45 protein-coding genes are annotated in these 47,202 nt (G+C 73.2%); 17 read left to right on the top strand and 28 right to left on the bottom strand.

Annotated elements, in window-relative coordinates; translation table 11 throughout:
• Nucleotides 1-24 precede the first annotated feature (24 nt).
• Entirely contained in the window at nucleotides 25-705 is a 681-nt protein-coding gene (locus BIV04_RS04930; protein WP_071254847.1) for an SDR family NAD(P)-dependent oxidoreductase, read from the bottom strand.
• A 102-nt stretch (nucleotides 706-807) separates the two neighbouring features.
• Here BIV04_RS04930 and BIV04_RS04935 point away from each other — a divergent pair, with 102 nt between their 5' ends.
• Nucleotides 808-1,650, top strand: a complete 843-nt coding sequence (locus BIV04_RS04935) for a helix-turn-helix transcriptional regulator (protein ID WP_071254849.1) — start codon at nucleotides 808-810, stop codon at nucleotides 1,648-1,650.
• 46 nt (nucleotides 1,651-1,696) lie between these two features.
• Here the strand turns inward: BIV04_RS04935 and BIV04_RS04940 are convergent, their stop codons facing one another.
• Complete coding sequence (locus BIV04_RS04940; protein ID WP_071254852.1) at nucleotides 1,697-2,305, bottom strand: GrpB family protein; 609 nt, start codon at nucleotides 2,303-2,305, stop codon at nucleotides 1,697-1,699.
• A gap of 22 nt (nucleotides 2,306-2,327) precedes the next feature.
• Nucleotides 2,328-2,450 (bottom strand): type B 50S ribosomal protein L36, encoded by a 123-nt coding sequence (ykgO, locus tag BIV04_RS04945; RefSeq protein ID WP_055970826.1) that lies wholly within the window; start codon nucleotides 2,448-2,450, stop codon nucleotides 2,328-2,330.
• 69 nt (nucleotides 2,451-2,519) lie between these two features.
• Between ykgO and BIV04_RS04950 the strand changes: the two genes are divergently transcribed.
• From BIV04_RS04950 to BIV04_RS04965, 4 genes are all read left to right on the top strand, one after another.
• Nucleotides 2,520-3,569: a GTP-binding protein gene (locus BIV04_RS04950; RefSeq protein WP_071254854.1), complete on the top strand. Its 1,050-nt coding sequence runs from the start codon at nucleotides 2,520-2,522 to the stop codon at nucleotides 3,567-3,569.
• Between the two features lie 37 nt (nucleotides 3,570-3,606).
• The gene (locus tag BIV04_RS04955; RefSeq protein ID WP_071254856.1) at nucleotides 3,607-3,906 is read left to right on the top strand and encodes a DUF1905 domain-containing protein; all 300 of its coding nucleotides are present in this window, start codon (nucleotides 3,607-3,609) and stop codon (nucleotides 3,904-3,906) included.
• An 82-nt stretch (nucleotides 3,907-3,988) separates the two neighbouring features.
• Complete coding sequence (locus tag BIV04_RS04960; RefSeq protein ID WP_143048568.1) at nucleotides 3,989-4,456, top strand: VOC family protein; 468 nt, start codon at nucleotides 3,989-3,991, stop codon at nucleotides 4,454-4,456.
• Nucleotides 4,457-4,564: 108 nt separating this feature from the next.
• Nucleotides 4,565-4,879 carry a hypothetical protein gene (locus BIV04_RS04965; RefSeq protein ID WP_083396166.1) on the top strand — a complete coding sequence of 105 codons (315 nt, stop codon included), beginning with the start codon at nucleotides 4,565-4,567 and terminating at the stop codon, nucleotides 4,877-4,879.
• Nucleotides 4,880-4,928: 49 nt separating this feature from the next.
• Here the strand turns inward: BIV04_RS04965 and BIV04_RS04970 are convergent, their stop codons facing one another.
• The 5 genes from BIV04_RS04970 to aztB form a co-directional block, all read right to left on the bottom strand.
• Complete coding sequence (locus BIV04_RS04970; RefSeq protein ID WP_071254861.1) at nucleotides 4,929-5,963, bottom strand: helix-turn-helix transcriptional regulator; 1,035 nt, start codon at nucleotides 5,961-5,963, stop codon at nucleotides 4,929-4,931.
• A 270-nt stretch (nucleotides 5,964-6,233) separates the two neighbouring features.
• Entirely contained in the window at nucleotides 6,234-7,454 is a 1,221-nt protein-coding gene (gene aztD / locus BIV04_RS04975; RefSeq protein ID WP_071254864.1) for a zinc metallochaperone AztD, read from the bottom strand.
• A 32-nt stretch (nucleotides 7,455-7,486) separates the two neighbouring features.
• A complete protein-coding gene (aztC, locus tag BIV04_RS04980; protein WP_083396167.1) occupies nucleotides 7,487-8,458 on the bottom strand; it encodes a zinc ABC transporter substrate-binding protein AztC in 972 nt (323 codons plus the stop codon).
• Nucleotides 8,455-9,723, bottom strand: a complete 1,269-nt coding sequence (locus BIV04_RS04985; protein ID WP_071254867.1) for an ABC transporter — start codon at nucleotides 9,721-9,723, stop codon at nucleotides 8,455-8,457. The genes aztC and BIV04_RS04985 overlap by 4 nt, the downstream gene beginning before the upstream one ends.
• Nucleotides 9,724-9,783: 60 nt before the next feature.
• Nucleotides 9,784-10,683, bottom strand: a complete 900-nt coding sequence (gene aztB / locus BIV04_RS04990) for a zinc ABC transporter permease AztB (RefSeq protein WP_071254870.1) — start codon at nucleotides 10,681-10,683, stop codon at nucleotides 9,784-9,786.
• Between the two features lie 51 nt (nucleotides 10,684-10,734).
• Here aztB and aztA point away from each other — a divergent pair, with 51 nt between their 5' ends.
• Entirely contained in the window at nucleotides 10,735-11,382 is a 648-nt protein-coding gene (gene aztA / locus BIV04_RS04995; RefSeq protein ID WP_071254873.1) for a zinc ABC transporter ATP-binding protein AztA, read from the top strand.
• A 146-nt stretch (nucleotides 11,383-11,528) separates the two neighbouring features.
• Here the strand turns inward: aztA and BIV04_RS17280 are convergent, their stop codons facing one another.
• Complete coding sequence (locus tag BIV04_RS17280; RefSeq protein ID WP_071254876.1) at nucleotides 11,529-14,102, bottom strand: lamin tail domain-containing protein; 2,574 nt, start codon at nucleotides 14,100-14,102, stop codon at nucleotides 11,529-11,531.
• A gap of 179 nt (nucleotides 14,103-14,281) precedes the next feature.
• Here BIV04_RS17280 and ligD point away from each other — a divergent pair, with 179 nt between their 5' ends.
• Nucleotides 14,282-15,298 carry a non-homologous end-joining DNA ligase gene (gene ligD, locus BIV04_RS05005; RefSeq protein WP_071254879.1) on the top strand — a complete coding sequence of 339 codons (1,017 nt, stop codon included), beginning with the start codon at nucleotides 14,282-14,284 and terminating at the stop codon, nucleotides 15,296-15,298.
• 91 nt (nucleotides 15,299-15,389) lie between these two features.
• On the opposite strand, the gene BIV04_RS05010 is transcribed toward ligD, so the two are convergent.
• Nucleotides 15,390-16,520 carry an ATP-dependent DNA ligase gene (locus BIV04_RS05010; protein ID WP_071254882.1) on the bottom strand — a complete coding sequence of 377 codons (1,131 nt, stop codon included), beginning with the start codon at nucleotides 16,518-16,520 and terminating at the stop codon, nucleotides 15,390-15,392.
• A gap of 142 nt (nucleotides 16,521-16,662) precedes the next feature.
• Here BIV04_RS05010 and BIV04_RS05015 point away from each other — a divergent pair, with 142 nt between their 5' ends.
• On the top strand, nucleotides 16,663-17,775 hold the full coding sequence (locus BIV04_RS05015; RefSeq protein WP_177174769.1) for a glycosyltransferase family A protein: 1,113 nt from the start codon (nucleotides 16,663-16,665) through the stop codon (nucleotides 17,773-17,775).
• 409 nt (nucleotides 17,776-18,184) lie between these two features.
• Here BIV04_RS05015 and BIV04_RS05020 read toward each other — a convergent pair whose 3' ends face one another.
• Complete coding sequence (locus BIV04_RS05020) at nucleotides 18,185-19,117, bottom strand: endonuclease/exonuclease/phosphatase family protein (RefSeq protein WP_071254888.1); 933 nt, start codon at nucleotides 19,115-19,117, stop codon at nucleotides 18,185-18,187.
• A gap of 42 nt (nucleotides 19,118-19,159) precedes the next feature.
• Nucleotides 19,160-20,440 (bottom strand): MFS transporter, encoded by a 1,281-nt coding sequence (locus BIV04_RS05025; protein WP_071254891.1) that lies wholly within the window; start codon nucleotides 20,438-20,440, stop codon nucleotides 19,160-19,162.
• Between the two features lie 171 nt (nucleotides 20,441-20,611).
• On the opposite strand from BIV04_RS05025, the gene BIV04_RS05030 reads away from it, so the two are divergent.
• Together BIV04_RS05030 and BIV04_RS05035 are read left to right on the top strand one after the other, a co-directional pair.
• Nucleotides 20,612-21,415 (top strand): sugar phosphate isomerase/epimerase, encoded by an 804-nt coding sequence (locus tag BIV04_RS05030; protein WP_055970859.1) that lies wholly within the window; start codon nucleotides 20,612-20,614, stop codon nucleotides 21,413-21,415.
• A complete protein-coding gene (locus BIV04_RS05035) occupies nucleotides 21,412-22,539 on the top strand; it encodes a Gfo/Idh/MocA family protein (RefSeq protein ID WP_071254894.1) in 1,128 nt (375 codons plus the stop codon). Before BIV04_RS05030 ends, BIV04_RS05035 begins: the two co-directional genes overlap by 4 nt.
• A 216-nt stretch (nucleotides 22,540-22,755) precedes the next feature.
• Here the strand turns inward: BIV04_RS05035 and BIV04_RS05040 are convergent, their stop codons facing one another.
• The 10 genes from BIV04_RS05040 to BIV04_RS05085 all read right to left on the bottom strand — a co-directional run bounded on the left by BIV04_RS05040 (nucleotide 22,756) and on the right by BIV04_RS05085 (nucleotide 32,365).
• Entirely contained in the window at nucleotides 22,756-23,028 is a 273-nt protein-coding gene (locus tag BIV04_RS05040) for a hypothetical protein (RefSeq protein ID WP_071254896.1), read from the bottom strand.
• Nucleotides 23,029-23,243: 215 nt separating this feature from the next.
• On the bottom strand, nucleotides 23,244-23,951 hold the full coding sequence (locus tag BIV04_RS05045; protein WP_071254899.1) for an SDR family NAD(P)-dependent oxidoreductase: 708 nt from the start codon (nucleotides 23,949-23,951) through the stop codon (nucleotides 23,244-23,246).
• A gap of 3 nt (nucleotides 23,952-23,954) precedes the next feature.
• Nucleotides 23,955-25,325, bottom strand: coding sequence for an exo-alpha-sialidase (locus BIV04_RS05050; RefSeq protein ID WP_083396170.1), 1,371 nt, complete (start codon nucleotides 25,323-25,325; stop codon nucleotides 23,955-23,957).
• Nucleotides 25,322-26,122, bottom strand: a complete 801-nt coding sequence (locus tag BIV04_RS05055) for an HpcH/HpaI aldolase/citrate lyase family protein (protein WP_071254901.1) — start codon at nucleotides 26,120-26,122, stop codon at nucleotides 25,322-25,324. Before BIV04_RS05055 ends, BIV04_RS05050 begins: the two co-directional genes overlap by 4 nt.
• 66 nt (nucleotides 26,123-26,188) lie before the next feature.
• Nucleotides 26,189-27,145, bottom strand: coding sequence for an aldo/keto reductase (locus BIV04_RS05060; protein WP_071254902.1), 957 nt, complete (start codon nucleotides 27,143-27,145; stop codon nucleotides 26,189-26,191).
• A complete protein-coding gene (locus BIV04_RS05065; protein ID WP_071254904.1) occupies nucleotides 27,142-27,972 on the bottom strand; it encodes an ABC transporter ATP-binding protein in 831 nt (276 codons plus the stop codon). The genes BIV04_RS05060 and BIV04_RS05065 overlap by 4 nt, the downstream gene beginning before the upstream one ends.
• Nucleotides 27,965-28,849 carry an ABC transporter ATP-binding protein gene (locus BIV04_RS05070; RefSeq protein WP_071254905.1) on the bottom strand — a complete coding sequence of 295 codons (885 nt, stop codon included), beginning with the start codon at nucleotides 28,847-28,849 and terminating at the stop codon, nucleotides 27,965-27,967. Before BIV04_RS05070 ends, BIV04_RS05065 begins: the two co-directional genes overlap by 8 nt.
• Nucleotides 28,846-29,856: an ABC transporter permease gene (locus BIV04_RS05075; protein ID WP_083396171.1), complete on the bottom strand. Its 1,011-nt coding sequence runs from the start codon at nucleotides 29,854-29,856 to the stop codon at nucleotides 28,846-28,848. The genes BIV04_RS05070 and BIV04_RS05075 overlap by 4 nt, the downstream gene beginning before the upstream one ends.
• Entirely contained in the window at nucleotides 29,853-30,788 is a 936-nt protein-coding gene (locus BIV04_RS05080; RefSeq protein ID WP_043594466.1) for an ABC transporter permease, read from the bottom strand. The genes BIV04_RS05075 and BIV04_RS05080 overlap by 4 nt, the downstream gene beginning before the upstream one ends.
• Nucleotides 30,789-30,790: 2 nt before the next feature.
• Nucleotides 30,791-32,365, bottom strand: a complete 1,575-nt coding sequence (locus tag BIV04_RS05085; RefSeq protein ID WP_071255283.1) for an ABC transporter substrate-binding protein — start codon at nucleotides 32,363-32,365, stop codon at nucleotides 30,791-30,793.
• Between the two features lie 158 nt (nucleotides 32,366-32,523).
• Here BIV04_RS05085 and BIV04_RS17395 point away from each other — a divergent pair, with 158 nt between their 5' ends.
• Genes BIV04_RS17395 through BIV04_RS05105 form a run of 4 tightly spaced genes read left to right on the top strand, consistent with a single transcriptional unit; the run spans nucleotide 32,524 to nucleotide 36,524 of the window.
• Complete coding sequence (locus tag BIV04_RS17395) at nucleotides 32,524-33,819, top strand: four-carbon acid sugar kinase family protein (protein ID WP_071254906.1); 1,296 nt, start codon at nucleotides 32,524-32,526, stop codon at nucleotides 33,817-33,819.
• Nucleotides 33,816-34,859 (top strand): 4-hydroxythreonine-4-phosphate dehydrogenase PdxA, encoded by a 1,044-nt coding sequence (gene pdxA, locus BIV04_RS17400; RefSeq protein WP_071254908.1) that lies wholly within the window; start codon nucleotides 33,816-33,818, stop codon nucleotides 34,857-34,859. The genes BIV04_RS17395 and pdxA overlap by 4 nt, the downstream gene beginning before the upstream one ends.
• A 48-nt stretch (nucleotides 34,860-34,907) precedes the next feature.
• On the top strand, nucleotides 34,908-35,684 hold the full coding sequence (locus BIV04_RS05100; RefSeq protein ID WP_071254910.1) for a DeoR/GlpR family DNA-binding transcription regulator: 777 nt from the start codon (nucleotides 34,908-34,910) through the stop codon (nucleotides 35,682-35,684).
• A 60-nt stretch (nucleotides 35,685-35,744) separates the two neighbouring features.
• A complete protein-coding gene (locus BIV04_RS05105) occupies nucleotides 35,745-36,524 on the top strand; it encodes an SDR family oxidoreductase (protein ID WP_071254912.1) in 780 nt (259 codons plus the stop codon).
• 68 nt (nucleotides 36,525-36,592) lie between these two features.
• On the opposite strand, the gene BIV04_RS05110 is transcribed toward BIV04_RS05105, so the two are convergent.
• The 5 genes from BIV04_RS05110 to BIV04_RS05130 form a co-directional block, all read right to left on the bottom strand.
• Complete coding sequence (locus tag BIV04_RS05110) at nucleotides 36,593-37,363, bottom strand: gamma-glutamyl-gamma-aminobutyrate hydrolase family protein (protein ID WP_071254914.1); 771 nt, start codon at nucleotides 37,361-37,363, stop codon at nucleotides 36,593-36,595.
• 156 nt (nucleotides 37,364-37,519) lie between these two features.
• Nucleotides 37,520-38,296, bottom strand: a complete 777-nt coding sequence (locus BIV04_RS05115) for a hypothetical protein (RefSeq protein WP_071254916.1) — start codon at nucleotides 38,294-38,296, stop codon at nucleotides 37,520-37,522.
• Nucleotides 38,297-38,450: 154 nt separating this feature from the next.
• Nucleotides 38,451-40,541 carry a fructose-specific PTS transporter subunit EIIC gene (locus BIV04_RS05120; RefSeq protein WP_071254918.1) on the bottom strand — a complete coding sequence of 697 codons (2,091 nt, stop codon included), beginning with the start codon at nucleotides 40,539-40,541 and terminating at the stop codon, nucleotides 38,451-38,453.
• Between the two features lie 33 nt (nucleotides 40,542-40,574).
• Nucleotides 40,575-41,543 carry a 1-phosphofructokinase family hexose kinase gene (locus tag BIV04_RS05125; RefSeq protein ID WP_071255286.1) on the bottom strand — a complete coding sequence of 323 codons (969 nt, stop codon included), beginning with the start codon at nucleotides 41,541-41,543 and terminating at the stop codon, nucleotides 40,575-40,577.
• Nucleotides 41,544-41,614: 71 nt separating this feature from the next.
• Complete coding sequence (locus tag BIV04_RS05130; protein ID WP_071254921.1) at nucleotides 41,615-42,403, bottom strand: DeoR/GlpR family DNA-binding transcription regulator; 789 nt, start codon at nucleotides 42,401-42,403, stop codon at nucleotides 41,615-41,617.
• A gap of 363 nt (nucleotides 42,404-42,766) precedes the next feature.
• Between BIV04_RS05130 and BIV04_RS05135 the strand changes: the two genes are divergently transcribed.
• Entirely contained in the window at nucleotides 42,767-43,081 is a 315-nt protein-coding gene (locus tag BIV04_RS05135; protein ID WP_071254924.1) for a hypothetical protein, read from the top strand.
• A gap of 514 nt (nucleotides 43,082-43,595) precedes the next feature.
• Nucleotides 43,596-44,426 (top strand): DUF817 domain-containing protein, encoded by an 831-nt coding sequence (locus tag BIV04_RS05140; protein WP_218141822.1) that lies wholly within the window; start codon nucleotides 43,596-43,598, stop codon nucleotides 44,424-44,426.
• 100 nt (nucleotides 44,427-44,526) lie between these two features.
• On the opposite strand, the gene BIV04_RS05145 is transcribed toward BIV04_RS05140, so the two are convergent.
• Nucleotides 44,527-46,305 (bottom strand): GAF domain-containing protein, encoded by a 1,779-nt coding sequence (locus tag BIV04_RS05145; protein ID WP_143048570.1) that lies wholly within the window; start codon nucleotides 46,303-46,305, stop codon nucleotides 44,527-44,529.
• A gap of 192 nt (nucleotides 46,306-46,497) precedes the next feature.
• On the opposite strand from BIV04_RS05145, the gene hxlB reads away from it, so the two are divergent.
• A complete protein-coding gene (gene hxlB, locus BIV04_RS05150) occupies nucleotides 46,498-47,127 on the top strand; it encodes a 6-phospho-3-hexuloisomerase (RefSeq protein ID WP_055970883.1) in 630 nt (209 codons plus the stop codon).
• The last annotated feature ends 75 nt before the right edge of the window (nucleotides 47,128-47,202 follow it).

Below are 47,202 nucleotides of genomic sequence, written 5' to 3' on the forward strand. Positions count from 1 at the left end.
CACCGCGCCTCCTGCGGTCGCCGCTCAGTAGTCGATGCGGCCCCGGCGGTCGTGGAACTCGCCGGTCGGGCCGTCGGGCCCGAGCAGGGCGAGGGCGACGGTGGCGTCCGTGCCCTCGGTGACGGTCTGGTGGCCGCCGTGACCGTTGAAGTCGGTGGCGGTGTAGCCCGGGTCGCTGACGTTCACGCGGAAGGTCGGCAGGTTCTTGGCGTACTGCACGGTCAGCGCGATCACGGCCGCCTTCGACGACGCGTAGGGCACCGCGGCGACGGGGTACTCGTCGTGGCCCTCCGTGCTCAGCCAGCGCGGCCAGCCGACGCCCGAGGCGACGTTGACGATCACGGGACGGTCGGAGCGGCGCAGCAGCGGCAACGCGGCCTGGGTGACGCGGACGAGCCCGACGACGTTGACGTCGAGCACCTCCTGCATCGTCTCGGGGGTGAGGTCGTCGACGCCGAACGACGAGCCGAGCACGCCCGCGTTGTTGACGAGGACGTCGAGCTCGGGCAGGGAGGCGAGCGCCGCGTCGACGCTCGCCTGGTCGGTGACGTCGAGCTGTACCGCATGGGTGCCGAGAGCCCGGACGGCGTCGCCCGAGTCGAGGTCGCGCATGCCGGCGTAGACGGTGTGGCCCGCCTCGAGCAGGCGGCGGGCGGTCTCGAGGCCGAGGCTCTTGTTGGCCCCGGTGATGAGTGTGGTGGTCATGGGTCCATGCTGCGCCCGACCCCTGACCGACACCCAGGCCCCGCACGACGGGAGGACTGCCGGTACCACCCTCGCGCGACCGGGCCGGGAGAGGATGGGCGCATGAGCGAGTTCGCGGATGTCTTGCGGTCGTGGCGTGACCGGGTCAGCCCCGCCGACGTGGGACTGCCGACAGGGGCGGGACGCCGCACGACGGGCCTGCGCCGCGAAGAGCTCGCGGCGCTCGCCGGGGTGAGCGTCGACTACGTCGTCCGCCTCGAGCAAGGGCGGGCGACCAACCCGTCACCGCAGATGCTCCGCGCCCTGGCGGTCGCCCTGCGCCTGAGCGACGACGAACGCGACCACCTCTACCGCTCGGCCGGCGCCGCGCCTCCGTCGGCCGGGGTCGTCCCGCGGCACGTGGGGCCCGGCGTGCAACGCATCGTCGACCGGCTCGGCGACGTGCCCCTGGCCGTCTTCTCGGCGACCCACGACATCCTGCTGTGGAACCCGCTCTGGGCCGCGGTGAACGGCGACCCGTCGCGCCTCGTCGGGCTCGAGCGCAACCTCGTCTGGCGGCACTTCACGTCGGGCCACGCGGGCACCGACTTCGACGCGCAGCACGAAGAGGACTTCGCGAGCGACCTCGCCGCCGACCTGCGGGCGGCCGTGGGGCGCTACCCGTCGGACCGCTCGCTCGACCACCTCGTGTCGCGCCTGCTCGAGACGTCGCCCGAGTTCGCGCGCCGCTGGGCCGAGGCCAAGGTGGCCGAGCACCGGGCCAGCCGCAAGACGGTGACGAACACGCCGGCCGGCCCGATCACGATCGACTGCGACGTGCTGACCGCACCCGGCGACCTGCGTATCGTCGTCTACACCGTCGCGCCCGGCTCCGACGACGAGGCGCGACTCGACCTGCTGCGCGTCACCGGGCTGCAGTCGATGGCGGCGACGCCGGTCTCCTGATGCCTCGGCCCGGCCGACCGCGGCGGCCGTGGCGGCCGTGGCGCGGTCAGCGCTCCCCGGCCGCTTGCCGGGCCGCTTGCCGGGCCGCTTCCCGGGCCGCGCGAGCCCGCGCCTTGATCGCGGCGATGACCTCGGTCTTGGCGTCGGCGTAGTCGTTCATGTCGTCCCAGCGGCGGCCGAGCAGGTCGCGCTTGACGCTCGCGTAGAGCTCGCGGTCGGCGGAGTCGGTGCGGAGGTGGTCGCGCAGCAGCAGGTACCCGTCGATCGCGTCGGCTCCCTGCTCGTAGACGTGCACGTGCACGCTGCGCTCGGGCGTCCGCACGAGCCGGTGCCCGGGTTCGCGCACCCGCAGCTCGTAGCCCGCGGCGAGCAACGGCTCGAGGTAGTCCTCCTCGGCGGTGATGTCGGGCACCGCGACCACGACGTCGACGATCGGCTTGGCGGCCAGGCCGGGCACCGACGTCGAGCCGATGTGTTCGACGTCGGCCGCGATGCCCGACGGCGCGAGGGCCTCGACGATGCGGCGTCGGTGCTCCACGAACACCGAGGGCCAGCGCTCGTCGTACTCGTGCAACGAGACATGGACGGCTTCGGCACCGCCCACGATCTCGGTGGCCGTGACGTCGGGTCGGCGGGGGGTCCGGTCGGGAGGCATCAGGAGATCCTGCCAGACGTCCTCACCCCTGGCGGGTGTTCCACCGCGGGTCCTTCTTGTTGATGACGTAGACCCGGCCGCGGCGGCGAACGACCTGCGAGCCGGGGATGGCCTTGAGTGCCTTGAGCGAGTTGCGGACCTTCATGGGTGCCTCCTGGTGTCGGTGTGGTGGTGTCGGTTGTTAGTGAGAACCATTATCACCTAGCGTGGGGGCATGACCGAATCGACCCGCGCCTCCTCGTCCCCACGCCACCGGGGCGTCGTCCTCGTGACGGGGCAGAGCCCCACGGTGGTGGACCGGGTGGCCGACCGGCTGGCCGGGTCGACCAGCCGTCGGGTGGACTCGGGTCCCGACGTGCACGACGCCGCCGACGCCGTGCACCGGCTCGCGCTCGACCTCGCCCACGACCGGCAGCCCATCAACGTCGTCGCCCCCCTCGCGGCCGGGACGCCGAGCCGCGCCACCGGGCTGCTGCTCGGCTCCCTGCTCGACTCGTCCCTGGGTCGGCCCGACGGGCGGTCGCTGCTGCAGCACGTCGTCTCGGTCGTCAGCGCGGTCGACCTGGCCGACCTCGTGCTCGGAGGCGTCGACGACCGCTTCCTCGCCGCCGAGCACGTCATCGACCTCGTCGAGTACGCGACCGTGATCGTCCTGGTCGACACGGCCGCCGTACCCGCGCGCGACCTGCGGACGATCCGCCGGTTGCTCGCACGACTGGCGCCGGAGAGCCGCGTGACGAGCGTCGACGCCGTGCGACGCGAGACCCTCGAGAGCCCGGGAGGCGCGGCCCAGCTCGGTGGCGCCGCCGGCTGGATGCAGGCCCTCTCGGAGCACACCCCCGACCTCGACCACGACGGGGTGGTCACGACCTACGCCTACCGGGACGAACGCCCGTTCCACCCCGGCCGCCTCGCCGTGGCGGTCGAGCACACCTTCGCCCCGGGCGCCGTCGGTACGGTGCTGCGCTCCCGCGGGTTCACGCAGTTCGCGACGCGCTGCGACCGTGTCGGCTCGTGGTCGAGCGTCGGACAGATGCTGAGCCTCGACCCGACCTCGAGCCCGTCGTGGCACCCCGACTCGCCACACGGCCAGCAGATCGCCTTCTTCGGTCTCGACCTCGACGTCGCGACGATCCGTCGAGAGCTCGACGCGTGCCTCCTGACCGACGACGAGCTGCTGGGCGACCCCGCCGGCTGGCGCGACTTCGCCGACCCGTTCCCGGTGTGGAGCGGGCCGGGGGCCGGGCCGGGGCACCGGCACTAGGTTCAAGGGACGGCTCGCGGCGAGGAGAGGGGTGGCGATGGAGTTCACGTTCGACGCCGACCTGTGGCGGTGGGAGAGCCGGCGGGCCTTCTACACGTTCGTCAGCCTGCCGCCCGACGTCGAGGACCAGGTCCTGATGGTGGCCGGCGACCTGCTGCGCGGCTGGGGGTCCGTCCGGGTGGAGGCGCGGGTCGGCTCGTCGACGTTCGCCACGTCGGTCTTCCCCCTCGGTGACGAGAACGCCTACGCGCTGCCCGTGAAGCGGGCCGTGCGCGACGCCGAGGGCGTCGGGGTCGGCGACACCGTCGCCGTGAGGTTGCGCCTCCTCGACTTCTGAGCGGTCACGGAGGCCTTGACGGCGCTCCGGGACGGGTCCACTGTGTGGCTCACCACTCGTGGACCGTTCGAAGGAGAACCCCGTGCCCATGATCTTCGTCAACCTGCCCGTGACCGACCTCGACCGGGCGAAGTCGTTCTACACGGCGCTCGGGTTCACGATCAACCCGCTCTTCACCGACGAGAACGCCGCCTGCGTGGTCGTGGACGAGGGCCACAGCGCGTTCATGATCCTCACGCGCGACTTCTTCCAGACCTTCACCGACCTGCCCATCGGCGACCCGACCGCCGCGGCCTCGGTCGCCACGGCCGTCATGCTCGACTCACGCGACGAGGTCGATACGACGGTCACGGCCGGCCTCGGTGCCGGAGGGACGGAGGCGCGCGCGGCGACCGACTACGGCTTCATGTACCAGCGCCAGCTCACCGACCCGGACGGCAACATCCTGGAGTTCGGCTGGATGGAACCGGCCGCCGCCGAACAGGGCCCCGAGGCCTACGCCCAGCAGCAGGGCGCCGACCCGCAGGTCGGCGACCCGCAGGGCGCCTGACGATCGAGTGGGCAGAAGTCGTCCTTCGTGCGACCGGGAAGGACGTTTCCTGCCCTCTCGACGTCGTGACGCCGTGCGCGAAGGCCGAGGATGGCTCATGATGGCGGCGTGGGCACACTGCGCTACGGCGCCGAGGCGATCTCGATGGACGACCGGACCCTCGGTCACGTCCAACGCGCGGTGGCGGGCAAGCTGCGCAACGGCGAGGGCTTCCTGTTGACCTGGCGGCTGGGCCCCGACGAGGGCTCGGGCCGTCTGAGCCTCTGGTGCGCTCCGGGCATCCCGCTGGTGTTCCGGTACGACGAGCCCGTCGGTGCGATCGACTCGTCCGTGGTGCGGGCCCTCGTCACGACGAGCTACGAGGGCCGCGGGCACCTCGACGCCACCGCCCTCGCGCCGACGCCGCCCCGCGCGACGGACTGACCGGTCACCCGGTCACGCGGTCGCCCGGTCGCTTGGTCCGACCGGTCGCTCAGCGGGCGAGCGTGTCGCGCGGGTACTCGTCGAAGCGTTCGGCGTAGGCGCCGGCGAAGCGGCCGAAGTTGCCGAAGCCCCAGCGCCGGGCGACGTCGGACACGCGGGTCTCGTTCGGCGCCGCCGCGAGCAGGTCGTCCCGGACGCGGTCGAGCCGCACCTGCCGCAGGTACGCCGCGGGCGACGTGCCGAGGTGCTCCTTCATCGACGTCTGCAGGGTGCGGGTGTGCATGCCCGACGCCTCGGCGATGTCGGCGGGGGTGATCGGTTCGGCGGCGTGTGCGTGGATGTACTCGACCGCGTGCCGGACGCGGGCGGCCTCCTGCGTGCGCAGGCCGACCGGCACGTCGACGGCCCGCCACGGGAAGAGGTCGAGCATGGCCCGGGCGAGGGCGAGCTGGGCCTCGAGCCGCACGAGGGGGGACGCCTGCTCGGCCACGACGGCCGCGGCGCTCGAGCCGACGGCGGCGCGCCAGGCCGCGACCGCCTCGGGCCGCGGGGTGACCGCGTAGTCGAACACGATGCGCTGCGACGGTCCGCCGTGGCGTTCGGCGGCGGTCTGCTCGAGGAACGCGCTGCCGACCTGCACCATGCTGTTCGTCCGCGGGGTCGACTCGAACGAGAAGGCCTCTTCCGCCGGCATGAGGAACGGCGTGGAGCCCTCGCTCGTGAAGGTGTGGCCGCGCTGGTGGAGCGTGGTGCGACCGCTGCGGTTCCACGCGACGATGTACTGCCCCGGGAAGGGGATCTCGCCCTGCATCGGGGCGGCGAACGACGAGGTCTGCAGCACGAGACGGTGGTCGCCGGCGAGCACGTACGAGTACTCGAAGGGGGTGCCGCCCGGCTGGGCCCGGAAACGCCGGCCCCGGTAGTGCGTCTCGAGTCGGCGGGTCGCCTCGCGCAGGTCGGTGCCGCCGTCCTGCACGCGCCGGTAGGTCGACGCGGTGCCGCCCGTGAGGTCGACGGGGTGCGAGGTGACGCCGCCCGTGGGGTCCGGTTCTCCGTCGGGCTCGCTGACGTAGAAGCTCGGCATGGTGGTCCTCTCGATCCGTCGTCCTGCTGCACCGCCGCGGTGAAGGGCGGCACACGATGGAGACGATGCCCGAGGGCGAAACGTCACGAAATCGTCGGACTCTCCCGTTCTTCGGTGCGGCGGGACGCGGCGACGGGGCTCGAGGTGCCCCCAGTCCGCGGGCCGACGGCGGGCGGGCCGGGGGCCGCGCGGCGAGCCGTGCGCAGCCCCGGACGACGAAGGAGGCGCGGTGCCGTCGCGCCGCGCCTCCTCTTCCCCGGGGTGGTCGCGTCAGTCGGCCGTGGCCACCGCGATCTCGTTCGGCGTCACGTCGAGTTCGCGCGACGACAGCACCTCGCCGGTGCTCAGGTCGACCGCGTGCACGCTGTTCGTGGCCGGCTCGGTGACGTAGCCGACGTCACCCGCGACGACGATCGCGGGGTGGGCGTCCTGCCACTCGGCCGGGCCCTCCCAGGGGGCGACGACGGGCCACGAGGCCGTGAGCTCGCCCGTCGCGGGGTCGAGCACGTGCACGGCGCCGTCGGTGCCGATCAGGTACGCGAGGTCGCCCGGGCCGCGGGCCACGCCACGGAAGGTGTACTCGACGCCCTCGGGCAGGTCGACCACGTCGAGGGTGTCGGCGGCGGTGTCGATCAGGGTGACGGCGTGCAGCAGGTAGCCCTCGGCGTCGGGGTCGTCCTTGTGGTCGCCGACGACGATCGGGCTGGTCTCGCTCACCCACGCGTTGCCCATGCGGCCGTAGGGCTGCGAGGGGGAGTCGAGCTTGGTGATCGTGCCGTCGTGGTAGACCAGCGCGCCGTCCTCGCAGCCGAACACGACGGCCTCGTCGGCCGCGGTGCCCTCGCCGTGGACGCCCGGGCACTCGTCGCTCTGCGCGACGACCGTGCCGTCGGCTTCGCGGACCTCGATGCCCGTGCGGCCGTCGGAGTCGCCGACCGTCGTCAGGAAGGTGCCGTCCTCGAGCACGACCGAGACGCCGTGGTGCGGCTCGACGCCCTCGATCGTCTCGACCGCGGGCAGCTCGTCGTCCGCGACCGCGGCCGTCAGGTCGGCGGACTCGAACACGGTGGTGTCGCTCGTTCCGTCGGCGTAGAGGATCGTCTTGCCGCCGTGGCGGACGACGTGGCCCGCGGTGTCGGCGTCGAAGACGAGGTCGGTCAGGGCGGCTTCGTCCGAGCTGCCCGCCGCGGTGTCGAGCACCTGGAAGCCTTCGCTCGTCGTCACCATGACGTGGCGGCCGTCGCCGGCGGGGTTCAGACGGGTGAACTCCTCGGAGTCGAACTCGCCGACGGTCTCGAGGGTCTCGCCGTCGAGCACGGTGACGCGGCCCTCGGACGAGACCGCGAGGCGGGGGCCGGACGAGGAGGCGCCGGTCGCGTCGGTGCCGTCGGTCGCGGTGCCGGGTCCGCCGGTCGAGCAGGCGACGAGGGTCGCGGTGATGCCGAGGGCGAGCAGCGTGCCGCCGGTTCGTCGCAGGTGGGGGGTGCGCATGGGTGTTCCTCTTTCTGGGGGGTGGTGGGCGCTCAGGGCGAGAGCCCGGTGGCGATGCGCTCGGTGTCGACGCGCATCATGGTCAGGTAGTCGGGGGCGTCGCCGTCGGCCGCGGTGAGCGACTCGGTGAACAGCTCGACGACGTCGACGTGGACGTCCGCCTCGCTCGCCAGGGCCTGCACCAGACGGTCGGGCGACGACGACTCGGCGAACACGGTCGGGACGCCCGTCGTCTCGACGGCGTCGACCAGGTCGGCGAGGTCGGAGGCCGACGGCGCCGCGAGCGTCGTCCCGCCGGGGATCACGGCCCCGACGACGTCGAAGTCGAAGCGGTCGGCGAGGTAGCCGAAGACGTGGTGGTTCGTCACGAGCGCGCGTCGTTCGGCCGGGATCGCGGCGAACGCCGTGGTCATCTCGGCGTCGAGCCGGTCGAGCTCGGCCCGGTAGTCGGCGGTGCGCGCGGTGAGGGCCGCGCTGTCGACGCCGTCGACCTCGGCGAGTGCCGGCTCGAGGTCGTCGACGACGTCGAGCATGCGTCCGGGATCGGTCCAGAAGTGCGGGTCGGGGGTGCCGGCGGCGTCGCCCTCGCGGTAGTCGAGCACGTCGATCACGTCGGCCGCGACGAACGAGGGCACGCCGGCGTCGACCGCCGCGTCGAGGTGCTGCTGCAGCCCCTCCTCGAGGCCGAGGCCGTTCGAGACGACGAGGTCGGCCGCCCGCATCCGCGCCGCCTGCTGCGCCGAGATCTCGAACGAGTGCGGGTCGGCGTCCGGCTTCATCAGGGTGACGACCTCGGCCTGGTCGCCGACGAGTTCGCCGACGACGTCGCCGAGGATGTTCGTCGACACGAAGACGACGGGGCGGTCGTCGCCGGTGGGCGCGCAGCCGGTCAGGGCCAGCACGGCCGCGACGGTCACGGCGGCGATGCGGGCCGCGGTGCGGGCGGTGGTGGGTCGGGCGCTGGCGAGCCCGGTCCGGTGGCGGACCGTCGACGGTGCCCTCATCGCCCGGTCTCCGCGACGAAGGCCGGCTCGGTGGCCGTCTCGAAGCTGCGGGCGATCCGGGCGCCGTCGGCGGGGTCGATCTCGTACAGCCGCCCTTCGACCGGGGCCGAGAGGTACGCGCGTTGCTGGTCGGCGATCAGCGTCGGCGTGCGGCCCGCGGCGAGCGAGTCCGCGACGAGCGGCGCGGTCTCGGCGACCACCTGGCCGGTGGTGCCGTCGAGGACGAGCACCCGGCCGTCCTGCGCGAGGGCCAGGAGGCGCTGGTCGGCGTCGTCCACGGCGGTCACCGTGACCAGCGGCGTCGGTGCCGGCAGCAGCGTCCAGGCCCGGGCCCGGGTGTCGAGCAGCCAGACGCCCTCGGAGCCGGCGAGTCCCGCCACGGTGGGTCGCCCCTCCCGGTTGTCGAACGCGGTGGCCGGGGCCGCCGTGCCTCCCGACGACAGGGCCGTGCCGGCCGGGTAGGGGATGTGCTCGACGACGAGCTCGTCGTCGTCGACGGTCGCGAGCAGCGCGCCGTCCGAGCAGCCGACGACGGCCCCGACGCGGGTGGTGATCGTGCCGGAGGCGTCCGGGCAGGCCTCGCGCAGGCCCGTCTCGTCGCCGTCGGCGGTGTGTCCGACGAGCGTCGTCGCCTCGCCGCGACCCTCGGTCACCAGGGCGTACGACCCCACGGGCACGACGAGGCCGGCACCGGGTTCGCCGTCGAGGCGGAACCGTTCCCGCAGCTCGCCCCGCGACAGCGCCTCGGTGTCGAGGAGCACGGCGTCGCCCGAGCCGGCGAAGTGCACGCCCGTCGAGCCCGAGGTCGAGAGGTTCGTGGTCGCGACGGTCACCGGGCCGTCGCCCTCGACCGTGCCGAGGAGGCGCGGGTCGGCCCGGTAGTAGTGGAAGTGGTCCACGTGGTCCCACGTCCAGACCCCGCTGTCGACGATCTCGAGGCCGCGAGGTGTCTCGGCGAACAGGTACCGCCCGTCGGTCTCCACGGCGGTCGGGGCCTCGACCGAGCCGAGCTCGACGACGCTCTCGTCGAGCAGGTCGAGGTGGGCGACCGTGCCCGACGGGTCGATCGTGGTGAGGCCGAGGCGGGGTTCGGCGAGTTCCTCGGCACCGGCGACGGCGCCGTGGCCCTCGCCGGTGGTGTCGCTCGAGTCGGTCGACGACTCCCGGCCGGCGCCGTCACCACCCGGGGAGGTGCCGGTCGAACAGGCGGTCAGCCCGAGGGCGAGCGTGCCGAGCAGGCAGGTCGAGAGGAGGGGGGATCGCATGCGGTCCTTCCGGGTGGGCGTGGGCGTGGGCGTGGGTGGGGGTGGGGGAGTGCGGGCTGGTCAGGAGGTGCGGGTCACGACGGGTGCCGTGTTCGCGGACTCCGGGGCGGCGGTGTCGACCCGTCGCTTCCGGCGGCGGCCCACGGCGGCGTGGCCGACGCCCGACAGGGCGGCGAACGCGATGGCCGTCGCCGCGATCGAGGCCCCGGCGGCCGTGGCGGCGTGCCACGAGACGAGCAACCCGACGGCGACGGCGAGCACGCCGATCGCTGCGGAGAGGACCATCCGCGTGGGCAGGCGCGTCGTCCAGTGGCCCGCGGCGACGGCCGGCGCGAGCAGCAGCCCGACGACGAGCAGCGACCCGACGGCCTGGTACGAGGCGACGACGGCGAGCGTGACCAGGCCCACGAGCACGGCCTGGGCCGAGCGCGGACCGAGCCCCAGCACGGCGGCCAGCCGCGGGTCGAGGGCGAGGGCCAGCAGGGGGCGGTGGAAGGCGGCGGCGAGGCCGACGCCGACGATCGTCGCGCCGGCGAGCAGGCCGAGGTCCGTGGAGGTGATCGCGAGGACGTCGCCGAACAGGATCGACGTGGCGTCGGTCGCGAAGCTGCCCGAGTGCGAGATGACGACGACGCCGAGTGCGAGCATCGCGACGAAGAGCAGGCCGATGCTCGTGTCGTACGACAGGCGACCGCGTCGTTGCAGCGCCGCGACGCCCAGGCTCATGACGACGGCGCTGAGCGCCCCGCCGACGAGGACGGGAGCCCCGAGCACGGTCGCGAGGGCGACGCCGGGCAGCATGCCGTGCGCGAGCGCCTCGCCGAGGAAGGCCATGCCGCGCACCACGACCCACGTGCCGACGACCCCGCAGAGGACCGCGACGAGGCCGCCGCCGACGAGGGCGCGCTGGACGAAGTCGAGCGAGAACGGCTCGAGGACGGCGGTGGAGAGGAAGGGCACGAGACACGACCGTAGCTGAGAATGAGAACGCTTATCAACTACAGTGGTCGCATGACGACGAACACCGCCGCCGCTCGCACGACCCTGGCGCGCCTCCTGGGGGTGGGCGTCTCGTTCGGTGAGCGCACGGCCCTGGCCGACGTCGACCTCGACGTGCCCGCCGGTGTCGTCACGGTGGTGGCGGGGCCGAACGGGGCCGGCAAGTCGACGCTGCTCGAGGTGGTCGCGGGCGTCCGGCAGCCGACGTCGGGCACGCGGTCGGTGGCCGCGACGATCGCGTTCGTCCCGCAGCGCACGTCGATCCCGGACGGCCTCCCGGTCACCGTGCGCGACGTCGTGACGGTCGGTGCCTGGGGTCGCGTGGGCCGGTGGCGTCCCCTCGACCGTCGGGCCCGCGCGGCCGTCGACGAGGCGCTCGAGCGCCTGGACGTCGCCGACCTCGCGCCGCGACCGTTCGCCGCGCTCTCAGGGGGTCAGCGGCAGCGCGCGCTCCTCGCCCACGGGCTGGCGCGCGGGGCCGACCTGCTGCTGCTCGACGAGCCCACGACCGGGCTCGACGCGGTGAGCGCCGAACGCATCCGGGTGACGCTGCTCGACGAGGCGGCCCGGGGCACGGCCGTCCTCGGTGTCTCGCACGATCCGCTGCTGCTCGACGCGGCACACCGCGTCGTCCGGCTCGAGGCCGGTCGCGTCGTGTGAGGCGGAGGTGGAGTCGAGGGCCGCCGTCGCCCGGGCCCCGCACGACGATGAACCCCGTTTCGAACGATGAACCCGGAAGCTTCCGGGTGCATCGTTCGAAACGGGGTTCGTGGGGCGTCGTGCCTCAGTCGTGCCTCAGTCGTGCCTCAGTCGCGGGTGAGGCGACGGCGACGGGCGATCAGGGTGCCCGCTCCGGCGAGCACGAGCAGCGCGGCCGCAGCCGCTGCCCACCGGGCGTCCGAACCGGTGAAGGCGAGCTGCCCGTCGACCGCCGCCGGCCCCTGACCCTGACCGATCGGCGTCACGCCCGCACCGGGGTCGACGGGAGAGCCGGGCGCACCGGGGGCACCAGGCGTGCCGGGCGCACCGGGCGTCCCGGGGTCACCGGGCGTGCCGGGCTCGGCCGCCACGCCGGGGAAGGTCCCGGCGCGCAGCGAGAACCCGTCCGTGTCGTTGTCGTCCGCGTAGAACGTCTGACGGAAGCCGTCGACGCTCGTCGCCGCCGGAGCGATCGCGAAGCCCTCGTTGGCCAGCCCACGGTCGGCGTTCGCCGGCGCCTCGTAGACGACGTCCTCGGCGAACGCCCCCGACTCGTCGACCGAGAACAGGGCCGTGCGACCCGAGCAGGCCTCGTCGCAGACGACCCAGAGCGCGTCGAGGTCGGCGTCGAACTGCAGGTCGGCGACCAGGGCGAACGACGTCGCGATCGTGGCGACGCGCTCGAACGAACCGTCGTCCATGAGGGCGTAGGCGTAGACGCTCGCGGTGCCCTCGACGCCGACGAAGAACAGCCCGTCACCGTGGCCGGCGTAGGTGGCCGGATCGTAGGAGGCGCCGGTCGCCTCGTCGACGAACCCCGCCTCGGTCAGCCACGAGTCGGGCACCCAGGTGATGCCCTCGAGGCCCGCGTTGGCCCCCAGTCCGGGGAAGTCCGCAGCGAGGTTCCACTCGTCGGTCGCGACGAGCGCGGTGGCCGAGCCGGCCGCCGTGGTGTCGTACCGCAGCACCGAGGGGCGGCTGACCGACCCGGACGCGTTGTTGCGCTCGGTCGACACGTAGACGCCACCGGCCGACGAGTCGTCGGTGACCGTGACGCCCTCGGCGTCGACGACGTCGGTCGCGACGCCGCTCGGGTACAGCAGCTTCTTGCCGGCGGCCCAGCCGTCGGTCGTCTGCGGAGCCCAGCCGCCGGCCCCGTCGGACACGACGCGGTAGAGCAGGCCGTCCCCGTTCTGCACGGCCCAGAGCGTGCCGGGGGTCGCGGTGCCGGTCGGCTCGTAGTCGAGTCCGCTCAGGTCGCCCGTGAAGGTGTCCTCGGCGTCCAGGGGGACCTCGTCGGGTCCGCCGGGCCAGGCCAGGGGCACCGTGACGCCGGCGAAGGTGTTCGCCGTGCCCTTGGTGGCGGCCGACGTGACGGCGAAGTCGCCCGTGCCGTCGGGGCCACGGCCGTAGGTGGTGGCGGCGTGCGAGGTCCACGAGTACTCGTCGGCGACGGTCGATCCGTCGGCCGCCGTCGTGCCGTCCGGCAGCAGCAGGCGCACCGAGTCGGCGCCGCCCAGCCCGAAGTCGAAGCCGACCGAGGTCGGGGTCTGCTCGTCGAGCACGACGAACCCGCCGGGGGCGACGGTCGTCCCGGCCGGGATCACGTAGCGGTGCGTCGGGTCGGAGTCGGTCAACACGTAGCCGCCGAGGTCGACCGACGAGGTGCCCACGGTGGTGAGCTCGACCCAGTCGCCGGGCGCGCCTCCCTGGCTCTCGACCTCGTTGACGCGCACGGGCGACGAGCAGTCGTTCGCCGTGCCCTTCGTGGTCGCGGTCGCCGTCGTCAGTGCGCCGGAGCCGTCGGGGCAGCGGCCGTAGCTGACGGTGCTGTGGACGGTCCAGGCGTACGACGCGACGAGCGTGCCCGCGGTGTCGAACAGGCGTGCCGAGTCGGGCTGGCCGAGACCGAAGTCGAAGCCGACCGGGTTCGAGCCCGAAGCCTGGTCGATCACGAAGAACGCGCCGGGCTGCACGACCGAACCGGTGGGCAAGGTGAAGGGGGTGCGGACGTCGTCCTCGTCGCGGAAGGTGTAGCCCGAGATGTCGACGGGCGCCGTGCCCACGTTCGTCAGCTCGACCCAGTCGGTGTCGTCGCCGTTCGACTCGACCTCGTTGATCACGACGTCGGTGGTGGCGGGTTCGGCCGGAGTCGGTGCCGGGGTCGTCGGATCGGGGTCGGTCGGGGCCGGTGTCGTCGCGCACTCGTTGGCGGTGCCTCGCGTTCCCGCGGCCGTCGTCGCGAACTCGCCGGTGCCGTCGGCGCAGCGGCCGTAGGTCGTCGTCGGGAACTGCGTCCAGGCGTACGAGTCGAGCAGGGTCGTGCCGTCGGCGGCGTAGAGGCGGACGGCGTCGTCGCGTCCGAGCCCGTAGGCGGCGGCACCCCAGACGGCGTCGTCGTTGACGTCGACGACGAGGCGTGCTCCGGCGGCCAGGACGGTGCCCGCGGGCAACGCCAGGGTGCGCGTGTCGTTGTTGTCGCGCAGCACGAAGCCCGAGACGTCGGTCGGGGTCTGACCCGTGTTGAGAAGCTCGACCCAGTCGTCGGTCGTGTCGATCTCGTTGACGACGACGTCGGCGTCGGCCGCCAGGGCGGGCAGGGCGCTCGTGGCCACGAGCCCGGCGGCGGCGATCGAGCCGGCCAGGGTCAGGGCGCCGAGGCGGAGCAGGGGCGTGCGCATGCGGGGGTCCGTTCGGTCGGGTGTGGACCGAACCATCTCGGACGGAAGCGACGCCCGGGTGAACACCCCGTGAACGGGACCGCCCCGCCCCGGCCGGTCCGGCCCGCCCCAGCAGGTCCGGCCCGACCCCACAGGTCCGGCCCGACCCGCCACGGCGCGGCAGGACTAGCGTCGCGCACATGGCATCCGAGGCGACGACCCTGCGGGTGGGCGACCGCGACGTCCGCATCAGCAGTCCGTCGCGCGTGCTCTGGCCCGACCTCGGCGTCACGAAGCTCGACCTGGCCCGGTACCTGGCCGAGGTCGGCACGCCCTTCGTCGTGGCCAACGGCGACCGCCCGATCTCGCTGCAGCGTTTCGGCGGCGACGTCGACGGTGACCAGTACTTCTCGAAGAACCCGCCGCGCGGCACCCCCGACTACGTGCGAGCCGTCGACGTCACCTACCCGAGTGGCCGCGTGCACCCCCAGCTCGTCATCGACGAGCCCGCCGCCGCGGTCTGGGCCGCCCAGATGAACACCCTGGTCTTCCATCCGTGGGCGTCGCGGGCCGAGCAACCCGACCTGCCCGACCAGCTGCGCATCGACCTCGATCCGCAGCCCGGCACGGGCTTCGCCGACGCCGTGACCGCCGCGCTCGACCTCCGAGCCGTGCTCGACGAGGCGGGCCTCACCGCCTTCGTCAAGACGAGCGGCAACCGTGGCCTGCACGTCTTCGCGCCGATCGAGCCGACGCACGAGTTCCTCGACGTGAGGCACGCCGTGATCGCCGCCGCCCGGGAGCTCGAGCGCCGCACCCCCGACCGCGTCACCACCGCGTGGTGGAAGGAGGAGCGCGGGGATCGCCTCTTCGTCGACTACAACCAGGCCAACCGCGACCGCACCATGGCGGGGGCGTGGTCTCCTCGGGCGCTGCCCCGCGCCTCCGTGTCCCTGCCGGTCACCTGGGACGACCTGCCGGGCGTCGACCCCGCCGAGCACACCGTGCTGACGGTGCCCGAGCGGCTGCAGACACACGGCGACCCGTGGGCGACGATGCACGAGTCGCCCGGGCGCATCGACACGCTCCTCGCCTGGTGGGAGCGCGACGTCGCCGACGGCCTCGGCGAGCTGCCCTTCCCGCCGGACTTCCCCAAGATGCCCGGCGAGCCGCCCCGCGTGCAGCCCAGCCGCGCGCGCAAGCCCACTGCCGACTGAGCACAACACCGCGTGTCGTGCACGGCGCCGCGTCTCGTCGGCGTGCGATGCCCGAAGCGCGGTGCCCTGTGCCCGAGGAGGCGCGGGTCGCCTAGGCGAGCACCTCGCCCAGGTCGTACGCCGCCGGCACCTCGAGCTGGTCGAACCGGCACGAGCGGGCCTCGCGGTCGTCGCGCCACCGTTCGACCTGCACGGTGTGGCGGAACCGGGAGCCCTCCATCTGGTCGTACCGCACCTCGACCACGCGCTCGGGGCGCAGCGGGACGAACGACACGTCCTTGCCCGACGAGAAGCGGCTGCGCTCGGTCTCGGCGTGCCGCACCTCGCCGTCGTCGTCGCGGTCGACGTACGGTGCCAACTCGTCGACGAGCTCGAGGCGACGGGCGTCCGAGAACGCGGACGCGCCTCCGACGTTGCGCAGTTCGCCCTCGGCGTCGTACAGGCCGAGCAGCAGCGACCCCACGCCCGAGCCGCTCTTGTGGACGCGGTAGCCGAGCACCACCACGTCCGCGGTGCGGTGGTGCTTGACCTTGAGCATCGTCCGCTTGCCCGGAGCATAGGAGGCGCGGGTCGGCTTCGCGACGACCCCGTCGAGCCCGGCGCCCTCGAACTCGGTCAGCCACCGACGTGCGGTCGCGACGTCGTCGGTGGCCTGGCTGACGTGCAGGGGGTGAGCCGCGCCTCCTGCCGTGCCGGCGGCTTCGCCGTCGGGGCCGACCGTGTCGAGCAGCAGCGCTCGGCGCTCGGCGAACGGGGCGTCGAGCAGGTCGCGGTCGCCCAGGGCGAGCAGGTCGAACGCGACGAACATCGCGGGCGTCTCGACGCTGAGCTTCGCGACGCGCGACGCGGCCGGGTGGATGCGCTGACCGAGGGCGTCCCAGTCGAGTCGTTCGTCGCCGGGTTCACCGGTGCGCACGACGATCTCGCCGTCGAGCACGCAGGGCCCGGGCAGCAGGCGGGCGAGGGCCTCGACCAGCTCGGGGAAGTACCGGGTCAGCATCTTCGAGCCGCGGCTGCCGATCTCGATCGTGAGCGGGGCGGCGTCGGGGCCGTCGGCGTCGGCGGGCCCGGCGTCGGCGGCGCGCTCGGCGTAGACGATGCCGCGGAACCCGTCCCACTTGGGCTCGTAGACGAGCCCGCCCTCGACGGAGTCGGGCTCGGGCACGTCGGCCACGGCCTTGGCGAGCATCGGGACGATCGGTTCGGCGGCGGTCGGGATCATGCGCCGAGTCTGCTCTCGCCGGGCGCCCGTGCGGCCAGACCCCGGGAAACCGCCGAGACCCCCGTGCGCGCCGAAGGGTCTCGGCGACTTCCTGGGGTGTGAGCGATCGACGGGAACGCCCGCGACCGGGTTGGATGGGCGGGTGCGTGTCTGTGTGGTCGTCCCCGTCCGAGACGACGGAGCCCTGCTCGACGCGTGCCTCCGGTCGCTCGCGCGGCAGACCCGCGTGCCCGACGAGGTGATCGTCGTCGACAACGGCAGCACGGACGACACCGTCGAGGTGGCCCTGCGGCACGGCGCGCGCGTGGTCACCGAGGCCGAGGTCGGCATCGCCGCGGCCGCCAGCACGGGCTACGACGCCGCCGCCGGCGTGGGTTCCGAGGCGGGCACCCCCGCACCCGCCGACCTGATCGGGCGGGTCGACGCCGACAGCGTCCTGCCCCGCACCTGGGTCGCCGACCTGGTCGGCACCCTCGTCGACGAGCCGGACGTGCTCGCCGTCAGCACGAACGCCCGCTTCTACGACGCGCCCGTCGGGGCCGAGCGCCTGCTCTCGGCCCTCTACGTCGGCGCGTACCACCTCGTGATCGGGGCCGCCCTGGCGCACTGGCCGCTGTTCGGCTCGACGATGATGATGCGCCGCACCGCCTGGCTCGACGTGCGCGACGAGGTGCACCGGCACGAGACCCTGCTGCACGACGACATGGACCTCGCCCTGCACCTCGGCGACCGCCAGCTCGCCGGCCGGGGCCGCATCGCCTACCGTCGCGACGTCGTGACGGGCATCTCGGCCCGTCCGCTCGACCCGGGCAACGCCCCGTGGCTGCGCACGTACCGGGCGCTGCACTCGTTCACGGTGCACGGCACCGACGGCCTGCCGTGGTCTCGTTGGCTACGCGCCGACCCGGCCGGCCTCTTCACGCGGCTCGGCTGGGCGCCCTCAGCGGTGGTGGATGCGCGGGCGGCCGTGGCCGACGGCGTCGACCCCCGGTCCGTCGACCCCGTGCCCGTCGGCACCGTCGACACCGGCTCCGGACGAGGAGGCGCGCGCGGCCCGGCCGCGGACGTCGCCTCCCACGAGGAACGGCAGCGCCAGCCCGGCCAGCAGCGAGCCGAGGCCTCCCGCAGCGAGGTCGCCGATCGTGTCGTCGTAGCCGACGAAGATCGCGGAGTCGACGAGGGTGTGGCCCGCCCACTCGCCCATCTCCCACAGGGTGCCGGCCGCCAGGCCGAACGCGACCGTCAGCAGGACTGAGCCGACGCGGGCCGAGTGACCCGCGCCTCCTCGTCCGTCGCCGTGGCCCGGCGACACGACCCAGCCGGCGCGGTGGGCGAGGACGACGAACACCGCGGCCAGAAGGCCGTTGAGCACGAAGTGCACGACCGTGTCGTAGCCGGCGATGCGGGTGTAGAGCTCGAAGACGCTGCTCCAGGCGGCGCCGAGCGCGGCGACGCCCACCATCAGGTCGAACGTCGCCCGGAGGCCGAGCATGCGGGGCACGAGGGTGCCGAGCAGGGCCAGCATCAGCACGGCGATCTCGACGACGCCCCAGCCGACGCCGACCACGACGACGCTCAGGGCGGCGACCACGCGGACGCTGTCGGCCACGTACTCGAGGACGCCGTGCGGACGGCGGAGGAAGGTCTCGGCGACGGTGGACATCTCAGGACTCCTCGGGGTGGTGCTCGGCGGGGTGCCGTGCGGCGTGCCCGGACGGCCAGCGCAGGACGGCGTGCACCGGGTCGTGGTCGGACGGGGCGACGCCGCCGGGACGGACCCCGCCGACGCCGGCCCGATCGACGTGGGCCCCGGCGTCGACGAGCAACCAGTCCAGGCGGCGGCCGCCGGTGCGTGGCGGGCCGTAGTTCGAGTACGAGCCCCAGCCGGGGTCGAGGCGTTCGTCGGCGACCTCGCGGCTGTCGACCAGGCGACCGCGGGTCAGTTCGCGGTGCGCGGGGGAGCCGACGCCGGCGTTGAAGTCGCCCATCACGACGACGGGCCCGTCGAGGGCGTCGGTGAAGGTGCGCAGCTGCACGGCGGAGTGCCGCCGCGAGCGGGCCGAGAGGTGGTCGAAGTGCGTCACGACGACGTGCAGTCGGGCCCCGGTCGCGAGGTCGTCGAGCTCGGCGTGGACGGCCGTGCGCGGGATCATGTTGCCGTACGAGCGCGATCCCGGGACCGTGGGGGTGGCCGAGAGCCAGAGCGCCTCGTGACGGACGATCCTCAGCCGGGTGGTGTCGACGTGCAACTCGACGCGCTCGCCGCCGCGGTCGCGGTCGCGACCCGTGCCGACCGAGGCGTAGTCCGAGCCCAGCGCGTCCGTGAGCTGAGCGGACTGGTCGGGCAGCGCCTCCTGGATGCCCAGCACCGAGGGGCGCTCGGCCTCGAGCAGGAGGCGCAGTGCCGGCAGGCGGGTCGACCACCGGTCGGCCAGCGCGTGACGGGTGCCCAGCACCTGCGGCATGCGCCGCCGCACGTTGTAGGTCATGAGGTGCAGGTCGGGGGCGACGACCGGGCCGACCGTCGGCACGACCCTGTGGTCACCCGGACCGGTGGTGGCGGGGGTGGCGGCGGAGGTGTCGGTCGGGGGCGTCATGGCGTGTGCGACGGTAGGCCGTCGCACACGCCACCGCCCGACTCAGCGCACGCGCTTGATGGGGATGACGGCCAGGGCGCCGAGGATGGCCACCGCGCCGGCGGCCCAGAGCATGACCGTGTAGTTGTCGGACCCGGCGTTGCCGATGCCCAGGAAGAACAGGGCGAGGGCGGGCGCGAGCGACTGGGGCAGCGCGTTGGCGATGTTGATGACGCCGAGGTCCTTGCCCGGGCGGTCGGCGTTCGGCAGGACGTCGACGACGAGCGCCGTGTCGACGGCGGCGTAGATGCCGTAGGCGAAGCCCATGACGATCTCGGCGACGTAGAAGCCGGTGACCGTCTCGGCGTGGGCCAGCAGGATCAGGCCGACCGCGAAGAGGGCGGTCGAGCCTCCGACGAAGACCTTGCGCATCTTGAGCTTGTCGCTCAGCCAGCCCGAGAGGGCGGCGCTCGCCATCAACGCGATCGTGTAGAGCAGGACGCCGAAGGCGACGGCGGCCGTGGCCTCGGCCCTGTCGTCGATGCCGAGGTGGTTCTCCATGTAGAGAAGGCGGTACGTGGTGAACATGAAGGTCGCGAGGATGATCAGGAAGCGCGACCACCAGGCGAAGGCGAAGTCGGGGTTCTTGATGGGGTTGGTCCAGAACGAACTGATCAGGTTGACGAAGGTGAATGGCTTGAGCTCGTATTCGGGGAGGTCGTCGCGGGCGACGACGCAGTACACGAGGATCAAGACGATCGCGACGATGCCCGGGACGATGAACAGCAGCGGCAGGTCGTCGACGAAGAGCACGGCGAGGTAGATGCCCGCCAGGATGGCCACGTTCTGGGCGAGGGCGATGATGCTCGAGGCCTTGCCTCGTTGGAACTGCGGAACGTTGTCGGCGAAGCTCGCGGTCAAGGTGGCCAGCACGGCATTGGCCGCGACCTGCGCGAGCACCCAGGCCAGGCCGAGTTGGAGCACGCTCGGGGCGAAGGCCAGCCAGGCGAGGGCGATCGTGAAGGCCACGACGCCACCGACGAGATACGGACGGCGCCGACCCCAGCGCGTGCGGGTGCGGTCGCTCAGGGCACCGATCAGGGGATTCGCGAGCAGTGCACCGAACGCGCCGAAGGGAAGGACTTGTCCGATGACCCCCTCGGGGTCGGCGGGAACGAGCTGTTGCGCTTTCAGCTGCATGCTGACGAAGACGGGCGCCATGAGCGCGGCGAACAGGCCGAACTGAGCCAGCCCCAGCGCGATCATGTAGCCCCGCGACACCCTCACGGTGCTGACGGGTTGGGTGAGCACGCCCTGCGTGCCGATGGGGCCTGGGTTGGCCATGACGCCTCCTCGAGTCAAAACCTAGTCGCGCTAGGTGTTCGCAGAATACACAGCGGGTGTCGCCCGGGCAAGCCATTGCGTCGATTTGGGACAAACTTTTGTCATCGGTCGACATAAGTGACAGAGTTGGGCGCAGACCACCGGATCCCCTCACGACAAAGGAGTCATCCCATGACCTCGTCACCCTCCGTCCAGCTCTACACGGTCCGAGATGCCGTCTCGGCCGACCTGCAGGGCGCCGTCGCCCGCATCGCCGAGATCGGCTTCACCCAGGTCGAGCCCTACTCGTTCGTCGAGCGTGCCGACGAGTTCGAGAAGGCCTTCGCCGCCTCCGGCGTCACCGCCCCCTCCGGCCACGCCCCCGTGATCGACTCCGACGAGCCCGAGCGCGCCTTCGCCGCGGCGGCCCAGCTCGGCATCGGCACCGTGATCGACCCGTTCATCCCGAGCGACCGCTGGCAGACCGCGGACGACGCCGCGAAGATCGCCGACCGCGTCAACGAGCTGCAGGTCCTCGCCGCGGCGTCGGGCCTGAAGTTCGGCTACCACAACCACCAGTGGGAGTTCGCGAACAAGGTCGACGGCCGTCCCGTCTACGACTTCTTCCTCGAGCGCCTGAACGACGACGTCGTCCTCGAGATTGACACCTTCTGGTCGACCGTCGGCGGCATGGACACCCCGGCGCTGCTGCGTTCGCTGGGTGACCGCGTGCAGTTCCTGCACGTCAAGGACGGCAAGATCTCGGGCGACATCGCGACCGCCCTGCCCAGCAGCGAGAGCGCCCTCGAGGTGCCCGACGCGCTCGCCGCCGCCTTCAAGAACCAGACCCCCGCCGGCCAGGGTGACGTCGACGTCGCCGCCGTGCTCGCCGCGGCGCCGCACGCGCTGCGCGTCGTCGAGTTCGACGACTACGCGAAGGACGTCTTCGAGGGCGTCGCCGAGTCCTTCGCCTGGCTGCAGGAGAACGACAAGTGAGCGGCGTCGACACGACCGCCGGTCGCACGGGACGCGTCGGCGTCGGCGTCATCGGCGCGGGCGTCATCAGCGGCACCTACCTCGAGAACATGACGAAGTTCGCCGACCTCGAGGTGCTCTTCGTCGCCGACCTCGACCTCGACCGTGCCGAGGCGCAGGCCGAGACCTACGGCGTCCCGGGTCGCGGCACCGTCGACGAGCTGCTCGCGATCGACGAGATCGAGATCGTCGTCAACCTGACGATCCCGGCCGTGCACGCCGAGGTCGGGAGTCAGATCATCGCCGCTGGCAAGAACGTCTGGAGCGAGAAGCCCCTCGCCCTCGACCACGAGTCCGCGCGCGACCTGCTCGCCGCCGCCGAGGCGGCCGGCGTGCGCGTCGCGTGTGCGCCCGACACCGTGCTCGGAGCCGGCATCCAGACGGCGATGCGCGCCATCGCCCGTGGCGACATCGGCCAGCCCCTGACGGCGACCACGATGTTCCACGTGCCCGGGCCCGAGTCGTGGCACCCCAACCCCGACTTCCTGTTCGCACTCGGAGCTGGTCCGCTCTTCGACATGGGGCCGTACTACGTGACGACCCTGGTGCACGCGTTCGGCTCGGCCAGCCGCGTCAGTGCGGTCTCGTCGAAGTCGTTCGACACCCGCACCATCGGCAGCGGCCCGCGCGCGGGTCAGACCTTCCCGGTCGAGGTGCCGACGCACCACGCGGCGCTCATCGAGTTCGCCGGCGGGCAGTCGGCCCAGTCCACGTTCTCGTTCCAGAACGCGCTGCCCCGCATGGGCTTCGTCGAGATCAGCGGCACCGAGGGAACCCTCGTCCTGCCCGACCCCAACACGTTCGAGGGCGACTCGAGCCTGTGGCGCTTCGGCCAGGACGAGCCCGAGACGCTCGCCGCCGCGGGGTCGACCTACGGCCGTGGCTCGGGCGTGCTCGACCTGGCGCGGGCGATCCGCGGCGGCGACGCGGAGCGCGCCAGCGGGGCCGTCGCCTCGCACGTGCTCGACGTGCTGCTGGCGATCTCGTCCGCCGCCGAGCAGGGTGCGCCGGTCGCCGTCGAGTCCGCCGTGCAGCAGCCGGTGCCGCTCGACGAGAGCTGGGACCCCTCGGCCGCGACGCTCTAGTCCGGCGGGCCGAGCCGGGTCGGGTCCGGCTCGGCTGCCCAGATGTCACGAACGGCCGCTCACCTCGACAGGTGAGCGGCCGTTCGTGACGTCTCGACAGAAACGGGCCCGCCGCGCGGATTCAGGTCGCGCGGCGGGCCCGGGTCTGGTCGGGGGCCTCTCCGGGCCGCCGAGGTGGGACGGTCGGGGCGGGGCGACCCCGACCGGGCCGGCCGACTACGCGGTGCGGATCGAACCGGTGGCGGTGTGGATCGACCCCGTGGCCGTCCGGACCGATGCCGTGGCGGCCGAGAGTCGACGCAGCGCGCTGGCGGTGTAGCGGCCGATCGAGAGGTCGCGGCGAGCCGGGGTGCTGACGTACGAGCCGGGGGCGACGTCGGCGGCCGGCGAGCCGACGTAGGAGCCGACCGTCGGCGCGGCGGTCGTGCTGACGTAGCGGCCGCCGAGCGGGGTGACGGCGGTGCGGGTGGTCGTGGCGGTGGTGTTCACGGTGACTCCTCGGGGCTGGGCGGATCGTGCTGGTCGGGGGCCCGCGATCGTGGGATCGAGCGGGCGGTGACCGGCGGGGAGGGCTGCGCCGAGACGTTCGACGGTGGCCCTGGCCTCCGTCGGCGTTATCACCACCATACGCCTTCTTTTGATTGATTCAAAACAACGCGGGCCGATCCTCGCTTTCCGGACAGGACGCCCCACCCCGACCTCTCTCAGAGCGAGGCGCCGCCGCAGACGACGAGCGCCTGCCCCGTGATGCTCCGTCCGTGCGGCCCGAGCACGAACGCCACGAGCGCGGCCACATCGACCGGGTCGACGAGCGCGCCCAGCGGCGGCACGACCGGAGCCGAGGAGGCGCGGGCCGGGTCGGCGAGCATCGGCGTGTCCGTGGGCCCCGGCGCCACGACGTTGGCGGTGATGCCCCGCGGCGCCAGTTCGGCCGCCCAGCTGCGGGCCAGGGCGACCTGGGCCGCCTTCGTCGCCGCGTACTGGCTCTTGCCCGCGACACCGACGGCCGTGCGGCTGCCGATCAGCACGATGCGACCGCCGTCGGACAGTCGGTCGACGAGCGCGTCGACGAGGGCGGCCCCGGCCCCCACGTGCACGGCGAACATGCCCTCGAGCGCGGCGGGGTCGAGTCGGCCGAGCGGGGCGGCGACCTGGAACCCGGCCGCGTGGACGATCGCGTCGACCGGCTCGACGTCGGCGACCGCCGCCGCGACGCCACCGGGCACCGACAGGTCGCAGCCGAGCCACGAGAACCCTTCGCCCAGGTCGACCGGGCGCCGGCTGAGCCCGGTCACCCGCCACCCCTCGGCCGAGAGGAACCCGGCGATCGCCCGCCCGATGCCCGAGCTGCAGCCCGTGACGACGGCGTGCCGAACGGCCCCGGCCCCGCCCCGTGTCTCGTCGCCGACCACGATTCAGTCCCTGACGTCCGAGCCGGGCAGGCCGGGCAGGTCGGCGGGCGACAGGCGCACGTGGCGGATCGCCTGGCGGTGCCAGGTGTAGGCCACGTGCACGGCGCCGTCGCTCGTCTGCGTGATGCTCGGGTACGACAGCTCGCGGTTCAGCCCGTCGCGCGAGTTGTTCGAGAGGCACCAGCCGTCGCCGTCCTCGAGGTCGACGCGGTGCGGCCAGCTGCGGCCGCCGTCCGTCGACACGGCCAGCGACATCGGAGCCCGGGGCGTGCCCCAGAACGCCGTGCGGTCCGGGGTCGTCACGTCGTCCGCGGCACCGACGGCCGAGGAGGCGCGGGGCGACCCGGCCGGGACGCCCGCCGAGGTCGTCGACCCGGCCCGCGCCTCCTGGTCGACGTCCGCGTCCGCGCCGGGCAGCATCGCCTGCTCGACGATGCCGGACTCGTCGATCTCGTCGTAGAGCCCGAGGCGGCGCTGGGTCGTGGCGTCCGCGCGGCGGTGGTTGTAGACGATCGCGAGGCGCCCGTCGGCGAGTGGGACCCACTGCACCGAGGAGTTGTTGTTGGGCAGCTCGGTCGGCGCGGGCGCCGTCCAGGTGCGGCCGCCGTCGGTCGAGCGGGACTCGTGGACGGCGTCGGCCCAGCGGCTGCGGAAGAGGGCGAGCAGCGAGCCGTCGGGCAGCTCGTGCACGTTCATGTGCACGGCCCCCGTGCTGCCCGGGACGGCGACCTCACCCCACGTGCTGCCGCCGTCCCGGGAGGTCATCACCGAGCTCGTGTCGTGGTCGCCCACCCACGCCTGCCCGGGGGTGGTCACGCAGCGGAAGACCGGCACGAGCAGGTCGCCGTCCCGGGTGACGATCGGCGGCTGCCGCACGAAGACGCCTCCGGTCTCGTCGGCCGCGAAGAGCGTCGACGGCTCGCCCCAGGTCGCCCCTCCGTCGGTCGAGACCCGGCGGCGCACCTCGGCCGAGTCCTGGTTGCCCGCCCGCTGAGCCGTGTAGAGCAGCCAGACGTCGCCCGAGGGGGCCGTGAAGAGAACGGGGTTCTGCTCGGAGCGCGCGGGATCGTCGCTGAGCCGCACGGGCTCGGACCACACCTCGCCGTCGAGGGTCGAGAACCAGACGTGGATGTCCGAGACGCCCTCCTGCGTGCCGCCGAACCAGACGCAGGCCAGGCGACCGTCGGGCAGTTCGGCGAGGTTGGCCGCGTGCGACTGCACCGTCGCCGTGGGCAGGTACGACCACGAGCGTCCCGCCGCGTCGGGTCGCAGTCGGCCGTCGGCGACGACGTCGTCCGCGCCGTCTGCGCCGACCGGGACCGCGTCGACCGGGACCGCGGCGCCCGCATCCGCCGCCGTGTCCTGCGTGCTCATGCCGCGCCTCCTGCGGTCGCGTCGGGCTCGTCCGTCGCGGTCGCCCGCTGCAGGTGGTCGCGTGCGGCGGCCTCGAGGTGGTTGAGGTCACCGGCGACCGTCGCGAACGTGTAGCCCGCGGCGAGCCGCTGCCGGGCGACGTCCCCGTGCGGCGTGTGGATGCCGGCGGCGATGCCTGCCGCCTCGGCCGCCGCCGCCACGCGGACGAGGGCGGCGTCGAAGGCCTCCTGCACGGCCGGGTCGCCCGGGTAGGCCCCACCGACCGCGATGCACAGGTCGCTCGGCCCGACGTAGAGGCCGTCGAGCCCGGGCGTCGCGGCGATCGCCTCGACGTTCGCGAGCCCGTCGGGGGTCTCGATCATGGCGAGCACGATCGTCGTGTCGTTCGCGTCGGCCGGCACGGGGCCGATGCGCAGGCTCGACCGCATGGGTCCGTACGAGCGGCGGCCGTGCGGCGGGTACTTCGCGCTGCGCACGGCGGACGCGGCGTCCTCAGCCGTGTCGACGAGCGGCACGATGATGCCCGCGGCGCCCGCGTCGAGAGCCTTGCCGATCGGCGTGATGTCGTTCGCCTCGACCCGCACCAGGCCGGCCGAGGTCTGCCCCGCGTCGATCGCGAGCAGGCCGGTCATCATGCCCGCGTAGCCGAAGAGGCCGTGCTGGGCGTCGAGGCAGACGTAGTCGTACCCGAGCCGCGCGATGCGCTCGGTCGCGGGAGGGGCGTCGAGGGTGATCCAGTAGCCGACCGCCCTCTCGCGGCGGCGGATCGTGCGGGCGAAGTCGCTGGCGGTGCTCATGGTGCTCTCTCTCGTGCGGTGCGTGCGGTGCGTGCGGTTCGGTCGGGGGAGATCAGGAGGCGCGGGTCAGCGCGCGTACGGAGGCATCGGCCCCCGCAACGAGCGCCCGACCTCGTCGCAGGCCGCCACCACCTCGTCGGGCAGCGGCCCGTCGGCGATCGCGGCGACGTTGGCGGTCAGCTGCTCGGGCCTCGACCCGCCGAGCAGCACCGAGCCGACCTCGGGTCGGTACGCCACCCAGCGCAGGGCGAGTTCGACGAGCGTCACCCCGGCCTCGGCCGCGACGCCCGACAGTCGGTCGATCGCGGCGAACAGGCCGGCGTCCCAGTAGCGCTTCGTGTACATCTCGGCGAGGGCCGAGTCGCCGAAGCGTCCGTCGGCCGGCGTCTCGTCGAAGCGGTGCCTCCCGGTCAGCAGGCCACCGCCGAGCGGGTTGTAGACCATCGTCTCGAGCCCGTGGACGCTCGCGAACTCGAGGTACTCGTCGTCGAGACGCCGGGCGACGAGGTTGCACAGCTGTTGCGCGACGACCGGGCGGGGAGCCCCCACGGCGTCGGCCACGCGCTCGACGTCGCCGATCTGCCAGGCGGCGTAGTTCGAGACGCCGAGCGAGAGCACCTTGCCCTCGGCGACGAGGGCGGCGACCGTCGACAGGGTCTCGTCGAGCGGGGTCAGCCGGTCGGGCTGGTGCAGGTAGAACAGGTCGAGCCGGTCGGTGCCGAGGCGACGCAGGCTGGCCTCGACGCTCGCGCGCAGGGCCACGGCCGACAGCGGTGGCAGTCCGCCCGCGTCGGCGTGCGGCATGCCGGCCTTCGAGGCCAGCACGACCTCGTCGCGTCGGCCCGCGAGCAAACGGCCGAGCATCGTCTCGGTCGTCCCGCCGACGTAGGCGTTGGCCGTGTCGATCCAGGTGACGCCCGTGTCGCGCGCGGTGTCGAGCATGCGGGCGGCGGTGGCCTCGTCGACGGTGTCGCCGAAGGTCATCGTACCGAGCACGAGCCGAGGAGGCGCGGTGCGGGTCATGCGGTGGCTCCCAACGAGAGGCTGCGGACGACGTGGCGCGGCTTCACGCCCGTCATCGTGGCGGGGTCGAGGGCGGCCCGGCGCAGCCGCCGCGTGTAGTCCTCGGCGGGCGAGGTGAGCACCTGCGCCGTGGCACCCTGCTCGACGACGGCACCCTGCTTCATGACGAGCACGCTCTCGCTGATCTGCTGCACGACGCCGAGGTTGTGCGAGATGACGACGTAGGTGATGCCGGTGTCGACCTGGATCTCGCGCAGCAACTCGAGCACCTGCGCCTGCACCGACACGTCGAGCGCGCTGGTGGCCTCGTCGCAGATGAGCAGGTCGGGGCTCGAGGCGAGCGCCCGGGCGATGCCGATGCGCTGGCGCTGGCCACCCGAGAACTCGTGCGGGCGACGGTCGAGCGCGGTCGACGGCAGGCCGACGCGGTCGATCAGGCGGGCCGCCTCGGTGGCGCGGTCCTGCGCCGACCGCACGCCCTTCAGTCGCAGCGGCTCGGCGACGATGTCCCGGGCGCTCAGGTGCGGGTCGAGCGAGCCGTAGGGGTCCTGGAAGACCATCTGGAACCGGTGCCTCAGGGGCCGCAACCGCGCCTCCGACAGGGTCGCCAGGTCGGTGCCGTCGAGCACGATGCGCCCGCTGGTCGGCTGCAGCAGTCGCATGACCGCCTTGGCGATCGTGGACTTGCCGCAGCCGGACTCGCCCACGATGGCGAAGGTGCTGCCGCGGCGCACCGAGAACGACACGTGGTCGACGGCGCGGTGCGCGGTCGAGCCGCTGCCGTAGTCGACGACGAGGTCGTCGACCTCGAGGATGGTGTCAGACACGGGTGGCCTCCGGTCGGTCGGTGCTGGTCGTGGCGGGTGGGGTCGGGGTCTCGTCCCAGGCGCCCAGGGTGGGCACCGCGGCGAGCAGCCCCTGCGTGTAGGGCTCGGCCGGATGCGCGACGATCTGTCGCACGTCGCCCGACTCGACGAAGACGCCGGCCTTCATGACGTGGATGCGGTCGGACACCAGGCGGGCGACGCCGAGGTCGTGGGTGATCATCAGCAGGCCGATGCCGCGCTGCTCCTGCAGTTCGAGCAGCAGGTCGAGGATGCCGGCCTGCACCGTCACGTCCAGGGCGCTGGTCGGCTCGTCGGCGACGATCAGCTGCGGCTCGCAGGCCAGCGCGATCGCGATCAGCACGCGTTGCAGCATGCCGCCCGAGAGCTGATGAGGGAACTTCCTCAGCTGGGCCGCCGGATCGGGAATGTGCACCTGTTCGAGAAGACGGACCGCCCGGGCCGTGACGGCGGCTCGACCGCTGGCGGCCCCGGCGATGCGGATCGCCTCACCGAGCTGCGAGCCGATCGACCGCACAGGGCTGAGCGCCGTCATGGGGTCCTGCGGGATCAGCGCGACGGCCCGACCCCGCACCTTCCGCACCGCCGAGGCGGAGGAGAGCACGTCGAGGCCCGTGATGCGGACGTGTCCCGAGACGACGGCGAGGTCGGCGGGCAGCAGCTGCAGCACGCCCATCGCGGTGGTCGACTTGCCCGAGCCGGACTCGCCGATGATCGTGACGGTCTCGCCGCGGGCGATGTGGAACGAGACGCCGTCGACGGCGCGCACGATGCCGTTCGTCGTCATCAGCTCGATCTGCAGGTCACGCACCTCGAGCAGCAGGTCGGGCTCGACGGTGTCGTCGGTGGCGAGGCTCATGCGATCGATCCCTTCTTCTCGGCCGAGGCCGACGGGCGCAGCCCGACGAACCGACGGAGGCGCGAGGCCGCCGTCCGGCGCGGCCGGTCCCGCAGGGCGTCGCCCAGCAGGTTCACCCCGACGACGAGCAGCACGATGAACAGGCCCGGGATCGTGACCATCCACCAGGCCGTGGTGACGTAGTCCTGGCCGTCCGAGATGATGCGGCCCCAGGTGGCGAACGGTCGCTGCGGGCCCGCCCCGAGGAAGCTCAGGGCGCTCTCGAGCAGCACGGCCTGGGCGAGCAGCAGCAGCACGACGAGCGTCGCCTGCTTGATCACGTTGGGCACGACGTGGCGCAGCAGGATCGTGAAGCGGTTCAGACCGAGCGTCCGGGCCGACGAGACGTACGGCTTCTCTCGCTCGACGAGCACGAGCGAACGGGTCAGCCGGGCCACCTCGGGCCATTGCGCGATGGCGATGACGAAGGTGATCACGGGGATCGACGGGCCGAACAGCGCCACGACGAGCAGCAGCATCATGAGCAGCGGCAGCGACATCTGGGCCTCGAGCAGCCGGCTGATGAGCGTGTCGGCCCAGCGCCCGTAGAACCCGGCGATCGAGCCGAGCACGACGCCGATCGCCCCCGAGACGAGGACGGCGAGCACGCCGATCGCGAGCGAGACCTGGCCGCCGTGCAGCACGCGCGAGAGCAGGTCGCGGCCGAGCTGGTCGGTGCCGAACAGGTGACCGGCCGTGAACGGAGGCGCGAGGCGGTTGCCGAGGTCCTGGCCGTTCGCGTCGGGCAGCGGCAGGGCCTGCGCCAGCACGATCGGGATGATGACCACGAGGGCGCAGATCGCGCCGACCCAGAGCTTGACGCGTGCGGCGGAGGTCCGTCGGGCCGCCTCGGACCTCTTCAGCAGGCGCGGCGTGACCGCGGTGGGTCGCGCCTCCTCGGGGGTCCGGCCGGACGGGCCGGCGGTCGCCGGGCCGGACGGGCGTCCGGTGGTGTCGGTGCGGGTCATGCGGCACTCGCCTTTCCGAGCCGCACGCGCGGATCGAGCAGGGGATAGGCGAGGTCGATCAGCAGCTGGACGCCGACGGCGAGCAGCGACGTGACCAGCACGGTCGCCTGGATGAGGGGATAGTCGCGGGTCTCGAGCGCCCGCACGATGAGCGACCCGACGCCGGGCCAGGCGAAGACGACCTCGACCACGACGACGCCGTTGAGCATCGCCGCGAAGCGGGTGCCGAGGGCCGTGAAGACCGGGATCGCCGAGTTGCCCATGGCGTAGCGCCAGGTCAGGGCCCGCTCCGAGACGCCGCGCGACCGGGCCACGGTCAGGTAGGGCGCCGAGAAGTTGGTCGCCATCTCGCGTCGCACGAGCCGGGAGATGAGGGCCACCTGCAGGATGGCGATCGTCACGGTCGGCAGGACGAGGCCGCCCCAGGTCGCGAAGCCCGAGGCCGGGAAGATCGGGATCACGACGGCGAAGGCGCTGAGCAGCAGGATGCCGGTCCAGAAGTCGGGCATCGACTGGCCCGCGATCGCGACGACGTTGACGCCGGTCTCGCTGCGGGTGTCGGTGCGGCGGGCCATCCAGACGCCGAGCGGGATCGACACGACCGCCGCCAGCAGTATCGCCGCGAACGAGAGCGTCAGCGTGTACGGCAGTCGTTCGAGGACGACCTGCACGGCCGGCGCCTGGAACGAGTACGAGGTGCCCAGGTTGCCCGTGAACAACTGCTGCAGGAACACGCCGTACTGCTGCAGCAGCGGGTCGTCGAGGCCGAACTGCTCGCGCACGGCGGCGAGCTGCTCGTTCGTGGCGAGCGGCCCGGCGTAGGCCACGGCCGGGTCGCCGGGGGCGAGGCGGATCAGCACGAAGACCGTCGACACCGTGAGGAACACGGTGAGCAGACCCTGACCGAGGCGTTTGAGGATGTAGGTCGCCATGGTCAGGCCCCCAGTCGGACGCTCGAGAGCGGGTACGAGTTCGACGACGCGAGCGAGAGCCGCTCGACGCGCTCGCGACGGGCGAGCACCGACTTGGGCACGAAGGCCCAGGCGCAGGGCCAGGTGTCCCAGGCCGCCTGCTGCGCCTCGGCGAGCCGCTGCTGTCGCAGGGTCGCGTCGGGCTCGGTCGACGCCCGGGCGATCGCCTCGGCCACGTCGGGCTGCACGTAGCCCTGGTAGGTGTCGCGGGTCTGTTCCTTCTCGGCGGTGCCCGCGTACATGCCCTGCAGGATGGTCAGCGCGAGGCCGGTGGGGGCCGAGAAGCCGTTGCCGAGCAGGTCCCAGTCGCCGGCCTTGCCCTGGCGCCATTGCAGGATGTCGCCGCCCGGCTCGAACTGCTGCAGGGTGGTCCGCACGCCGATCGCGCCGAACATCTCGACGAGGGCCTCCATGATGAAGGTGTCGCCGGCGAACTCGCCGGTCTCCCAGATGATGCGCAACGTCAGATCGCTCGCGCCGAGGTCGGCGAGCGTGCGCCGGGCGAGGTCGGGGTCGTAGCTGTACTCGCCGGTCTTCGCGTAGCCGAGCAGGCTCGGCGGCACGACGCCGTCGGCCTGCGTCACCGAGTCGGTCAGCACGTCGCGCACGAGGGCTCGCCCGTCGATCGCGTGGCTGAGCGCCTCGCGCACCCGGGCGTCGGCCAGCGGATGCCCCTCGGGCTTGCGGAAGTTGTAGAAGATCTGGTTGATGCGCAGGCTCGAGGCCTCGTCGAGGGCGATGCCGGGCAGTCCCTGCAGCTGCGTCGCCGAGTCGGGCGTGATCGAGTCGATGACGTCGACCTCGCCGCTGCGCAGGGCGATCACGCGGCTGGACTCCTCGGGCAGGAACCGCACTTCTACCCGGTCGACGCCGGGGGCCTCGCCCCAGTACTGCTCGTTACGGGTCAGGCTGTAGGTGCCGGCGCCGCGGTTGAACCGGGTGACGACGAACGGGCCGCTGCCGACGCCGTCCTGCAGCTCTTCCGGCTTGTTGGCGGCGGCGGGCGTGATCAGGATGTTGCTCATCAACGCGTCGAGCACCGGGATCGGCTGCGAAGAGTCGAGCGTGAAGGTGCGCTCGTCGATCGCGGTCACGGTCGGGAACTCGGGGAAGAAGCTGGCGACGAACGAGCCCTGCACCTGCTCGTACATCTGGAGCGCGGTGGCGACGTCGTCGACCGTGACCGGCGTTCCGTCCGAGTACCGCACGCCCTCGCGCAGTCGGACCGTCCACTGCGTGTCGGTCGTCGGCTCGAAGCTCTCGGCGAGCACGAGCTCGGGCGTGATGTCGGGGCCGATCTGCGTGAGCGCCTGGCGCACCGCCCGCTGCACCGTGACGGCCGCGTCGAACTGGTTGAGCTTGTTGTCGAGGCTGACCAGCGAGCGGTTGAGGGCCAGGGTCAGCGTGCCGGGCCCGGGCAGTCCGGTCGGGCCGGCGCAGCCGGCGAGGCTGGTGGCGGTCACGAAGAGTCCGGCCGCGGCACCCCATCGGAGCAGGGTGCGGCGCGACATCTCGTGGTCCGCGAACGGAACGGTCATCATCGACCTCTCGATCCAGGGGTTCGACGAGGTCGACGGCGCCCGGTCCCGCAGCGCTGCGACGCCCTCGTCCGGGCTGGATGACACTGTGCCAGTGCTGCGCGTTTCGCGCAAGACCATTGGCGCACAACGCGCAGTCGTGTCAGGATGGCCGCATCATGACCCCGATCACCGTCATCGCCGACGACCTGTCCGGCGCCGCCGAGACCGCCGAGCAGTTCCGGCTGCGCGGTCACGAGACCACGGTCTCGCTCGGCGTGCCGTCGGGACGGACCGCCGGGGTGACGGTCGTCGACGTCGGCACCCGCGCCGGCACCGCCGAGGAGGCGCGGGTCGCCATCGACACGCTGCCCCTGCCGGACGGCACCCTCGTCCTGAAGAAGACGGACTCGCTGTGGCGTGGTCACGTCGGGCCCGAGCTCGAGGCCCTCACCGGGCGAGGCTACGACGTCGTCGTGGCGGGGGCGTTGCCGGCCCTCGGGCGCACGGTCGTCGGCGGGCGGCCCCTGGTCGACGGGCGACCGCTGGCCGAGACGCCCTTCTGGCACCTCGAGCCACACGACGCCCCGTCGAGCCTCGCCGACCTGGTCGACCACCCCTCGGTGCTCGTCGGCCTCGACGTCGTGCGCTCGGACCCCGCCGCCTTCGCCGCCCGCCTCGACGACGCACTCGTCGGGGGAGCCCTCGCCCTCGTCGACGCCGAGACCGACGACGACCTCGCGGCCGTGGTCAAGGCCGCCCTCCGGCTGGCCGTCCGCCCCGGGGTCCGTCGGCCGATCGCCCTCGCGGGCAGCGCCGCGCTCGCCGCCGCGCTGGCCGACGCGGTGGCTCCGGCCGTGACCCCGGGGGCCCCCGCCCTCGCGTCCGACGACGTCGGGCCCCGTGGCGGGGTCGGGCCCGTGCGACCCGTCCTCGTCGTGGTCGGCTCGGCCGCCGAGGTGGCCCGGGGTCACGCCGACTCGCTCGCCGCGACCGGTGCGGACGTGCACGTGCTCGACCCGGCGGACGACGCAGGCCACCTCGTCGAGGTGACCCGCGCCTCCTTGTCCCGGTCGTCCGTCGCCGTGCTGACGGTGACCGCCCGGCGCCTGCCCGACCCGCTCGTCGGGTCGGCGGCCCTCGCCGAGGTCGTCGCCCGGATCGGTGCCACCGTCGAGCTCGACCTCGTGCTGACCGGTGGCGAGACCGCCCGGGCCGTGCTCGACCGGCTCGCCACGACCACCCTGCGGCCGCTGGCGCAGGTCGAGCACGGCGCCGTCCTCAGCCTCGCGGGTGACGGGCGGGGCCTCGCGGGCGACGACCGGCTCGTCGCCACGAAGCCCGGCAGCTTCGGCGGCCCGACCGTGCTCGCCGACCTCGTCGACCTGGTGCGCCGCACCCGCGCCGGGGCCGACCCCCACGACCTCACCGCGTCGGCCGCGTCCGGCGCCCCCACGAAACGGAGAACCCCATGACCACGACGACACCCGACACGCGGCCGTTCATCGCCGTCACCATGGGCGACGGCGCCGGCGTCGGACCCGAGGTGACCGTCGGCGCACTGCTCGACGAGGCCGCCTACCGCGACGCCCGCCCGGTCGTCGTCGGCGACGCCCACCGGCTGCGGCTCGGAGCCGCAGCGCTCGGGGTCGAGGCCGAGATCGTCGAGGTCGACGGCCCCGCCGACGCCGTCTTCAGTCCCGGCCGCATCAACGTCGTCGACCCGCACCTGCTCTCGGCCGACCTGCCCTGGGGCGCCGTCTCAGCCGAGGCCGGCCATGCGGCGTACGAGTACATCCGCATCGCGTGCGAGCTCGGCATGGCCGGTCTCGTGCAGGGGATCTGCACCGCGCCGCTCAACAAGGCGGCGTTGCACGAGGCCGGTCACGTGTTCCCCGGCCACACCGAATTGCTGGCGCACTTCATGGGCGTCGGCGAGGTGTCGATGATGCTCTCGACGCCCAAGATCAAGGTGATCCACGTGACCACCCACATCGGGTTGATCGACGCCATCGCGAAGATCGAGCCCGGCCTGGTCGAGCGCACGGTGCGCCGGGGCTGGGAGGCCCTGCGCCGCGCCGGTGTCGACGACCCCCGCATCGGCGTCTGCGCCATCAACCCGCACGCCGGCGAGAACGGCCTGTTCGGCTACGGGGAGGAGGCCGAGAAGATCACCCCCGCCATCGAGGTGCTGCAGGCCGACGGCATCCGCGCCGTCGGGCCGCTGCCGGCCGACACCGCGTTCTTCCTCGGCGGTCGTGGCGACTACGACCTCATCGTGGCGATGTACCACGACCAGGGCCACGGGCCGGTGAAGGTGCTCGGCATCGAGGCGGGGGTCAACATCACCGTCGGGTTGCCCGTGATCCGCACCTCGGTCGACCACGGCACCGCGTTCGACATCGCCGGCACCGGCGTCGTGGCCGTCGGTAGCATGATCGAGGCGCTGCGCCAGGCGGTCGAGATGTCGCCCAGCCCGGCCGACGCCGTCGAGGTCGGTGCGCCGTCGGCGTGACGTCGCCCGCCACACCGATCAGGACGGCCATCGCATGAGCACCAGCGCATGAGCACCACGGCACGGGAGCGACGCCGCGACATCGTCGACCTGGCCCACACCACGGGCCTGGCGAGCGTCGACGAGCTGAGCCGTCGCTTCGAGGTGACCCCGTCGACCATCCGCCGCGACCTCGCCGAGCTCACCCGGCGCGGCGAGATCGCCCGCACCTACGGCGGGGCCATGCCGCTCGGCGCCCCCGGTGCCGAGCCGACCTTCCGTCAGCGCAACCTCGAGGCCGGGGTGGCCAAGGCCGAGATCGCCCGGCACGCCCGCACGCTGGTCCGGGACGGCGAGACGCTGCTGCTCGACGCCGGTTCGTCGGTCGCAGCTTTCGCCCGGGAGGCGCGCTCGGGTCTGGTCGCGACCGTCGCCACCACCTCGATCGCCGTCATCCAGCAGCTCGCCGACTCGGACGGCATCCACCTCGAGTGCCTCGGCGGCACGCTGCGCCCGGCCAGCCAGGGCTTCGTCGGGCCGCTGGCCGAGGCCGCGCTCGAGCGCCTGACCTTCGACCGGGTGTTCCTCGGCGCCGACGGCGTGCTCGCCTCCGGGCACGTGGTCGAGGCCGACCTCGTGCAGACCCGGCTGAAGGAGCTGATGTGCCGCCAGTCCGAGCACGTCTACGTGCTCGCCGACGGCTCGAAGCTCGGTCGCGCGACGTTCCACGCCCGGGCGGCGCTGCCCGAGGGCTGGACGCTCGTGACCGACGCCACGGCCTCGCCCGAGGCGCTGGCCGAGTTCGCGGCCGCCGGCGTCGACGTGGTCGTCGCGCCCGCCGGCTGACGACGCGGCGGTGGCGCGACCTCGTCGGAGGGTCGGCTCCTCGTCGGGCAGGATGGGCGCATGCCCGCACCGACCGCGACCCTGCCCACCGCCCTCGTCACCGGCGCGTCCGGCGGCATCGGCGCCGAGTTCGCCCGGCGGCTCGCGCCCGACCACGACGTGGTGATCGTGGCACGGAGCGGCGACCGCCTCGAGCAGGTGAGGGCCGAGCTCGTGGCGACCCGCGCCTCCGGGTCGTTCACGGCCGTGGTCGCCGACCTGTCGACGCCCGAGGGGGTCGAGATCGTCCTGGCCGCGGTCGGCGACCGCACGATCGACGTGCTCGTGAACAACGCCGGCGTCGGCTCGCACGGGGCGTTCGCCGAGTCCGACCCCGCCGCCGTCCAGGCGCAGGTGCACCTCAACTGCTCGCAGGTGGTCGCGCTGTCGCGCGCGTTGCTGCCCGGCATGGTGGCCCGCCGACGCGGCACGGTGGTGAACGTCGCGTCGACCGCGGCGTTCCAGCCGATCCCGACGATGGCGGTCTACGGGGCGACGAAGGCGTTCGTGCTCTCGTTCAGCGAGGCGTTGCACGCCGAGGTCCGCGGATCGGGCGTCACCGTCACGGCCCTCTGCCCGGGGGCGACCGAGACCGGGTTCTTCGCCGCGACCGGGAGCGACTTCCTCACGAGCGGTCGGCAGACGCCCGAGCAGGTCGTCACCGCGGCACTGCGGGCCGTCCGCCGTCGCCGTGCCGTCGTGGTCAGCGGGCTCGGCAACGCGATCGGCGCCCAGGCGCACCGCTTCCTGCCCCGCCGACTCGTGACCGCGGCCTCGGCCCTCATCGTCCGCGAGCGCTAGGCGCTAGGCGCCGCCCCGCGTCGCACCACGAAATGAACGTCGCACCGACGAAGTGCGTGGTGCGACGTTCAGTCGGCGGTGCGACGCGACCGATCGCCGGTGGTCCGCGCGAGTGCGGCGTCGCGCGCCGCGACGAGCAGGTCGGTCAGCACCGTGCCGGTCGCGCCGCGGTCCTCGGGGTGCCACTGGACGCACCACACCGGTGCCGTGTCGTGCTCGACGGCCTCGACCGTGCCGTCGTCGGCCCAGGCCACCGCGCGCAGGCCCTCGCCCAGGCGTCCCACCGCCTGGTGGTGCGAGCTGCGGACGACCAGCGACGTCGTGCCGAGCATCGAGGCGAGCGTGCTGCCGTCGGCGAGGCGGACGGGATGGTCGACCATGCTGTCCGAGACGTCGTCCGGGTTCAAGTGGCCGGGGTGCTCCAGGTGCTGCACGAGGTCGCCGCCGAGGGCGACGTCGACCACCTGCATGCCGCGACAGATGCCGACCAGCGGCACCCGCGCCTCCACGGACCCGCGCACCACCTCGAACTGCACCCGGTCGGCGTCGGCGAAGGTCTGGCCCCGCCCCGGGTAGTCGGCCGGCCCGCCGTAGTGGCTCGGGTCGACGTCCTCACCGCCGGTGACGAGCACCGCGTCGGCCTCGGCGAGGGCGGTGCGCACGTCGCCGAGCCGGTTCGCGGGCACCCGGCGCACCGCGAAGCCGACCTGCTCGGCGGCGGCGACCACCGAGGTCGACAGGTCGTCGAGCTCGCGCTCGAACGCCGGGTCGTCGCGGGCCTCGTCGGTGACGTCGAGGACCAACAGGTTCAGGAGGCGCGGTGCCGGCGAGTCGCTCATCGCGCCATCCTGGCAGCGTCGCGCCGCGACCGCGGCCCCTGCGGCCCCCGCGGCCCGGGCCGCACGCCGCGCACCCCACCGCGTTTCGTGCACCGCGCCGCGACGAGACCCGGTGCCGTGCACGAAACGCGGCGCGGAGCCGGGCGCGACGGGTCGCTAGTCGGTGCCGTCGATCCCGCCGAGCCGTTCGAGCACGCCCGTGAGGATCGTGCCGGCCGCGTCGGGCAGGACGTGGTGGTTCATGTAGATCGCCTCGAGCCAGGGGAGCACCTCGTCACGACCCCAGCCGACGGCGTCCCAGTCGATGCCGGGCAGGGCCTTCGTGAGGGGCTGGTCGGTCCGCGGGTCGAGCCAGGCCTCGGCGATCGGCACGGCGTCGGACGCGCCCTGCGGCGTCCAGCTCAGCGCGATCGGGTGGTCGTCGCCCTCGATGTGGTCGTGCTCGACGGCACCCGAGCCGAGCCACGGCAGGGTCAGCAGCTCGCCCTCGATGTCGACCTCGATCAGGTCGAGCTTGCGCGGCTCCTCGACCTCGCAGACGTAGAGGTCGAAGCCGGCGTCGTGCCAGGCGGCGGCCTCGTCGACCTCGTCGAGCAGGTCGGGCATGCGGCGGTGCAGGTCGACGATCAGCCGGGTCGACCACTCGACGAGCGCGCGCGTGTCGGCGACGCCGAAGGGGCTGAGGTCGCTGTCGTCGCCGTTCGCGAGGTGGAAGTGGTGCTCGACGTCGCCGGAGGGCGTGGTCTCGAGGTGCACCTGCCCGGTCTCGTAGCCGACGTACAGGGCGGTGATCAGGTCGTCGTCGTCGTACTCGGCGTAGAGGTTCGGCTTGCCGAGCGCGGTCGGCAGCGGTGTCTGCGCGGCCGGGCGCTGGCCCAGGTCGAGCACGGCACGGAAATGGGTGGTGGGGAGCCTCAGGCTCATGTCGGTCACGGCGTGGGGTCCAATCGGTTGCTCACGCCAGGGTAGAGGACGCGACCGCCCGTCCGCGGACCGTCCACGGCGGAGGAGGCGCGCTCCGGGACTCCCCGGAGCGCGCCTCCTCGTGTGGTCGCCTCGGCGGCGACGCGCCTCCGCGCCTCCGCGCCTACGCGGCGACGGGGCTGCGCTGGCCGACGACCGAACCGGCCTCGGCGGCCTCGGCCGACGCGTCGGCCCCGGTGGCGGCACCACGGCGGACGAACTTCTTCAGCAGGACGAGCACGAACGCGCTCACCACGGTGCCGGCGACGATCGCCAGCGCCCACATGCCCAGGTTGCCGATCGCGAAGAACACGAAGATGCCGCCGTGGGGGGCCTGCGACGTGACGCCGGCGGCCATCGAGATGGCTCCGGTCACCGCGCCTCCGACCATGCTCGCGGGGATCACGCGCAGCGGGTCGGCCGCGGCGAACGGGATGGCGCCTTCCGAGATGAACGAGGCGCCCAGCAGCCAGGCGGCCGTGCCGTTGGAGCGCTCGACCTGCGAGAAGCCCTTGCGGTAGAGCACGGTCGAGGCGAGGGCCATGGCCAGCGGCGGCACCATGCCGGCGCCCATGACGGCGGCCATGATCATCAGCGGAGCGGGGTTGTCGCTGATCGAGCCCGCCGACAGGCCGGCGACGGCGAACGAGTACGCGACCTTGTTGACCGGGCCTCCGAGGTCGATGCACATCATGAGGCCGAGGATGACGCCGAGGACGATCGCCCCGGTGCCGCTGAGGCCGTTGAGGAAGTCGGTCAGGGCGACGGTCAGGGCGGCGATCGGGCCGCCGAGCACGAGCACGAGCAGACCCGAGGCGAAGATCGACGCGAGCAGCGGGATGATCACGACGGGCATCAGGCCGCGCAGCCAGCGGGGCACGTCGGGCTTGCCGATCCAGTAGGCGGCGAAGCCGGCGAGCAGACCACCGACGAGACCGCCGATGAAGCCGGCGCCCATGAAGACGGCGACGGCGCCGGCGACGAAACCGGGGGCGATGCCGGGTCGATCGGCGATCGCGTAGGCGATGTAACCGGCGAGGGCGGCGACGAGGAAGCCCATCGACAGGTTGCCGATCTGGAACGCGGCGGCTCCGAGGAAGTACATCAGACCCTCGGGCGGCAGGTTGAACAGCGAGTAGTCGGTCAGCACGGTCGCGGCGTTGCCGGCGATCTCGTAACCCGAGAGCAGGAAGCCCAGGGCGAGCAGCAGACCGCCACCGGCGACGAACGGGATCATGTACGAGACGCCGGTCAGCAGCCAGCGCTTGAGCGACGAGCCGAAGCCCTGCTTCTCGGTCGTCGAGCCGGCGGCGGCACCGGCGGCACCGGCGGCCGTGCCGCTCACGCGGGCGGCGTTCGGGTCCTTCGCGGCGGCCAGCGCCTCCTTGACCATGGCGTCGGGGGCGTCGACACCGCGCTTGACCGGTCCGCGGACGACGGGCTTGCCGGCGAAGCGGCCCTGGTCGCGCACGTCGACGTCGACGGCGAAGATCACGGCGTCGGCCTCGGCGATGACGGCCGGGTCGAGCGGGGTGACCTTGCCCGAACCCTGCGGCTCGATCTGCAGGTCGGCACCGAGGCGCTTCGCGGCGGCGACGAGGGCGTCGGCGGCCATGAAGGTGTGGGCGATGCCGGTGGGGCAGGCGGTGACGCCGACCAGCTTCGGGCGACGGGCGCCGTCGCCCGCGGCGTCGGCTGCGGACGAGGAGGCGCTGGTCGCGCCGGCCGCGGTGGTCGCGGTGGCGCCGCGCGTCTCGGCGACCTCGCCGCTGACCTCGTCGTCCACCAGCTTCACGATGTCGGAGGGCGTCTTCGCGGCGCGGAGGGCGGCGGTGAAGTCGTCCCGGATGAGGGCGCGGGCGAGGGTCGAGAGGACCGTCATGTGGTCGCCGTCGGCGCCTTCGGGCACGGCGATCATGAAGACGATGTCGGCGTCGCCGTCGGGGGCGCCGAAGCCGACCGTGCGGGCGAGCCGCGAGAAGGCGAGGGTGGGCTCGGTGACCGAGGCCGACCGGGCGTGGGGGATCGCGATGCCGCCGGGGACGCCGGTGCCGACCGAGGCCTCGCGCTTGATGGCGTCGTCGGCGAGCGAGTCGGCCGAGCCGGCGCGGCCCGAGGCGGCGACACGCGCTGCCAGGGCGCGGATGACGTCGGTCGACGTGCCGCCCAGGTCTTCGTCGAGACCGACGAGGTCGGTGCTGATGAGGGATGACATGCTGTTCTGCTCCTTGGGGTTGGGCGACGCTGCTCAGAGGTGCCCGACGGCCGCGGGGGCCACCGGGACGACGTCGATGTCGTCAGGGAAGGTCTGGTCGAGGCGGGGGACGATGCTGCCGGGCAGGGCCGCGGCGGCGGCTCCGGACGCGACGGCCTGGGCGAGGCGGGCCGGGGCGGGGGCCCCGGCCGTCTCGGCGAGCAGGTAGCCGGACAGCGACGAGTCGCCGGCGCCCACCGTGCTCAGGGCGGTGATGACGGGGGCGGCGGCGAACCACGACCCCTCGTCGTCGATCAACAGGGCGCCCGCGCTGCCGAGGGTGAGCAGCACGGTCTCGACGCCGAGTTCGCGCAGGCGTCGGGCCCCGGCGACGGCCGAGGCCGGATCGGCCTCGTACGCCTCGGGGTCACCGCCGACGATCTCGGCGAGTTCGTCGGCGTTGGGCTTGACGAGGTCGATGCCGACGCCCGACGCGATCAGGGCGGCGAACGGCTCGCCCGACGAGTCGACCGCGATGCGCGGGGCGGCGTCACCGCAGGAGGTACGCACGGCCCGGACGACGTCGGCCAGCCAGGTCATCGGCAGGCCGGGGGGCAGCGAGCCCGCGAGCACCAGCCACGAGGCGAGGGCCGCGTGCTCGACGACGAGCGCGGTGAGCTCGTCCACGTGGGCGCCGAGGTCGGGGCCGAGCTCGTTGATCTTGGTGGTCGTGCCGCCGGGCTCGGTCAGGGTGACGTTGGCCCGGAGGCGCTGGTCGATCGGCAGGTTGACGGTCGGCACGCCCCGCTCGCGCAGGGCGACGAGGACCGGGTCGTCGAGGGCACCGGGCAGCAGGGCCACGGTCTCGGCGCCCGACGCCGCGAGGGCCCGGGACACGTTGACGCCCTTGCCGCCGGGCTCGTCGGTCGTGCTGACCGAGCGCTGCACGGCACCCCGCTGCAGGGTGCCCGGCAGCTCGATCGTGCGGTCGAGCGAGGGGTTCGCGGTGACGGTGAGGATCATGCGGGTGCCTCCTGGCAGCGGTGCGGTGTCGAGCGGGGCCACGACGGGGCGGGGCGCGGGGGTCGAGGCGCTCATGCCACGATCACCTCGACGTCGGCGAGCTCGAGCGCCTCGCCCAGGTCGGGGGCGGGGGGTGCGTCGGTGACCACGGTGTCGATCTCGGCCAGGCGCGCGAACCGCACCAGCGCCTCCTCGCCGTGTTTGGTCTGGTCGACCACGGCGACGACGCGGCGTCCGGCGCGCACGTAGGCCGACTTGACGGCGCCCTCGAACTCGTCGGGGGTCGACAGTCCGAAGCCGGCGCTGAGGCCGTTCGCGCCGACGAAGACGATGTCGGGTCGCAGGGCCTGGATCTGCTCGACCGTGCTCGTGCCGACGGCCGCACTGGTCAGGCCGCGGACGCGTCCGCCGAGCAGGTGCAGGTCGACGTGGGGGCTGTGCTGCAGAAGCGCCGCGATCGGGACGGCGTTCGTGATGACGGTGAGGACGGTGCCGGGCGTCGCCGGGGTCCAACGGGCGAGCTCGGCGGCGACGGCGGCCGTGGTGGTGCCGGCGTCGAGGGCGATCGACCCCGTGAACGTCGGGGGCACGAGGTGCGCGGCCGCCTGGGCGACCGACGTCTTCTCGGGGCTGTGTCGGGTCTCGCGCTCGCTCAGGCTGAGCTCGCTGACGCTGGAGCGGCCCGCGACGACGGCACCGCCGTGCACGCGCTGCAACAGGCCCGCCTGCTCGAGGGCGTCGAGGTCGCGGCGGACCGTCTCGGCCGTGACGTCGAGGCGCAGGGCGAGATCGCTGACCGACACCCGACCGGCCGAGCGCAGGGCTTCGGCGATCGACTCGTGCCGTTCGGTGGCGTACATGCGACCTCCTCGTCGTCTCGCGGTGCTGCTGTTGCCGGTGCTGCTGGTGTCCGTACTGCTGGTGCTCGTGCTGCGGGTGTCCGTTCGGCGGTGTTCCGTGCCGTGTGGGCCGACTGTACGACGCTTCCACAGAGAAAACAAGACAAAACCAGAAAAACGAAGAAGAACGCAGATCGCGCACCCGCGACGATCGGCCATGTCCGCAATGCGCACTCTTGCCGATCTGGCTAGTTCCTCTAGCTATCCACCTGTCACAGTGATGGACGTACCGGTTCACGGCGGTACGGGCACCGACTTCACGGGCGGTGCCGAAGCTCCAGCAGGTTCCTCAGGTGGCGCAGGGTCACCAGAAATGAGAAGAACATGAACACCAGCAGCACCTCGCTCCAGGGCCTCGGCCACGAGCAGCTCGTCTCCCTCGTCCGCGGGACCGTCGGTTCGGCTCGCCCCTCGGCGGCCCGTCCGACCACCGGTCGCGTCGACGCCGGCCTCTACCGCCGCGACCCGCGCGTCCCGGCCGTCCGCATCGAGACCTACCCCCGTCGTCGTCGGGCGCGTGTCGCGGCCGTCGCCCTCGCCGCACCGATCTCGGCAGCCGTCTCGGCCGTCGCCCGGGTCGACGAGCCCACCTACGCCGACTTCCTCGTGGCCGCCCCGGCCCACGCGATGTCGGCCTGAGGCAGGCACGATGACCTTCGCGCAGCGCATCCTCGCCGACCAGGTCGGCGACCACGTGTCGTACTTCGACACGGCTCTCGACGACACCGACGACCTCGACTGAACGGCCCGACCATGACCCCCTCGCTTCCCTCGCTCGACACCCTCGTCCACCCCGATCTCCACGAGTACGTGGCCGACCGCTACCCCTTCGTGGCCGGCCTGGTGGACGACGACCAGATCTGACCGTCCCGGGCCCCGGCCCGGTGCACGACTTCGGACGGGCTGACGCCCGGCCCGTCGACGGTGCGTACCAGCGGCCCGCAGCGCGGGACGCCGACGAGCACCCCACGAGAGCCCCCTCACCCCGGTGAGGGGGCTCTCGCGTGTCCGAAGACGCCACCCGCGGGGGAGGCGAGTGGTCCTCGGGGCGGACGCCGCGCCTCCTCGGGGTCCGTAGCGTGGACGAGGTCGCACCCGTCGGGGCGACGGTGCGGCCACCCTGCCCGCGCCGACGACGAACCGAGGAGGCGCGGTGTCCGCCGTCGAGATCGTCCCGCGTCACCGCCCGGGTCGCGCCGCCCGCACGCGCGAGTCCCTGCTCGACCTGCTGGCCTTCGGCCGCGCGCAGGCCCTCTCGTGCGCGTTCGCCGTCGCGATCTTCGCCGGGCTCGCCGTGACCCGCGTGGTGGACGTGGGCATCCCGCGCTACGACGCCCTGCTGATCTGGTGCCTGCTCGTGCAGGTCGTCCTCGTCGCGACGCGGCTCGAGACCCGGGACGAACTGCTCGTCATCTGCGTCTTCCACGTCCTGGGCCTCGGGCTCGAGGTGTTCAAGGTGGCGATCGGGTCGTGGTCGTACCCGGAGCCCGGCGTGCTGCGCCTGGGTGACGTGCCGCTCTACAGCGGCTTCATGTACGCGGCCGTCGCGAGCTACATCTGCCAGGCGTGGCGACGGCTCGACCTGCGCGTCGACCCCGTGCCGATGGTGGCGACCATGGCCGTCGCGGTCGGCTTCTACGTCAACTTCTTCACGAACCACTGGATCACCGACCTGCGCTGGGTGCTGCTCGGCGTCGCCGCGCTGCTGATCGCCCGACGGTCGGTGACCTTCCGCGTGCGGGGCCTCGACCGCCGCATGCCGTTGCTCGTCTCGTTCGCCCTGATCGGGCTCTTCATCTGGGTCGCCGAGAACGCCGCGACCCTGCTCGGCGCCTGGACCTACGCCTCGCAGGCCGACGGCTGGAGCCTCGTGCACCCCAGCAAGATCGGCTCGTGGATGGTTCTCGTGATCTTCAGCTTCATGCTCGTGCTGTGGCTGAAGCAGCGGAAGGGGCCGCGACGACGTGACGGCGTGACGGCGTGACGGCGTGACGACGTGACGGTCGCACCACCGTCGCGTCGTCGAACCGTGGTCCGGGTGGTTCGACGACGCGGACGTGGTGCGTCCTCGCTCGCGGGTCGCGTCAGGGGGCGGCGTGGCGCCCGACGCGCGTGGGGGCCGGCGCGGCCGGAGCGGCAGCAGCGGCGGCCACGGGGGTGGCGGCCACAGCGACGGCGGCCACGGGGACGGCGCCCACGGGGACCGCGCCCACGGCGTCGGCCACGTCCTGGGCCAGCGAGGCCGCCTGCGGGGCGCGACCCGACACGGCCGCCGCGACCGCCGCCTCCCGGGTCTCGTACATCGTCGGCAGGTCGTGGCCCCCGTCGGCCGTCTCGTAGCTCTGCAGCTCGATCTCGGCCAGGCGGGCGAACTCGGCCAGCTTCTCGGACGACACGCTCTTCGCCTTGCGGGGGCGGGTGTTGTGCAGGCAGAACGTGCCGATCGCCTCGCCCGTCGACGAGTGGATCGGGTGTCCGGCGTAGAAGTACCCGTGGTTGAGGTCGAGGTAGGGGTTGTCCTTGAAGCGGTCGTCCTTGCGGGCGTCCTCGACGATCACGGGGGCGTCGGCCGCCACGGTCACGTCGCAGAAGGTCAGTTCGCGCGGGATCGACACCGGCAGCAGCTCGGTGTTGACGGCGTAGTACAGCTTCTTTCCGTCGAGCAGCGAGACGACGGCGACGTCGACGCCGAATTCCTTCTCGGCGCGGCGGGCGAGGTCCTGCAGGGTGTCCGAGCCGCCGGTGCTCGCGAGCTCGACCAGCGTCTCGGCACCCGACCACTCGAAGGTCGGCTCGGGCAGTGCCCGCCGCGGACGGGCAGGAGGCGCGGTGCCGGTCGGCGGGACGGGCGCGGTTCCGGGGGCGGTCACGGGTGCAGGCGTCGGTGTCGTGGCAGGTGTCGGCAGCGGTGCGGGTGCGGGTGCGGTTGCCGAGCGCGCCGCGACGGCCTGCTCGGCCTCGAGTCGGGCGACGGCCGCCCGTGCGGCCTCGAGCCGTGCGACGACCGGGTCGACCGGAGCCGGCGCGGCCACCGACGCCGCCAGTCGGGCCACCTCGAGCTGGGCCGCGACGCGCTCGGGCACGAGGGGGGCCACCGATGTGCGCGGGATGTGCTCGACCGATTCGCCGCGGCGCACCACGTCGAGGGTCGGGGCGACCCGGTCGGCGACCACGGCGCCCCATTGTCGGTACATCGTCTCGCAGCCGTGTGGGCGCCCGGGCTGCAGCTCGCCCGGGGGCAGCCGGAAGTACGAGGTCGACGGGTGCTGTGAGGCGACCCGCTCGGTGATCTCGTTCATGCGCGCGGCGTGCCGGTCGGCGACCGATCCGAACGGGTTGTCGAACCGCGTCACCGAGCGCACGGGCTGCACGCCGACCAACACGATGCGGGCGGTCGGGTGGACGCGGCGCGTCAGGTCGGTGACGAGCGCCGTGACGTCGCGCTGCCAGCTGTCCAGCGGAGTGAGCATGACGGCGTCGTTGAGGCCGAGCATCACGACGACCGTGTCGTACAGGCTGAGGTCGTGGTCGCCGATCCACGAGCGGGCCGACCCGGCGTTCATCATCTCGTCACCGATGTAGTCCACCGAGCACGCACGTCCGGTGTTCTTCGACGTCTCCTTGGCGATCTGGCCGGTGAGTGCCTGCTCGTGGCTCGTCACGCCGAAGCCGTGGGTCGGGCCCGTGCCGATCAGCAGCACGGTGTCGGGGTCGGGGGAGTCCGCCCGGTAGGTCGGCCGGCCGCGCGGGGAGGGCACGTGGCGCGAGCGCGAGAGCGTCCACAGGTAGAACAGGCGCATGGCAGGCCTCAGCCGCTCGTAGCTGCGCGTCGGGTGCGCGGGTGTGTCGACCGTCCTGGTCACGTGGTGCTCCTCGGGTGTCTCTCGGTGTGTCGTCCCCCCGTCCCAGGCTAGGCAGCGGGCGTGCGCCGGGCTGCCCCCAGTGCGGGTCCGCGGTGGCCCCTCTTCTGGTCGCACCCCTGCGCAGCCCCGTCGTTCCGGGGGCGTCCACCCGAACCTGGACGCAGGAGGCGCGGGGCGAGCAGGCTGGTACGCGTGACTCCCGCAGACAGCACGTCCCCCGACGACGACCACGGTTCCGTCGCCACCGCCCTCGAGCTCGTGGCGGACGAGGTCGACGCCGCCGTCTCGGCGGTCCTCGACGCCGACGCCGGGGGTGACGACTCGTCCGACACCTCCGGCCAGCTCGACGCCTTCGCCGACCTGCTCGACGACGCCGAGCGCGTCTTCGTCCACGGGGCGGGTCGCTCGGGGCTCGCCCTGCGCATGACCGCGATGCGGCTGATGCACCTCGGTCTCGAGGTGCACGTCGTGGGTGAGGTGACGACTCCCGCCATCGCCGACGGAGACGTGCTGCTCACCGCGAGCGGCTCGGGCACGACGTCCGGCATCGTCGCCGCGGCCCGCACGGCCGTCGACGCCGGGGCCCGGGTGGCCGCGATCACCACCGCCGCCGACTCGCCGCTGGCCGACCTGGCCGAGGCCGTGCTCGTGGTCCCCGCCGCCGACAAGCAGGACCGCTCGGGAGCCGCCTCGTCGCAGTACGCCGGCGGCCTGTTCGAGCAGACGGTCGTGCTGCTCGGCGACGCCGTCTTCCACGCGCTATGGAAGCGTTCGGGTGCCGACGCCGACGAGCTCTGGCCCCGCCACGCGAACCTCGAGTAGCCGCCCCCACCTCCGCGCGCGGCGCCCTTCGCGCCGCGCGCTCAGCGTCACGCCGTCGATGCGCTGTCGAACCAT

Origin of the sequence: Frigoribacterium sp. MCBA15_019, assembly GCF_001864945.1 — a bacterium.
In the GTDB taxonomy this organism is placed as follows: Bacteria; Actinomycetota; Actinomycetes; order Actinomycetales; family Microbacteriaceae; genus Frigoribacterium.

Bases quoted from the DNA above. Each gene is read 5' to 3' on its own strand.
- BIV04_RS04930 (WP_071254847.1), bottom strand. From the start codon at position 705: ATGACCACCACACTCATCACCGGGGCCAACAAGAGCCTCGGCCTCGAG.
- BIV04_RS04935 (WP_071254849.1), top strand. From the start codon at position 808: ATGAGCGAGTTCGCGGATGTCTTGCGGTCGTGGCGTGACCGGGTCAGC.
- BIV04_RS04940 (WP_071254852.1), bottom strand. From the start codon at position 2,305: ATGCCTCCCGACCGGACCCCCCGCCGACCCGACGTCACGGCCACCGAG.
- ykgO (WP_055970826.1), bottom strand. From the start codon at position 2,450: ATGAAGGTCCGCAACTCGCTCAAGGCACTCAAGGCCATCCCCGGCTCG.
- BIV04_RS04950 (WP_071254854.1), top strand. From the start codon at position 2,520: ATGACCGAATCGACCCGCGCCTCCTCGTCCCCACGCCACCGGGGCGTC.
- BIV04_RS04955 (WP_071254856.1), top strand. From the start codon at position 3,607: ATGGAGTTCACGTTCGACGCCGACCTGTGGCGGTGGGAGAGCCGGCGG.
- BIV04_RS04970 (WP_071254861.1), bottom strand. From the start codon at position 5,963: ATGCCGAGCTTCTACGTCAGCGAGCCCGACGGAGAACCGGACCCCACG.
- aztD (WP_071254864.1), bottom strand. From the start codon at position 7,454: ATGCGCACCCCCCACCTGCGACGAACCGGCGGCACGCTGCTCGCCCTC.
- aztC (WP_083396167.1), bottom strand. From the start codon at position 8,458: ATGAGGGCACCGTCGACGGTCCGCCACCGGACCGGGCTCGCCAGCGCC.
- BIV04_RS04985 (WP_071254867.1), bottom strand. From the start codon at position 9,723: ATGCGATCCCCCCTCCTCTCGACCTGCCTGCTCGGCACGCTCGCCCTC.
- aztA (WP_071254873.1), top strand. From the start codon at position 10,735: ATGACGACGAACACCGCCGCCGCTCGCACGACCCTGGCGCGCCTCCTG.
- BIV04_RS17280 (WP_071254876.1), bottom strand. From the start codon at position 14,102: ATGCGCACGCCCCTGCTCCGCCTCGGCGCCCTGACCCTGGCCGGCTCG.
- ligD (WP_071254879.1), top strand. From the start codon at position 14,282: ATGGCATCCGAGGCGACGACCCTGCGGGTGGGCGACCGCGACGTCCGC.
- BIV04_RS05010 (WP_071254882.1), bottom strand. From the start codon at position 16,520: ATGATCCCGACCGCCGCCGAACCGATCGTCCCGATGCTCGCCAAGGCC.
- BIV04_RS05020 (WP_071254888.1), bottom strand. From the start codon at position 19,117: ATGACGCCCCCGACCGACACCTCCGCCGCCACCCCCGCCACCACCGGT.
- BIV04_RS05025 (WP_071254891.1), bottom strand. From the start codon at position 20,440: ATGGCCAACCCAGGCCCCATCGGCACGCAGGGCGTGCTCACCCAACCC.
- BIV04_RS05030 (WP_055970859.1), top strand. From the start codon at position 20,612: ATGACCTCGTCACCCTCCGTCCAGCTCTACACGGTCCGAGATGCCGTC.
- BIV04_RS05050 (WP_083396170.1), bottom strand. From the start codon at position 25,325: ATGAGCACGCAGGACACGGCGGCGGATGCGGGCGCCGCGGTCCCGGTC.
- BIV04_RS05055 (WP_071254901.1), bottom strand. From the start codon at position 26,122: ATGAGCACCGCCAGCGACTTCGCCCGCACGATCCGCCGCCGCGAGAGG.
- BIV04_RS05060 (WP_071254902.1), bottom strand. From the start codon at position 27,145: ATGACCCGCACCGCGCCTCCTCGGCTCGTGCTCGGTACGATGACCTTC.
- BIV04_RS05070 (WP_071254905.1), bottom strand. From the start codon at position 28,849: ATGAGCCTCGCCACCGACGACACCGTCGAGCCCGACCTGCTGCTCGAG.
- BIV04_RS05075 (WP_083396171.1), bottom strand. From the start codon at position 29,856: ATGACCCGCACCGACACCACCGGACGCCCGTCCGGCCCGGCGACCGCC.
- BIV04_RS05080 (WP_043594466.1), bottom strand. From the start codon at position 30,788: ATGGCGACCTACATCCTCAAACGCCTCGGTCAGGGTCTGCTCACCGTG.
- BIV04_RS05085 (WP_071255283.1), bottom strand. From the start codon at position 32,365: ATGACCGTTCCGTTCGCGGACCACGAGATGTCGCGCCGCACCCTGCTC.
- BIV04_RS17395 (WP_071254906.1), top strand. From the start codon at position 32,524: ATGACCCCGATCACCGTCATCGCCGACGACCTGTCCGGCGCCGCCGAG.
- pdxA (WP_071254908.1), top strand. From the start codon at position 33,816: ATGACCACGACGACACCCGACACGCGGCCGTTCATCGCCGTCACCATG.
- BIV04_RS05100 (WP_071254910.1), top strand. From the start codon at position 34,908: ATGAGCACCACGGCACGGGAGCGACGCCGCGACATCGTCGACCTGGCC.
- BIV04_RS05105 (WP_071254912.1), top strand. From the start codon at position 35,745: ATGCCCGCACCGACCGCGACCCTGCCCACCGCCCTCGTCACCGGCGCG.
- BIV04_RS05110 (WP_071254914.1), bottom strand. From the start codon at position 37,363: ATGAGCGACTCGCCGGCACCGCGCCTCCTGAACCTGTTGGTCCTCGAC.
- BIV04_RS05120 (WP_071254918.1), bottom strand. From the start codon at position 40,541: ATGTCATCCCTCATCAGCACCGACCTCGTCGGTCTCGACGAAGACCTG.
- BIV04_RS05125 (WP_071255286.1), bottom strand. From the start codon at position 41,543: ATGATCCTCACCGTCACCGCGAACCCCTCGCTCGACCGCACGATCGAG.
- BIV04_RS05130 (WP_071254921.1), bottom strand. From the start codon at position 42,403: ATGTACGCCACCGAACGGCACGAGTCGATCGCCGAAGCCCTGCGCTCG.
- BIV04_RS05135 (WP_071254924.1), top strand. From the start codon at position 42,767: ATGAACACCAGCAGCACCTCGCTCCAGGGCCTCGGCCACGAGCAGCTC.